This window comes from Vreelandella lutescens (assembly GCF_014640815.1).
GTDB lineage: Bacteria > Pseudomonadota > Gammaproteobacteria > Pseudomonadales > Halomonadaceae > Vreelandella > Vreelandella lutescens.
Genome location: NZ_BMHM01000003.1, coordinates 1 through 55,490, shown reverse-complemented (window position 1 = coordinate 55,490; position 55,490 = coordinate 1). Strand labels below are relative to the sequence as shown.

Annotated in this window: 55 protein-coding genes, 3 tRNA genes and 1 rRNA gene (1 of these 59 running past the window's edge); 27 read left to right on the top strand and 32 right to left on the bottom strand. The window is 56.4% G+C overall.

Annotated features, from left to right (window positions below):
• From IEW65_RS07850 to IEW65_RS07840, 3 genes are all read left to right on the top strand, one after another.
• Positions 1-163: the final stretch of a short-chain fatty acid transporter gene (locus IEW65_RS07850; protein WP_188638945.1), read on the top strand. Its footprint begins 1,148 nt before the window's first position; the window shows 163 of its 1,311 coding nt (coding positions 1,149-1,311); the start codon falls outside the window, past its left edge; it ends in the stop codon at positions 161-163.
• A gap of 77 nt (positions 164-240) precedes the next feature.
• A complete protein-coding gene (locus IEW65_RS07845) occupies positions 241-759 on the top strand; it encodes an acyl-CoA thioesterase (protein WP_188638944.1) in 519 nt (172 codons plus the stop codon).
• A 35-nt stretch (positions 760-794) separates the two neighbouring features.
• The gene (locus IEW65_RS07840; RefSeq protein ID WP_188638943.1) at positions 795-1,799 is read left to right on the top strand and encodes an ion transporter; all 1,005 of its coding nucleotides are present in this window, start codon (positions 795-797) and stop codon (positions 1,797-1,799) included.
• On the opposite strand, the gene IEW65_RS07835 is transcribed toward IEW65_RS07840, so the two are convergent.
• Positions 1,800-3,194: an aminotransferase-like domain-containing protein gene (locus tag IEW65_RS07835; protein WP_188638942.1), complete on the bottom strand. Its 1,395-nt coding sequence runs from the start codon at positions 3,192-3,194 to the stop codon at positions 1,800-1,802.
• A 96-nt stretch (positions 3,195-3,290) separates the two neighbouring features.
• On the opposite strand from IEW65_RS07835, the gene IEW65_RS07830 reads away from it, so the two are divergent.
• Entirely contained in the window at positions 3,291-3,896 is a 606-nt protein-coding gene (locus IEW65_RS07830; RefSeq protein ID WP_188638941.1) for a LysE family translocator, read from the top strand.
• On the opposite strand, the gene IEW65_RS07825 is transcribed toward IEW65_RS07830, so the two are convergent.
• Positions 3,893-4,252, bottom strand: a complete 360-nt coding sequence (locus IEW65_RS07825; RefSeq protein ID WP_188638940.1) for an I78 family peptidase inhibitor — start codon at positions 4,250-4,252, stop codon at positions 3,893-3,895. The genes IEW65_RS07830 and IEW65_RS07825 overlap by 4 nt on opposite strands.
• Positions 4,253-4,336: 84 nt before the next feature.
• A complete protein-coding gene (locus IEW65_RS07820) occupies positions 4,337-4,468 on the bottom strand; it encodes an entericidin A/B family lipoprotein (protein WP_188638939.1) in 132 nt (43 codons plus the stop codon).
• 166 nt (positions 4,469-4,634) lie between these two features.
• Between IEW65_RS07820 and IEW65_RS07815 the strand changes: the two genes are divergently transcribed.
• Complete coding sequence (locus IEW65_RS07815; protein ID WP_188638938.1) at positions 4,635-5,060, top strand: HIT domain-containing protein; 426 nt, start codon at positions 4,635-4,637, stop codon at positions 5,058-5,060.
• 9 nt (positions 5,061-5,069) lie between these two features.
• Here IEW65_RS07815 and IEW65_RS07810 read toward each other — a convergent pair whose 3' ends face one another.
• From IEW65_RS07810 to IEW65_RS07795, 4 genes are read right to left on the bottom strand one after another with little or no spacing between them, the layout of a single operon-like run.
• Entirely contained in the window at positions 5,070-6,074 is a 1,005-nt protein-coding gene (locus IEW65_RS07810; protein ID WP_188638937.1) for a nickel/cobalt transporter, read from the bottom strand.
• 59 nt (positions 6,075-6,133) lie between these two features.
• Positions 6,134-6,808, bottom strand: coding sequence for a DUF1007 family protein (locus IEW65_RS07805; protein ID WP_188638936.1), 675 nt, complete (start codon positions 6,806-6,808; stop codon positions 6,134-6,136).
• Complete coding sequence (locus tag IEW65_RS07800) at positions 6,808-7,182, bottom strand: hypothetical protein (RefSeq protein WP_188638935.1); 375 nt, start codon at positions 7,180-7,182, stop codon at positions 6,808-6,810. The genes IEW65_RS07805 and IEW65_RS07800 overlap by 1 nt, the downstream gene beginning before the upstream one ends.
• Positions 7,179-7,742, bottom strand: coding sequence for a hypothetical protein (locus IEW65_RS07795; RefSeq protein WP_188638934.1), 564 nt, complete (start codon positions 7,740-7,742; stop codon positions 7,179-7,181). The genes IEW65_RS07800 and IEW65_RS07795 overlap by 4 nt, the downstream gene beginning before the upstream one ends.
• Before the next feature lie 117 nt (positions 7,743-7,859).
• Between IEW65_RS07795 and IEW65_RS07790 the strand changes: the two genes are divergently transcribed.
• Entirely contained in the window at positions 7,860-8,993 is a 1,134-nt protein-coding gene (locus tag IEW65_RS07790; RefSeq protein ID WP_188638933.1) for a glycerate kinase, read from the top strand.
• A gap of 190 nt (positions 8,994-9,183) precedes the next feature.
• Complete coding sequence (locus tag IEW65_RS07785) at positions 9,184-9,660, top strand: Dps family protein (protein WP_188638932.1); 477 nt, start codon at positions 9,184-9,186, stop codon at positions 9,658-9,660.
• A gap of 87 nt (positions 9,661-9,747) precedes the next feature.
• Here IEW65_RS07785 and IEW65_RS07780 read toward each other — a convergent pair whose 3' ends face one another.
• Positions 9,748-11,208 (bottom strand): aminoacyl-histidine dipeptidase, encoded by a 1,461-nt coding sequence (locus IEW65_RS07780; protein ID WP_188638931.1) that lies wholly within the window; start codon positions 11,206-11,208, stop codon positions 9,748-9,750.
• A gap of 32 nt (positions 11,209-11,240) precedes the next feature.
• Positions 11,241-13,442: a tRNA(Met) cytidine acetyltransferase TmcA gene (locus IEW65_RS07775; RefSeq protein WP_188638930.1), complete on the bottom strand. Its 2,202-nt coding sequence runs from the start codon at positions 13,440-13,442 to the stop codon at positions 11,241-11,243.
• Positions 13,443-13,774: 332 nt separating this feature from the next.
• Between IEW65_RS07775 and dctP the strand changes: the two genes are divergently transcribed.
• The 3 genes from dctP (at position 13,775) to IEW65_RS07760 (ending at position 16,772) form a co-directional block, all read left to right on the top strand.
• A complete protein-coding gene (dctP, locus tag IEW65_RS07770; RefSeq protein WP_188638929.1) occupies positions 13,775-14,878 on the top strand; it encodes a TRAP transporter substrate-binding protein DctP in 1,104 nt (367 codons plus the stop codon).
• A gap of 62 nt (positions 14,879-14,940) precedes the next feature.
• On the top strand, positions 14,941-15,444 hold the full coding sequence (locus IEW65_RS07765) for a TRAP transporter small permease subunit (protein ID WP_188638928.1): 504 nt from the start codon (positions 14,941-14,943) through the stop codon (positions 15,442-15,444).
• Positions 15,441-16,772 (top strand): TRAP transporter large permease, encoded by a 1,332-nt coding sequence (locus tag IEW65_RS07760; RefSeq protein WP_188638927.1) that lies wholly within the window; start codon positions 15,441-15,443, stop codon positions 16,770-16,772. The genes IEW65_RS07765 and IEW65_RS07760 overlap by 4 nt, the downstream gene beginning before the upstream one ends.
• An 82-nt stretch (positions 16,773-16,854) precedes the next feature.
• Here IEW65_RS07760 and IEW65_RS07755 read toward each other — a convergent pair whose 3' ends face one another.
• Both IEW65_RS07755 and IEW65_RS07750 read right to left on the bottom strand, forming a co-directional pair.
• Positions 16,855-17,862, bottom strand: a complete 1,008-nt coding sequence (locus IEW65_RS07755) for a LacI family DNA-binding transcriptional regulator (RefSeq protein ID WP_188638926.1) — start codon at positions 17,860-17,862, stop codon at positions 16,855-16,857.
• A 45-nt stretch (positions 17,863-17,907) separates the two neighbouring features.
• Complete coding sequence (locus tag IEW65_RS07750; protein ID WP_188638925.1) at positions 17,908-18,846, bottom strand: 3-hydroxyacyl-CoA dehydrogenase; 939 nt, start codon at positions 18,844-18,846, stop codon at positions 17,908-17,910.
• Between the two features lie 209 nt (positions 18,847-19,055).
• Between IEW65_RS07750 and hisD the strand changes: the two genes are divergently transcribed.
• From hisD to IEW65_RS07735, 3 genes are all read left to right on the top strand, one after another.
• Positions 19,056-20,366, top strand: a complete 1,311-nt coding sequence (gene hisD, locus IEW65_RS07745) for a histidinol dehydrogenase (RefSeq protein WP_188638924.1) — start codon at positions 19,056-19,058, stop codon at positions 20,364-20,366.
• Positions 20,363-21,115 carry an SDR family NAD(P)-dependent oxidoreductase gene (locus IEW65_RS07740; RefSeq protein ID WP_188638923.1) on the top strand — a complete coding sequence of 251 codons (753 nt, stop codon included), beginning with the start codon at positions 20,363-20,365 and terminating at the stop codon, positions 21,113-21,115. Before hisD ends, IEW65_RS07740 begins: the two co-directional genes overlap by 4 nt.
• Before the next feature lie 171 nt (positions 21,116-21,286).
• Positions 21,287-22,990 (top strand): ABC transporter permease, encoded by a 1,704-nt coding sequence (locus tag IEW65_RS07735; protein ID WP_188638922.1) that lies wholly within the window; start codon positions 21,287-21,289, stop codon positions 22,988-22,990.
• 5 nt (positions 22,991-22,995) lie between these two features.
• Here the strand turns inward: IEW65_RS07735 and IEW65_RS07730 are convergent, their stop codons facing one another.
• Positions 22,996-24,093 carry an ABC transporter ATP-binding protein gene (locus IEW65_RS07730; RefSeq protein ID WP_188638921.1) on the bottom strand — a complete coding sequence of 366 codons (1,098 nt, stop codon included), beginning with the start codon at positions 24,091-24,093 and terminating at the stop codon, positions 22,996-22,998.
• A 224-nt stretch (positions 24,094-24,317) separates the two neighbouring features.
• Here IEW65_RS07730 and IEW65_RS07725 point away from each other — a divergent pair, with 224 nt between their 5' ends.
• Positions 24,318-25,343, top strand: coding sequence for a Fe(3+) ABC transporter substrate-binding protein (locus IEW65_RS07725; protein ID WP_188638920.1), 1,026 nt, complete (start codon positions 24,318-24,320; stop codon positions 25,341-25,343).
• Positions 25,344-25,458: 115 nt separating this feature from the next.
• On the opposite strand, the gene polA is transcribed toward IEW65_RS07725, so the two are convergent.
• A complete protein-coding gene (gene polA / locus IEW65_RS07720) occupies positions 25,459-28,224 on the bottom strand; it encodes a DNA polymerase I (RefSeq protein WP_188638919.1) in 2,766 nt (921 codons plus the stop codon).
• 174 nt (positions 28,225-28,398) lie between these two features.
• Between polA and IEW65_RS07715 the strand changes: the two genes are divergently transcribed.
• Both IEW65_RS07715 and speA read left to right on the top strand, forming a co-directional pair.
• Complete coding sequence (locus tag IEW65_RS07715; RefSeq protein WP_188638918.1) at positions 28,399-29,355, top strand: homoserine kinase; 957 nt, start codon at positions 28,399-28,401, stop codon at positions 29,353-29,355.
• Positions 29,355-31,277, top strand: a complete 1,923-nt coding sequence (speA, locus tag IEW65_RS07710; protein ID WP_188638917.1) for a biosynthetic arginine decarboxylase — start codon at positions 29,355-29,357, stop codon at positions 31,275-31,277. Before IEW65_RS07715 ends, speA begins: the two co-directional genes overlap by 1 nt.
• A gap of 98 nt (positions 31,278-31,375) precedes the next feature.
• On the opposite strand, the gene IEW65_RS07705 is transcribed toward speA, so the two are convergent.
• The 6 genes from IEW65_RS07705 to IEW65_RS07680 all read right to left on the bottom strand — a co-directional run bounded on the left by IEW65_RS07705 (position 31,376) and on the right by IEW65_RS07680 (position 37,009).
• The gene (locus IEW65_RS07705; protein ID WP_188638916.1) at positions 31,376-32,041 is read right to left on the bottom strand and encodes a fumarylacetoacetate hydrolase family protein; all 666 of its coding nucleotides are present in this window, start codon (positions 32,039-32,041) and stop codon (positions 31,376-31,378) included.
• 127 nt (positions 32,042-32,168) lie between these two features.
• Positions 32,169-33,152: an ectoine hydroxylase gene (gene thpD, locus IEW65_RS07700; RefSeq protein ID WP_188638915.1), complete on the bottom strand. Its 984-nt coding sequence runs from the start codon at positions 33,150-33,152 to the stop codon at positions 32,169-32,171.
• A gap of 239 nt (positions 33,153-33,391) precedes the next feature.
• Entirely contained in the window at positions 33,392-34,195 is an 804-nt protein-coding gene (locus tag IEW65_RS07695; RefSeq protein ID WP_188638914.1) for a Crp/Fnr family transcriptional regulator, read from the bottom strand.
• A 932-nt stretch (positions 34,196-35,127) separates the two neighbouring features.
• Positions 35,128-35,634, bottom strand: coding sequence for a ferritin-like domain-containing protein (locus tag IEW65_RS07690; RefSeq protein ID WP_229755504.1), 507 nt, complete (start codon positions 35,632-35,634; stop codon positions 35,128-35,130).
• A 41-nt stretch (positions 35,635-35,675) separates the two neighbouring features.
• Complete coding sequence (locus IEW65_RS07685; RefSeq protein ID WP_188638913.1) at positions 35,676-36,512, bottom strand: manganese catalase family protein; 837 nt, start codon at positions 36,510-36,512, stop codon at positions 35,676-35,678.
• Positions 36,513-36,787: 275 nt separating this feature from the next.
• Positions 36,788-37,009: a con-10 family general stress protein gene (locus tag IEW65_RS07680; protein ID WP_188638912.1), complete on the bottom strand. Its 222-nt coding sequence runs from the start codon at positions 37,007-37,009 to the stop codon at positions 36,788-36,790.
• A gap of 272 nt (positions 37,010-37,281) precedes the next feature.
• Here IEW65_RS07680 and IEW65_RS07675 point away from each other — a divergent pair, with 272 nt between their 5' ends.
• From IEW65_RS07675 to IEW65_RS07660, 4 genes are all read left to right on the top strand, one after another.
• Entirely contained in the window at positions 37,282-37,728 is a 447-nt protein-coding gene (locus IEW65_RS07675; RefSeq protein ID WP_188638911.1) for an META domain-containing protein, read from the top strand.
• Positions 37,729-37,907: 179 nt separating this feature from the next.
• Entirely contained in the window at positions 37,908-38,231 is a 324-nt protein-coding gene (locus tag IEW65_RS17220; protein ID WP_188638910.1) for a DUF4124 domain-containing protein, read from the top strand.
• Between the two features lie 299 nt (positions 38,232-38,530).
• On the top strand, positions 38,531-38,689 hold the full coding sequence (locus IEW65_RS07665; protein WP_229755503.1) for a hypothetical protein: 159 nt from the start codon (positions 38,531-38,533) through the stop codon (positions 38,687-38,689).
• A 61-nt stretch (positions 38,690-38,750) separates the two neighbouring features.
• The gene (locus tag IEW65_RS07660) at positions 38,751-39,614 is read left to right on the top strand and encodes an FRG domain-containing protein (RefSeq protein WP_188638909.1); all 864 of its coding nucleotides are present in this window, start codon (positions 38,751-38,753) and stop codon (positions 39,612-39,614) included.
• A 237-nt stretch (positions 39,615-39,851) separates the two neighbouring features.
• Here IEW65_RS07660 and IEW65_RS07655 read toward each other — a convergent pair.
• The 7 genes from IEW65_RS07655 to IEW65_RS07625 all read right to left on the bottom strand — a co-directional run bounded on the left by IEW65_RS07655 (position 39,852) and on the right by IEW65_RS07625 (position 44,681).
• Positions 39,852-39,927, bottom strand: a tRNA-Thr gene (locus IEW65_RS07655).
• 72 nt (positions 39,928-39,999) lie between these two features.
• A tRNA-Gln gene (locus IEW65_RS07650) sits at positions 40,000-40,074 on the bottom strand.
• 6 nt (positions 40,075-40,080) lie between these two features.
• A tRNA-Phe gene (locus tag IEW65_RS07645) sits at positions 40,081-40,156 on the bottom strand.
• A 152-nt stretch (positions 40,157-40,308) separates the two neighbouring features.
• A complete protein-coding gene (locus IEW65_RS07640) occupies positions 40,309-40,584 on the bottom strand; it encodes an oxidative damage protection protein (RefSeq protein ID WP_188638908.1) in 276 nt (91 codons plus the stop codon).
• 89 nt (positions 40,585-40,673) lie between these two features.
• Positions 40,674-41,765 carry an A/G-specific adenine glycosylase gene (mutY, locus tag IEW65_RS07635; RefSeq protein ID WP_188638907.1) on the bottom strand — a complete coding sequence of 364 codons (1,092 nt, stop codon included), beginning with the start codon at positions 41,763-41,765 and terminating at the stop codon, positions 40,674-40,676.
• A gap of 102 nt (positions 41,766-41,867) precedes the next feature.
• Entirely contained in the window at positions 41,868-44,201 is a 2,334-nt protein-coding gene (locus IEW65_RS07630; protein WP_188638906.1) for an AsmA family protein, read from the bottom strand.
• Complete coding sequence (locus tag IEW65_RS07625; RefSeq protein ID WP_188638905.1) at positions 44,202-44,681, bottom strand: acetyl-CoA sensor PanZ family protein; 480 nt, start codon at positions 44,679-44,681, stop codon at positions 44,202-44,204. It lies immediately after the preceding gene.
• 173 nt (positions 44,682-44,854) lie between these two features.
• Here IEW65_RS07625 and hisB point away from each other — a divergent pair, with 173 nt between their 5' ends.
• From hisB to IEW65_RS07600, 5 genes are all read left to right on the top strand, one after another.
• Positions 44,855-45,448 (top strand): imidazoleglycerol-phosphate dehydratase HisB, encoded by a 594-nt coding sequence (gene hisB, locus IEW65_RS07620; RefSeq protein ID WP_188638904.1) that lies wholly within the window; start codon positions 44,855-44,857, stop codon positions 45,446-45,448.
• Positions 45,449-45,527: 79 nt separating this feature from the next.
• Complete coding sequence (gene hisH, locus IEW65_RS07615) at positions 45,528-46,169, top strand: imidazole glycerol phosphate synthase subunit HisH (protein WP_188638903.1); 642 nt, start codon at positions 45,528-45,530, stop codon at positions 46,167-46,169.
• An 11-nt stretch (positions 46,170-46,180) separates the two neighbouring features.
• Positions 46,181-46,927 (top strand): 1-(5-phosphoribosyl)-5-[(5-phosphoribosylamino)methylideneamino]imidazole-4-carboxamide isomerase, encoded by a 747-nt coding sequence (hisA, locus tag IEW65_RS07610; protein WP_188638902.1) that lies wholly within the window; start codon positions 46,181-46,183, stop codon positions 46,925-46,927.
• Positions 46,924-47,697 carry an imidazole glycerol phosphate synthase subunit HisF gene (hisF, locus tag IEW65_RS07605; protein ID WP_188638901.1) on the top strand — a complete coding sequence of 258 codons (774 nt, stop codon included), beginning with the start codon at positions 46,924-46,926 and terminating at the stop codon, positions 47,695-47,697. Before hisA ends, hisF begins: the two co-directional genes overlap by 4 nt.
• A gap of 32 nt (positions 47,698-47,729) precedes the next feature.
• The gene (locus IEW65_RS07600; RefSeq protein ID WP_052509970.1) at positions 47,730-48,236 is read left to right on the top strand and encodes a hypothetical protein; all 507 of its coding nucleotides are present in this window, start codon (positions 47,730-47,732) and stop codon (positions 48,234-48,236) included.
• 4 nt (positions 48,237-48,240) lie between these two features.
• Here IEW65_RS07600 and IEW65_RS07595 read toward each other — a convergent pair whose 3' ends face one another.
• A complete protein-coding gene (locus IEW65_RS07595) occupies positions 48,241-48,843 on the bottom strand; it encodes a YjaG family protein (RefSeq protein ID WP_188638900.1) in 603 nt (200 codons plus the stop codon).
• A gap of 141 nt (positions 48,844-48,984) precedes the next feature.
• Between IEW65_RS07595 and IEW65_RS07590 the strand changes: the two genes are divergently transcribed.
• The gene (locus IEW65_RS07590; RefSeq protein ID WP_188638899.1) at positions 48,985-49,677 is read left to right on the top strand and encodes a type 1 glutamine amidotransferase; all 693 of its coding nucleotides are present in this window, start codon (positions 48,985-48,987) and stop codon (positions 49,675-49,677) included.
• Positions 49,678-49,695: 18 nt separating this feature from the next.
• Here the strand turns inward: IEW65_RS07590 and mnmH are convergent, their stop codons facing one another.
• From mnmH to IEW65_RS07570, 4 genes are all read right to left on the bottom strand, one after another.
• A complete protein-coding gene (mnmH, locus tag IEW65_RS07585) occupies positions 49,696-50,784 on the bottom strand; it encodes a tRNA 2-selenouridine(34) synthase MnmH (protein ID WP_188638898.1) in 1,089 nt (362 codons plus the stop codon).
• Positions 50,781-51,821: a selenide, water dikinase SelD gene (selD, locus tag IEW65_RS07580; protein ID WP_422822611.1), complete on the bottom strand. Its 1,041-nt coding sequence runs from the start codon at positions 51,819-51,821 to the stop codon at positions 50,781-50,783. The genes mnmH and selD overlap by 4 nt, the downstream gene beginning before the upstream one ends.
• 31 nt (positions 51,822-51,852) lie before the next feature.
• Entirely contained in the window at positions 51,853-53,223 is a 1,371-nt protein-coding gene (gene radA / locus IEW65_RS07575; RefSeq protein ID WP_188638897.1) for a DNA repair protein RadA, read from the bottom strand.
• Between the two features lie 141 nt (positions 53,224-53,364).
• Entirely contained in the window at positions 53,365-53,814 is a 450-nt protein-coding gene (locus IEW65_RS07570; protein WP_188638896.1) for a copper resistance protein NlpE N-terminal domain-containing protein, read from the bottom strand.
• Between the two features lie 192 nt (positions 53,815-54,006).
• On the opposite strand from IEW65_RS07570, the gene hisC reads away from it, so the two are divergent.
• Positions 54,007-55,068 (top strand): histidinol-phosphate transaminase, encoded by a 1,062-nt coding sequence (hisC, locus tag IEW65_RS07565; RefSeq protein WP_188638895.1) that lies wholly within the window; start codon positions 54,007-54,009, stop codon positions 55,066-55,068.
• A gap of 143 nt (positions 55,069-55,211) precedes the next feature.
• On the opposite strand, the gene rrf is transcribed toward hisC, so the two are convergent.
• Positions 55,212-55,327: ribosomal RNA gene (gene rrf, locus IEW65_RS07560) — 5S ribosomal RNA — on the bottom strand.
• Positions 55,328-55,490: the final 163 nt, after the last annotated feature.

Sequence of the window (55,490 nt, the reverse complement as noted above, 5' to 3'; positions counted from 1 at the left end):
GGCCGTTGCCTGGGGTGATGCCTGGACCAACCTGCTGCAGCCGTTCTGGGCGCTGCCGGTACTGGCCATTGCGGGCTTGAAAGCCAAAGACATTATGGGCTTCTGCCTCATTCAGCTGTTCATCACCGGTATTATTATTTCGGTCGGCTTGGTGTGGTTCTAAGCCCCTAGGCCTTTCCTCTACGCCCGCCCTGGCTATGCTAGCTAGGGGCGGGCATTTTCGCTTTTAAGGTGACGTTTATGTCCGACACTTCCCCTGAACACAGTGCGCTCCCTGGCCAGCATGAACTCTCCATGACCGTATTGATGACGCCCGACATGGCGAACTTCAGCGGTAAAGTCCACGGCGGTGCTATCCTTAAAAAGCTCGACGAAGTGGCCTACGCCTGTGCCAGCCGCTACTCCGGCCACTACGTGGTCACACTCTCGGTGGATCAGGTGTTGTTTAAACAGCCTATCCATGTGGGTGAGCTGGTGACGTTTCTTGCCAGCGTCAACCATGTTGGCCGCTCTTCCATGGAAATTGGTATCAAGGTAGTGGCAGAGGATATCCGCCAAAAGCTGATTCGCCATACCAACAGCTGTTACCTCACCATGGTGGCGGTAGATGCCGACGGCAAGCCCGCCCGAGTGCCGCCGCTGGCCTTAGAGACCCCGCTTCAGCAGCTGCGCTTTGATAAAGCCGCCCTGCGTAAAAAGTTGCGCAAGCAGGCCGAACGTGAAGAGGAGCTTACCCAGCAGCAGCACCACCAACGCTAAACAAGCGCCTTTACCCATTACGACAAGGAGTCATCATGCCCACCAGGCTGCGCTACCCCCACCTGCCCAAGGCCGTTGAGTATGCGCATATCGGCTGGGATTTTCTGATCCTCGCCGCTGTCATTATTAACCTAAGCCTGCTGCTGTTTGATTCGTTGTTTCTGATTGAGCCTATTAATCAGGCCATTGCCAACATCGCCCCCGGCTTTCACCGCGCCTACGATACGGCTGTTCACAGCCGGTTTCTCACTATTGATTTAATCTTTGTCAGTTTCTTTATTGCCGATGTGCTGCTGGGCTGGGCCGTGGCGATTGCCGAACGGCGCTATCACCGCTGGTTCTTCTACCCCTTTGTGCACTGGTACGACGTGCTGGGCTGCATTCCACTCAGCGGGTTCCGCCTGCTGCGGGTACTGCGCGTGGTAGCGCTGTTAAACCGCCTGCATCGGCTGCGCTTAATTAACGTCACGCGCTGGTCGATCTACCAATTCTTCGCCAAGTACTACGATATTCTGCTAGAGGAGCTCTCTGATCGTATCGCCCTGCGGCTACTGGGCAATGTGCAGCAGCAGATTAAAGCCAGTGACTCACTCACTGAACGAGTGATTGAGCGGGTGATTATGCCGCGCAAAACCCAGCTAATTCATGAAATTGCCCAGCGCCTGGAGGCCACAGCAGGCCAAGCGTATCAGCAGAACCGGCTCGCGATTATGGCGGCCATTGATGATTTAGTGAGCCGCACGCTGCGCGAAAGTCCGGAAATTCAGCGGCTACATCGCTTCCCGATGGGGCAAACGGCCTCCAGCGCCATGCAGGCGTCTATCAGCAGTGTGGCCCAGCGCTTGGTGGATGAGTTAGCCCAGGGCATGCACTCCCCCGCTTTTCGCCAGCTGGTCGAGCGTACCGCTGAAAGCGGCTTCGACAGCTGGCTTACCGTCGATGACGCCAGCGCCAAAGTCACCGAGCAGGTACTTTACGACGTGTTAGAAATGCTCAAAGAGCAGGTGCGCCATCAAGGGTGGAAAGATCGCTACGACTAGCTATACCGTTTCGGTGGCCAAAGGCGGCTGTTCAAGGCTCTTTCGGATAATGACCAGCGCGCTGACGAGCGCTGCCTGGTGAGCAGCAGCCCCCACGCAAATACGCACCGCCTGCGGGGCAGGAGCGCTACCCACGCAAAAGGGCTCAGCGCTGGTAACTTTGACGCCCTGCTGATTTAACCGCTCACACAGCTCCTGCGCCCGCACGCCATCAGGTAACGTTAGCCATACGTTGCTCCCGTTCGGTTGCCGACTAAGCGTGTAGCCTGCCAAATAGTCCGAAACAAGGCGCTGCCGCGCCGCCAGCTCTTGGGTTTGCCACGCCAGTAACTCCTCTGTCGCGGGCTGAGCCACCCAGTGGCAAACTAAATCCACCATCAGCGGTGGCACCATCCAACTTTGAGCTCTCAAGCCCGCCGCCAGCCGGTCAAGCAGTACAGGGGGTGCACGCAGCACGCCCATACGCAGCCCGCCTGCCAGCACTTTGGCTGTGCTAAACACGAACAGCGTACGCTCCGGTGCTAACTGATACAGCGGCGTACCGCGCTGTTCGGCGGGTAAGTACTGCACGCCATCCTCTAACAACCACATGTCATAACGCCTCGCCAAGGCGACTAGCTGCTCTCGGCGCGCCTCACTCAGACAAATACCGGTGGGGTTATTTTGGTCTGGCGTTAGGTAAATTAAGCGTGGCGGCTGGCGGGCGCATTGCGCCTTTAATGCCTCCATACACATGCCATCTTGATCAAACGCGATAGCCACCATCTTGAGATGTGCCTGTTGGGCAGCGCTAATCGCCCCTGGGTACGTCAGCGCATCAGCCGCCATCAACTCTCCCGGTCGCAGCAGCGTGCCGAGCGCCAGGCTAATGCCGTGTTGCCCGCCTTGGGTAATCAGCATCTCCTCAGCGTTCAGGGTCATTCCCAACTGTTCTAACCATTGCGCTAAATAGACGCGATGGTCATCGCTGCCTTGGGAACTTGAGTAAGCCACGCTGCGCCTGAGCGCCTGTGCAGAGGTGCTTAGCGCACTCAGTGCAGCGCTCATCGCCTGCTCTCTCAGGGGGTGGGGCGGCGGCAGGCTAAGGCTTAAATCAATCGTGTCGTCATCGGTTTGCATGCCGGACTGGCCGCCAAACACGCGGGCTGGCCCGCGCTGCTTCACGTAAGTGCCGCTGCCTACCCGGGCACTCACCCAGCCGCGATGCTCTGCTTCAGCATAGCCACGGGTGACGGTGCCCACGGTGACGCCTAGCGCATCCGCCAATCGGCGCTGGGGCGGCAGCTTCTCCTCTGGCGCTAATTCACCGCTGGTAATGGCATCGCCAATCGCCTGAGCAATCGCCCGGTAGCGTGGGCCAGGGGTATGTTCAATCGTCGGCACCCAGATTGTCATGATGACAATAAAACCTTTGACGTGGAAATTAGCCACATTATGCTAACAAAAATGCCCACTAACAACTTAAACCTCAAAATTGTATGGATACAAAAAATGAACAGTGAATGGCTAATCCTTGGCCCTGCCGCGCTCTATATGCTGTCGATGACGCTCACCCCTGGGCCCAATAACATCATGCTTACCGCATCGGGGGCTAACTTTGGCTTTCGGCGTACGATGCCGCATATGTGGGGGATTTTAGGAGGCTGCTTTTTACTGTTTGCCGCCATTGCACTGGGGCTGGGGGTGCTGTTTGAACGCTTCCCGGCGGTGCAAACCACGCTGCGCTGGGTGGGAAGCGCTTATTTGCTCTATCTTGCTTGGAAAATCGCCACCGCCCCGCCGCCCAATTTACACGGCAGCCAGCACGGTGTACCGCTGACGTTTTGGCAGGCAGCCATGTTTCAGTTCGCTAACCCAAAAGCATGGGTGATGGGGCTGGCCCTAATGGCGGGCTTTCTACCGGAAAGCGGCCAGCCGGTCATCAATGCCTTGGTATTGGCCGGGTTTGCGGAGCTGGTGGCGCTGCCCTGCATTGCCCTGTGGGCCGCCTTTGGCAGCGCCATCGGGCAGTGGATTAAAAGCGACCGGGCGTGGCGCGGATTTAACATCACCATGGGCGTGCTCACCGCCGCCTGCGTATGGCTGATCTTGCGCTAACCGCAGCGCAGCGCCTCAATCATGTCGTTGCTTTCCAAATGAATATTGAGGCGGTCGTCACGGTAGTCCATGGTGGCGGCCGTACCGGGGCGCAGTACACGGACCTGAGTTGCGCCGCTTTGCTCTTCTAACGTCGCCACGTTGGCCTCATCAAAGGGGGCACCAATAGCATATTGTACGGCGTTGGCATCACACGCCTGTGCCACTGGCGCGGTTTGCTCCACCGTGGGCGGTTTGGGCGCTGCGGCTTCATTCGGCGCGCTACTGCACCCCGCCAGCAGCACCATGGCAAATAGGCCGCCCAAGCCTTTTGCATAACGCTGCGCTGATGACATTAAAGAATTTTCCAGCGTCATTTATTGACCTCCCTTCACAGCAGTGCGGGCTAGACATAAGTGTCTAGCCCGCACGGAATATGACCAACCATTTAGCCCAGGCCGTTAACTCGCAGCATCCTCTACTGCCTGGCCACCCTCTTGAACATCTTGTCCTGCCCCTGCAATGGTATTACAGCCCGCTAGAGCACCCGCAGTGATGAGTAGAATAAAGCTCGTCGCCAATAATTTTTTCATCGTGTTCTCCATAACAAATCAGTCAACATCGGGAAGCTCCGGCGGCAGCCTCACCGCCAGGGAGTGTTTTCAGCGTAACAGATTTTAATGATTTCGCCTGTTTTCCCTGAGTTAGCCGCTGCCTGCTATGATGCTTGCCACACCGTTCGGCATAGGAGCACATCACTTGGCCACCTTTGAACTTGACCCGCGCTTAGCGGCAGACACACTGCCATTGGCTGATTTACCTCTCTGTCGCGCACTATTGATGAACGATGCCCGCTACCCCTGGGTCGTGCTGGTGCCCAGGGTGGCGTCGGTCAGTGAAGTGTTTGAACTCAGCCAAGAAGACCAAACCAAACTCTGGCAGGAAGCCACTCAGCTTGGCGCGGCGATGAAAGAGGCTTTTCACGGCGATAAGCTCAATATCGCCACGCTCGGTAACGTGGTGAGCCAGCTGCATATTCATCTGGTGGTTCGCTACACCGATGACGCAAGCTGGCCTGCCCCCGTGTGGGGTAACGGCACTCCCACGCCTTATGAATTAGCCCAGCAAGGTGAGCGTCGCGAACAGCTGCTGGCGCAGATAGCGGGGCTTACGCTGTCGTCTTAATTACCCAGCTTAATTGCCCAGCAATGAGCCACGCGCTGGCGGCTCGTTCAATAACGGCCCGCTGACAGGTTGGGCTGCTCCGGCAAGCGCCAGGGAAATGCCTAGCGCAATAATGACCGTGCCACCTGCCAGCGCGGCCCATCCGGCGGCTTTTTCGACCACTTGGTGGCTTTGCTTATGCAGCCGCTTCGTTGCCCAACCTCGCGCTACGATGCTCGCTAGCGCCAGGACAGAGACGGTAATGCCAGTGCCCAGCGACATCGCCACCACCGATGCGACGCCCACATAAAACTGGCCTAAAAGGCTCGCGGCACCCAGCATTAATATCGCACCGCTGCAGGGGCGCATTCCGATCGCCCCCACGGTCATCAGCGCCGTGCGCCAATCCAGCGCCTGCTCGGGCTCAATATGGTGAGCTCCGCCGCAGCAGTGGGTATGGTCATGGCTGTGGTGATGGCTGTGATCATGAGAATGATGAGGCTCAACCACTGACTCACGGCGGGCGGAATAGGCATGGCGCAGCTGTTTCAGCGCTCGCCAGCAGAGCCAGACCCCCAATAGGGCTACCAGCAGAAAGCTGGCCTGCTCGACCCATACCACGCTGCCCATGGCTTGGCGCGTCACCCAGCCAAGCCCGTGAACCAATACCATCACCATCACAATCGCGGTCACGCCTTGCAGCAGCGATGCGGCAAAGGAGAGCCCTAGCGCTCGGCGCGTCGCCCCACCATGGGATGCCAAGTAGGTGGCCAGTACGGCTTTGCCATGCCCTGGCCCTGCGGCATGAAACACGCCGTAGGCAAAGCTCACGCCCAGCAGCGTTAGCCACGTGCCGGAAGAAGGCGTGCGTGAAAGTTCAGTAATCGCTAAGGTGAGACTGCGGTGTAACTCCCGCTGCCAGGCAAGCAGTTGAAGGCTAACGCCCTGCAAATTCGCCTGGACCGCCCATGTGAGTAGCGCCGCAGTGAAGAGTGCCAGCGCTCCCATGGCCACTTGTCGTCGCGTTAACGGCATTACCCCTCCGCAATAAAGATATAAAGTAACACTTTATACATGACCGACCCCACTGGTTGCTAGCGGCAATCGACCCGCCCCGTTTCGGCAAAGTGGCGACCTAAACCGGGCTCTCCCTGTTCATCCACATCCAGCAGTGCGGCCTGCATGACCAGCTCTGGGTCGGGGTCAGCGGGTAGCACGCTCAGTGCGCAGTTAGGCGCACCGTTGAGAATAAGTGCCTGAGCCGAGGGTTCATCCCCCTCCTCTTCATGGACTATTTCAATGTAGTAGGTCGGATCAAAGACTTGGTACTCAAGCAATTGCCCGCTCAACGGCTGGGGCGATGCTAACGGTAGAATGAACATAAACGTTAAGCGCCCATCTCGCTCTAGTGCCGTGTACTCGGTCACGTCGCCAAAGGACTGTTTTTCGCTGCCGATACGCACCTCAGTAAAGTAGTGCTGTGCCGCCAGATTATTACGAATTTCTCCACCGAGCTGATCTAGCCCTTCCTCCAAGCTGCCTCCCGGCACCTGCTGTAACTCCTCAAACACGACCAAGCTGTAGAATGGATCCATCCGCCATGTTTGGTGAAGCCCGGTCGCCACGCCTTCGTCATCGGTGATGACCCGCACGCTCATATCGATCCAGCCGTGGGGGTGCGCCATGGCTAAATGACTGGCGCATAAACTCCCCCCTAATGCTAACGCTAAGCAGGTGCGTCGCAAGATGGCTCGTGATAACGCTCTCATTAAGGTAACTCTCCTAATTTAGCTTGCAGCTCCACCAACCAAGGGTCTAGCACATAGGGAGGAATCGGCTGACTCCCGCGCAGTGCCGAAACGCTGACCAGACTTCCCCCTTGCGCTTCGCTTACTTGAAGCTGAATCCGGTACCCAGGCCAGCGCGCCAAGCTCGCTTCAGCGCGCCCTAACGTCAGGTCGGCGTGGCGTATCACATAGCCCTGTTCCATCATCAGCGCTACCGCCTCAGAAAAAGTGCGTTCCACCGGGGCGTTGTAGCGCAGCTCACGCGGCTCCAAAGGCTGCGTCGTGGCACAGCCTGACAGCCCTAACGCAGTGCACAGCGCGATAGTCACAAGCAAAGCGTGACGCGTTGATTTCATAATGCCCCCTGGGTGATGGCCGCTTGCTCAAATGCCTGTTGGAAACGACGGCAGAAATCATCATTACTCGCGCTGTAGGATTCGCGCAGATCGCCAAGATGGTCGAAGCGGCGAATATCTCGGGAGATACGCAGATGACCGTCGCGAGCCAGCAGCGACACCCGTTCTACCTCCACCGGCTGCTGGCCGAACCCTGGGCCAAAGGAGCCGCCCACGCCAATTCCTACGCCGCGACCAATACCAAACCCGCCAAACAAGCGAAAGCCGCTGCCATAGCCATAGTCGTAGTCATAGCGGTCGTAATAGCCAACCAGCTCGCGCTCACGGGAGGCGCTCACCAACCCAAGCTCAGTGTCGGTCGTCTCCAGCGAAAAACTCCAGGCTTCCAGCACGTCAATGCTTTCTGTCACCACGCTTAACGTTTCGCTCGGCCCGGACTGACCAGTGGGGAAGTAGCAAGCCGCCGCGGGCGCAGGCTCCGCTTGGGGCAGCCGGTCAGGAACCGTCTGACATCCCGCCAGCGCCAATAGGCAGGTGATGCTAATGGGTATGGCCTTCATGATAAATCCTCTCGCTACCTTCGTGGCTGGTGTGTCACCAAGCAGCGCGCTAAGCTCGCAAACAGAGATAAAAAAGAACGACAACACGCTGAGACAACGTTTTAAGGAGGTTGTGCGATGAATGTACTGCTTTGCCCAGACAGTTTTAAAGACTCCCTAAGTGCCGAACAGGCTGCCCAGGCCATGGCACAGGGTATTCACCGGGCAGCGCCCAACGCCATCACACACCTCTGCCCCCTGGCGGACGGCGGCGAAGGCAGCCTGGATGCCTTAATTGCCGCCACCCATGCCGAGCGCCGCACACTTACCGTACAAGACGCCCTTGGGCGTCCACGCCAAGCCGCCTGGGGTTGGCTGAGCGAGCAGCGTACCGCGTTTATCGAGCTGGCAGAAGCCAGCGGCCTACAGCATCTTACCCGCCAAGAACGCAACGCCCTGCACACCACCACCTTTGGTGTTGGCGAGCTATTTCTCGCTGCCTTAGACGCAGGCGCCACCCATGCTCTGCTGCTGCTCGGCGGTAGCGCCACGAACGATGCTGGCGCTGGCATGCTCCAGGCCTTAGGGGCCACCCTGCTTGACGCCCAAGGCCAGACACTACCGCCAGGCGGCGCAGCGCTTGGGCAGCTTGCCACCCTGGATCTTTCGACACTCGACCCACGGCTCGCCAAGCTGCGCGTTGAGGCCGCCGTGGATGTAGATAACCCGCTACTGGGCGAACGCGGCGCCAGCGCGGTGTTCGGCCCACAAAAGGGCGCGACAGACGATGATGTCGCAACGCTAGACCGTGCGCTCGGCCACTTTGCCGACCTCACTGCCAAAGCGCGGGGCAGCGATGATCGAGGGCTGCCAGGGGCGGGGGCGGCAGGCGGTATGGGGTTTGCGGCACACTGCTTTTTGAACGCGACGCTAACGCCGGGCATTGAAATGATCATGCAGCAGGCGAATTTTGCCCACTTGCTGAACGATGCAGATTTAGTGATTACCGGCGAGGGCCGCCTAGATGGCCAGAGCTTAGCGGGCAAAACGCCGATTGGTGTCTCCCGCGCCGCTAAACGCCAGGGCAAGCCGGTGATTGTGCTCGCGGGTAGCCTGGGCGACGGCTGGCAAGCCTGCACGGAAGAAGGCGTTACCGCCGCCTTTGCACTGGCCGATGGTCTCATGACGCTGGAACAAGCGCTGCCTCGCACCGCAGAGCTTTTAGCAGATCGCTGCGAAAGCATTGCAAGCCTATGGCTGGCAAGCCGCTGAGCAAGCAACGTTGAGTAAGCAACGCTGAGTAAGTAACGTTGAGCATGCCCCTTGAAATGACGCGCCTGCGCCTACATCTCTTTATCCATCAGCGATGAGTCAGCCGTCGCCAGCTCACCGCCCTAAACTAGATCAAACGATTTGATGGCCGCACTTTTTGAGCGCGGCTCCAACCATGGAGGAGCACCTAATGGATGATATGAACAGCATTGGCCTACACGAAGGCAGCGCCAGCCAGTTAGCCGAGAAACTCAATCACCTGCTGGCCAACTATCAAATTTTTTACATGAACGTGCGTGGTTACCACTGGAATGTGAAGGGCAACGACTTCTTTGAACTACACGCCAAGTTTGAAGAGTTCTACACCGATCTGCTGACCAAAGTAGACGAAGTAGCCGAGCGTATTCTCACCCTGGGGCATAAGCCGGTACACGCCTACAGCGATTACGTGACGCTCTCGAGCATTCAGGAAGACAAAGACGTTCACGATGGCAAAACCTGCGTGAAGGGCGTGCTCACCGGTTACCAAACGCTGATTGAGCTGCAGCGCGAGTTGCTATCGTTAGCTTCTGACGCCGATGATGAAGGCACGGCTGCCCAAGCGGGCGACTATATTCGCGAGCAGGAAAAAACCGTGTGGATGCTTAACGCCTATTTAGGTAAATAAGTGCGCTAAACCGCCCTGGTTAACAGATAGTGAATAAAAACGGCACCTCGGTGCCGTTTTTTTGTTGCGGGTGGGTGGCATGCGGCGTTACTTCTTCGCCAGTGCTTCCACCAGATCGCGCAGCATGGCCCAGAACTCCGCCACAGACGCCATTTCCACTCGCTCATCCGGCGAGTGCGCGCCGCGAATCAGCGGGCCAAATGAAATCATATCCAGGTGGGGATATTTACTGCCTAAAATGCCGCACTCAAGCCCCGCGTGGATCACTTTTACTTCAGGGACGTACCCCATTAGCGCCGCGTGCCGCGTCTTGAAGGTAGCCAGCAGCGGGCTTTCGGGGTTGGGTGCCCAGCCGGGGTAACCGTTCTCGACTTTTACCCGTGCGCCCATAAGCCCAAACAGTGCCTGGAAACGCCCGGCCATCGCCTCGGCCGCGCTATCGTGCAGCGAACGCACCAGGGCACAAAGATGAAAGCGCCCCTCTTCAACGCTAAGCACCCCCAGGTTATTGGAGGTTTCGACCACGCCGGGTACGTCTGCACTCATGCGCTCAACGCCACACGGGGCGGCATGTAATGCGGCCAGTAGCATAGCGCTGGCATCGCGGGTGAGCGGTTCAGCGTCAGCCTGCTCAGCTCGCTGGGCGGTGAGTACCAAACCGCTATCTCCACTGCCGAGTTCCGCTTTAAGCGTTTTTGCCAGCGCCTCTACCGTTGCCAAGGCGGCGTCCATATCGTCAGCGGGCAGCGCCACCTGAGCAAAGGCTTCGCGGGGGATGGCATTGCGCAGCGTGCCGCCCTGGTAGCTCACCAAACGGGCATCCAGTGCGTCTAGCGCCCACAGCACACGGACTAACAACCGGTTGGCGTTACCCAAGGGCTGATGAATATCCATGCCCGAGTGACCACCTTTCAGGCCAGTCAGCGACAGAGAGAGCAACTGCTCATCTTCTTGCAATGCGGCGCTGGGCAGCTGCGCGTCGACCACCACATCCGCACCGCCCGCACAGCCGATGTACACCTCACCGCGGTCTTCGCTATCCAAATTCAGCAGCAGCGAGCCTTCCAGCCAGTTCTCGGCAAGATTCAGCGCGCCGCCCATGGAGGTCTCTTCCTCCAGGGTGAACAGCGCTTCCAGCGGGCCGTGGGTGAGCTCGGGGTCTTCCAGCACGGCCAAAATTGCCGCCACGCCCATACCGTTATCTGCGCCCAGCGTGGTGCCTTCCGCGTGAAGCCAACCCTCTTTGACCACGGTGCGGATGGGGTCACGGGTAAAATCATGCTCATGCCCCGCGTTGGCCTGGGCCACCATATCCAGGTGCCCCTGCATCACGATGCCCGGCGCGCCTTCACAGCCGGGCGTTGCGGGCTTGCGAATGCGCAGGTTGCCAAAGGCATCCCGGTCGTGGGCCAGCCCTTGAGCATCGGCCCAGGCTTCTAACGTCGCCACCAAGGCGGCTTCATGGCCGGAAGGGCGCGGTGTATTACAGAGGGTGCGAAAGTGCTGCCACACAAGACGTGGTTCGAGCGCTGCTAGATGTGCGTTCATGGAAACTCTTCATTATCGATAACCGGCTTACTTTAACGCTCTGGCTCACTGGGGAAAAGCACGCATGCTTCGATCACTTGCTGCACAGCCTGACGTAAGCGTTGTACGGCCTCTTTTTGAGCCTTCGCTAACGGCTGATTTTGGTAGGCCCAAGCAGCGAGCTGCTGATGCGCCTGCTGGGCCTCGCCTAGCGGCTGCTGGCTGGCTTCTCGCGCCAGCGCCTGCAGCGCCGGGCGAGCCAGGGCGGGGTCGCGGCGGGCATAGGCGACATCGTGAATGGCTTGGTGCTTGGCTGCGCTAAGCGGCTGGACGGGGAGCGAGGTAAGCAACAGCGCCACCACCGGAGCGGGCAGTGTTGCCAACTCAAACGCCAACAGACCGGGTAGCGAAGCGGCAAAGCCAGCGGTTAATTCACTCAGCACCAACTGCCCCTCTTGGTTGAGCGCTTTGGCAACCATCACGGCGTATTCGCCAGTGGCGGCCTCTCGGGTAATGCCTAAACGCACTGGCACAAACCCCAGCGCCAGCCAAAATTGGAGTAACCCTGCCTCGGCCCCAAAAGTAGCCCCATACAGCGCAATACCTTGCTGAGCAGCGCTGGCAATATCCTCTTCCAACAGCTGCCGACCCAGCCCTTCGCGACGGCTCTGGGGGTGGGTGGCGATGCGCGCCACTCGCCGCCAGCGGGCTGTCAGCGCGCCACGAATCCCGCTATGCGCTGCCAGCGACTGCGCTAACAAATGCCCCTGAGGCCTGCGCTCCCCCCGTGCGACCTGATCGGCAAGGGCTGCATCAAAGCCGCCCTCTTCGCGGGTCACCAAGACTGCCTGGGGGTCTGTCTGATGCGCATCTAGCACCACGCGCAGCGCCGTACCGGGGCCATCCAACAACTGGCGTAAATCACTCGGCGTGGTGCGGTAGTGAGACTGTACTAATAGGCCAAACAGTTTTTCGAGCAGCACGTCCTGCTCGGCCAACGATGCTTGGTGGAGCACCACGGTGGGCCGCCGTTCGCCATGACTTGGCTCAGCGTTAGGCAGCGGTGCATCTAATAACAGTACACGCTGTGTCACCGCTTCTAATGGATCACCTGCTGACCAGCGTATCGGCGTTTGCAGGGTCAGCTCACGCCACTGGGGCGCTTTACGCTCTAGCACGTCGCGAAAGCGCAGCGCAAAGCCGCGCCCCGAGCCTTCGTAGCCATGTACTGTGGTGGCAAACGCAATGCGCGGGAAAGCATCCAGCCAGGGGGCTAACAACGCCGCAGGAATGGCGGCTGCCTCATCCACAAGCAGCGTGCTACCGCTGCCCCCCAGCGAGCCTTGTGCCACCTGCTCAGTCAGCACATCGGGAGGTAGAAACCGCAGTCGGCTGCCATTGGTTAGCGCGATATCACCCATGTGATCACGCTGAGCATCCGGGCACAGCGCCGCCACGCGGGCAAAGACACTCTCCACCGCGCTGAGCCTTGGAGCGGTGATGATGAGCTGTACATCGCGTTGGCGCAGCAGTCGGGCGCAAGCGATGCCCAAGGCGGCACTTTTACCTCGGCCACGGTCAGCGGTGATCACCAACGGCCGACGGCGTTTGAGCTTCACCAGCGCACTCACGGCGTGGGCTTGGTCCGCGGTTAAGCAATCAGCATCGTCCCACTGTGCCTGCTGCGAAAGCCGCGGACTCAGCGCCGGTAACACCACGCAGCCATCAACCGACCAGCGTATCACCGCGTGGGCATCATCCAACTGGCGGGCCAGACGCGCTAAGTAATGCGCGCTAAGTGCCTCCCACTGCCAGGGGTAATCGGCAAAGCGGGCGTAGTCAGGGTCGGGCTGGCAGCCCCAGCCAAAAGGTGTCACCAGTACTAAAAAGCCACCGGCACTTACCGTGCCGGCCAGCGCTCCTAGCGCATCGGGGTCCAACCCCTGATGGCCGCTGGCATCCATAATGACAAGCTGATGCTCCGCCCCCAAACGTGTCCGCGCTTTACGGCTTGGCAAGCTTGGCGATACGGGTGCTTGCTGCGCGTCGCCGACCCACAGCGGAGAGCACCAGTCGTAGGCCTGCCACAGCGCTAGCGCCTGTTGACGAGCTTTTTCAGGCGTACCTTCAAGCCACACAAACCCACGCCAGCCGCGCCGTTTCAAGCGATGGGCATAATGCACCAGCGACGCTGCCTGCTTAGCAATGGCCGCACAGGGCAATGAGGTGGACTCAGCGGGGGGTGACCCACCCATGGCAGCTCCTTACGCAAGAATTATCTTACAACTTTGGTTTAACAAACCTGTGCTTTTCAACGTTTTCTCACCCTTCAACACTCATACGAAGGCTTAAAAAATAAATATAAATCATTGTTTTTAAATCTATTTTTAAAGAACTTCCATGCAACCGTTCGCGTTAGCTTCCTTAATTTACTGATATTGCGTTGCAGCGGGTGGAGTGTGCTAGCTTAGCGATGCAGCGCAGAGTTGTTTTACTTTACGTAAACGTCAGCCTGCTCGCTGTACTTTCCTGCTTTCAGGTCACTAACACTAATAACGCTAACCGCCAAAGTACCAGGAAACATACAATGAAAAAGACCACTAAATTCGCACTCACCAGCCTTGCCGCTGGCGTTGCTTTCGCCGCTCTTACCTCCACGGCCCAGGCCCAAGAACAGTGGACCATGACGTCTACGTGGCCCGACAACCTAGACCTGATCAAACTGGATCAGCATTGGGCCGAGCTGGTTAACCAACTAGCCGGTGACGAAGTGCAGATCAATTTCCGCGCTGGCGGCACGCTGATGCCTGGCACCGAAGTATTTGACGCTACCGAAACAGGCAGTATCGAAGCCGCTGGCGACTGGCCAGGCTATTGGGCAGGCCTGAACCCGGCATTCTCGCCATTGGCCACCACCACCAGCCTGTTTAACGCCGTTGACTATATCAACTGGATTCAGCAGTGGGGCGGCCGTGAGCTCTATGAAGAGATCTACGGCCAGTACGGCATGATGTACCTGCCCTACGCCGCGTTGAACAACGAGTCCGGCTTTATGGGTCGCACGCCGATTGAGAGCATTGCGGATCTGGAAGGCAAACGCCTGCGTCTCTCTGGCCGTGACCAAGGGCGCGTGCTGGAAGAGCTAGGCGGCTCGCAGGTCACACTGGCCGGCGGCGAAGTGTATCAAGCCATTGAGCGCGGCGTGATTGACGCGGGTGAATTCTCTACCCCAGGCGTTGACTTCAATGCTGGCTTTGCTGAAGTAGCCAACTATTGGGCCACCCCAGGCTGGCACCAGTCGGCAAGCGTCTTCGGCGTCATGATCAACCTTGACGCGTGGAATGCGCTGTCTGAAGAAACTCAGCAGAAGCTGCGCATTGCCGCCGACGCTACCATGGCGTGGTCACTGGCATGGTCTGAGCGTGAATCAACAGACGCTACCCAGAAATTTATTGATGCCGGTATCACCATCAACCAGTTCTCTGAAGAAGATCTGGCGCGCATCCAAGAGATTACTAACGACGTGATCGTGCGCGGTGCCTGTGAAAACCCTGACCACGCCAAGGTTTACCACTCTATGGTGACCTACCTTGAAGATTACGCCAAATGGCGTGACGTATCGGCTCCGTTCAACATGAGCCGTACCATGGATAACCTGCCCTCACTGGAAGAGATCGAAGCCTGCCTATAAGGCGCTTCTGCGCCGCCCCGGGGAACCGGGGCGGTTTTTTGTGCTGACTGCGGAGATCTTCCATGAACGCGATTGCCAAGGCGATCGATGCAATTAACGAGCTGTTTGGCCGTATTGTCGCACCGTTAATTGCCATCATTACCCTGATTGTTCTGTACGACATTGCCTCACGATTCTTCTTTGGCCGCCCCAGCGACTGGGCGTTCGACGTCACCAAAATGCTGTTTGGTGCTCACTTCATGCTGATGGCCGCTTACGGGCTTCGTCACCACGCTCACGTGGAAGTTGACGTGCTCAAGCGTCTGCTATCACGTAAGCGTCAGGCGCTGCTGGAAGTGATCGGTTATGTCGTGTTCTTTGTGCCGTTCATCTGGATGCTACTGACCTATGGATGGAGCTTTTTTGAGCGCTCTTTTTCCCGCGGCGAAACCACTTACGGCATGGTATCTATCCCGGTCTACCCCATTAAGGGCGTTATCGTGGTGGCCGCTGCGCTGATTCTGCTACAGGCGATTGCCATTGTGCTGCGTGCGATTATCCAACTGCGCGAGGAGGAATCAGCATGAACTTAAGTCCTGAACTGCTGGCGCTCGTTATGTTTGGTGGGCTGCTAATTGGTCTTTTCATGGGCCATCCACTGGCATTCGTGCTGGGTGGTGTGGCGGTGATTGGTGCTTTCCTAGGCCCTGGAGAGCGCGTGCTGGGCACGTTGATTAACAATATTTTCGGTAACGCCATGGACAACTACGTCCTAGTGGCGATTCCCTTATTTGTCTTAATGGCTAGGTTTCTCAATGACTCGGGGGTCACTGAGAAAATGTTTGACGCCATGCGCCTGCTGCTCGCCAACCTGCGTGGCGGCCTCGCACTCACCGTGGTCATCGTCTCGGTACTGCTGGCAGCCACCACGGGTATTGTGGGTGCCTCGATTGCCGTCATGGGCATGATCGCCCTGGTGCCAATGCTCAAATATGGCTACAACAAAGAGCTAAGCGCGGGCGTCATTATGGCCAGCGGCTGCTTGGGCATCCTGATCCCGCCCAGCATCATGCTTATTTTGATGGCCAGCTACTCCCCGGTGTCCGTTGGGGCACTCTTCGCTGGGGCAATGATCCCCGGCCTGATGCTGGGTGTTATGTACGCTCTTTACGTGCTGCTAATCTGTCACTTCAAACCCTCTTACGGCCCTCCTGTGCCCAAAGAAGAGCGCGCAGAAGTGAGCACGAAACAGCTGCTGATTATGCTGGGCAAATATGTAGTGCCGCCCATGTCACTCATCCTGGGTGTACTAGGCGCACTGTTTACCGGCATTGCGACGGCCACTGAAGCATCTGCCATCGGGGTCTTTATCGCCTTTATCTTGTTCATGATTTTTGGCGATCGCAAAATAACCACTTGCTACCACACACTGATTGAAGCGGGCAAAACCACCACGATGGTGATGCTGGTGTTAGTGGGTGCCACAGCGTTCACTGGGGTCTTCTCACGGGGCGGCGGTATGCAGGTGATTCAAGATCTACTGCTTGCTATGCCCGGCGGCACCACCGGCGCGCTGATTATGATGCTGTTCCTGGTGTTTATTCTGGGCATGTTCCTGGATTGGACGGGCATCGTACTGCTGAGCTTCCCCATTATGCTGCCCATTGTGCAACAGATGGGTGTCGACCCGCTGTGGTTCGTTGTGATGGTGGCTGTTGTGCTGCAAACATCCTTCCTGACGCCACCGTTCGGCTATGCGCTGTTCTATCTCAAAGGGGTAGCACCGCCTGGCGTTGAAATTGTCGACCTGTACAAAGCAGTGATTCCCTTTGTGGCGCTCATTCTACTGGCCTGCCTACTGATGGCCTTCTTCCCGTGGCTCGTCACGGGGCTACCCAGCATGCTGCTAGGCTAAACGACGCCACTACCTTTGCAGCACCTTTAAACGCCGCCTTGTGAAGACAAGGCGGCGTAGTTGTATCAGTCGGTTACGCCGCTTATGTGCCAGACACGGCACTGGCTCGCACAATGGGTGTTACTGGCAATACCTTGCGCTCGCCGGTCACCTGCCCGCTGGCAATCTGCCCCAGCAGTAACGCGGTGGCTTCGTCGACCATGGCTTCAATCGGTTGCTGCACCGTGGTGAGCTGATAGCTGGGCCAAGCGGCAACAGGAATGTTATCGAACCCTACCACTGCCACATCCTGAGGCACCTGCAGGCCTAGCTCCGCTTTCAACGTGTCGATGACCGCAATGGCCATATGGTCGTTGGCAGCAAACACCGCATCAGGGTAAACATCGCGACTAAAGAGCGCGCGAGTGGCGGCTTGGGCGGTGGCAAAGTCATAGTCGCCGATGGCCTCAGCCCAACAGGCCGCACCGTGCTCGGCCAGTGCATCTAGAAACCCTTGCCGCCGCTGGCTACTGGTGGAGGAGTCTGCCAAACCTGCCAAAAATGCGATGCGCTCGCAGCCGCTTTCCACCAAATGGCACCCTACCCAATATCCGCCGTGATAGTTATCGCTGGCGACTTGGCTAACGCCTTCAAACGCGACCGTACGGTTGATCATCACCACAGGGATTCCCCGCGCCACGCACTCTTTAGCCAGTGAGGACGAGAGCGTGGCGGCTAGCATCAAGATACCGTCCGCTTGGCTTTGCAAAATATCCGACATGACGCTGGTCGTTTCCTGCTCGTCACTGCTCATAAACAGTAACAGGTGATAGCCATGCTGCTGGAAACGGCGAGATGCATACTCCAGCATTTGTGCATAAAAAGGGTTATCTAACTGAGACATCACCACGGCAATGGTGCGCGATGAGCGGGTAATCAGCGAGCGTGCAATCGCATTAGGTCGGTAGCCAAGCTGCTTGGCAGCGGCGAGTACCTTAGCCTTGGTTTTGGGTGCAATACTCGCCTTCGGTGAGAAACAGCGACTCACCGCTGATTGCGAGACCCCCGCCAGTTCAGCGACTTGCTGTGAGGTTACCGGCCGCTTCTTCATATTTACCTCTACGTGGGGAGTCGTGTTCAGCGCACGCGCCAAAGATCAAACGATGGGCTGCTGGCCTTTATGGGCCATTAACGCCATTAAGCGGCGGTCACGCCATACCTGGCGCTCCGCTAGCTGATCGGCAGCCAACACCGTTCGCCGTTCGCTATCTAAGCGCTGGAGGGTTTCATCTTCCCATGGGTTAGCCTCGCTGCGCTGAGTATCCACATCACGATACAGCGGGCCATAGCGAGCGGCGTAGTCGACCACACCGGCAGGTGCATTTAAATCGATGGTTTCAAAGGGTCCCATAAACGACCACCGTAACCCCAGGCCATGCTTCACAGTTTTATCCAAGTCTTCTGCTGACACATAGCCATCGCGGAACAAACGCAGTGCCTCATTGAGCAGCGCGCCTTGCAAACGGTTCAGGATAAACCCCTGCACCTCCTTTGCCACCAGGATCGGCTCTTGTCCTACCTGATGCATCAGCGCCATGGTGCGCTCTACTGTGTTGTCACTTGTTGCATCGCTGGGCGCTATCTCCACCAAAGGAACCAGGTAAGGCGGGTTCACAGGATGCGCCACCAGGCAGCGCTCAGGGTGCGCTAAATGGCCTGTAAACTGTGACGCGACGATGCCTGACGTTGAGCTCGCTAAAATAGTTCTCGCCTCTACCGCCGCTTCTAACTGCGTATACATCGCCTGCTTAACCGCTACATTTTCCGGCCCGCACTCTTGCACATACGCCACCCCAACCAAGGCGCGAGCTAGCTCTGGCTGACACTCAATCCGTGCCAAAATAGCCTCAGGCTCCTCATCAATTAATCCAGCCTGATGAAGGTCTTGCAGCGATGTAGCGATTCGCTCACTAGCACGCCCAAGCTGCGCGGCATCTACATCGTATAGCCGCACAGACACACCTGCCCGAGCAAATACCATCGCCCAGCCCCGCCCAATGAGCCCAGCCCCTACTACAGCAACGTGCATCGTCATGGTCTACCCCTATTATTAGCATTGTATGAATAACGGCCCGTTAAGCGCCGGCTGTCGCCTTTCAACATAGCATGGCAACAAAGCATTTGCATTCGTATGCAACAGCGCCTAGCCTTACGCTATGCCAGCACTCAAGCGCTTTACATAACAAGGCTGGCCGTTATTCCTTCGCCTTCCTGCGACGACCACAATACCAATAAGGAGCCTTTATGATTCGCCACCTCAAAACCGGTGCTTCCGTTGAAACCCGCGCCGAAGCTGACCGCCAAGTACGCGAAACCGTAGAAAAAACCTTGGCCGATATTCAAGCCCGCGGCGACCACGCCGTGCGCGACTTATCAGAAAAATTTGATCACTGGTCACCTGAAAGCTTCCGCCTCAGCGAGGCCGATATTGCCCACGCCATGAGCCAAGTTGCCGAGCGCGATTTGGAAGATATCCGCTTTGCCCAGGCGCAAATCCGCCGTTTCGCTGAGGCCCAGCTGGCTTCCATGCAGCCGGTGGAAATTGAGACCCGCCCAGGCGTCATCCTTGGTCACAAGCATGTGCCGATCAACGCAGTGGGCTGCTATATCCCTGGCGGTGCTTACCCCATGGTGGCGTCAGCCCATATGAGCGTTCTCACCGCCAAAATAGCCGGCGTAAAGCGCGTCATTGCGGCAGCCCCGCCTTACAAGGGCAAACCGCACCCTGCGATTGTAGCGGCGATGCATTTGGCCGGTGCCGATGAGATATTCGTGCTGGGCGGCGTGCAGGCCGTTGGTGCGATGGCGATTGGCACCGACACTATCGAGCCGGTGGATATGCTGGTAGGGCCAGGTAATGCGTTTGTTGCCGAAGCTAAGCGCCAGCTGTATGGCCGTGTGGGTATTGACCTGTTTGCAGGCCCCACCGAAACGCTGGTAATTGCCGATGAGAGCGTCGACGGCCTGCTGTGTGCCACCGACCTGCTCGGGCAAGCAGAACACGGCCCTACCTCACCGGCAGCGCTACTCACCAACTCTGAAAAGCTGGCACAGGACACCTTAGCGGCCATTGAAGAGCTGCTACAAAAGCTGCCCACCGCCGAGATTGCGCGCCAAGCGTGGGAAACCCATGGGGAAATTATTGTCTGCGACAGCCATGACGAGATGCTGCAAGTCGCCAACGAGATGGCCTACGAGCACGTGCAGGTCATGACAGAAGACCCAGACTTTTACCTTAACAACATGACCAACTACGGGGCGCTGTTCCTTGGCCCGCGCACCAACGTCGCTTACGGCGACAAGGTGATTGGCACTAACCACACCCTGCCCACCAAGAAAGCCGCGCGCTACACCGGCGGCCTGTGGGTCGGTAAATTCTTGAAAACCTGCACCTACCAACGCGTATTAACCGACGAAGCCTCGGCCGAAATTGGCAGCTACTGTTCACGCTTATGCACCCTGGAAGGGTTCGCAGGCCACGCAGAACAGGCCAACGAGCGGGTGCGCCGCTACGGTAAACGAGACATCCCTTACGCTTCAGCGGTGGATGCATGAATCTACCGCGCACGCCCAGCCTGCAGTTAACCGGAAAGCGCGCGCTGGTCACTGGCGCAAGCCAAGGCATTGGCTTTGCTTGCGCATGCGCGCTCGCTCAGGCGGGTGCCTGTGTCACCTTGATGGCGCGCAGTGAAGAGACGTTAAATAGTGCCGTCAGCGCCCTGCGCGCGGCGGGATTACAGGCTAAAGGGCTGGCTCTGGATGTCACTGACCACGCCGCTTTAAAGAAAGCCATAGAGGGGCAAGCGTTTGATATTTTGGTCAACAATGCGGGTACTAATCGGCCAAAACCGCTCAACGAGATCACCGACGATGACTATGCAGCGGTCATGGATCTGAATGTACGCTCGACCTATTTCACTACCCAAACCGTAGTGCAGCATATGCCTGCGGGCGGCAGTGTGATCAATATCTCATCGCAAATGGGGCACGTGGGGGCGGTCAACCGCAGCCTCTACTGCGCCTCTAAAGCTGCCGTGGAAGGAATGACAAAAGCCATGGCGGTAGAGCTAGGCCCGAGGGAAATTCGCGTTAATACCGTGTGCCCGACCTTTATTGAAACGCCCATGACGAAGCCATTCTTTGCAGAGCCCGGCTTTAAGGAGCGCGTGCTGGCTAACATCCCCCTGGGGCGATTAGGCCAAATTGAAGACCTGATGGGCCCGGTGGTGTTTTTAGCCTCCCCTGCTTCCGCCTTGGTCACGGGCAGCGCGTTAATGGTCGATGGCGGCTGGACCGCACACTAGCCGCTTGCTGTCTGTCGTAAAGCGCCTGTTACAACGAACCCTGCCCACCAGCAGGGTTTTTTTAATCGCTAGAGGGTTAGCTGCACCCCACTGGCGCAAGTGATACTATTTGCACCCGCTATTTTTTCGCATTGACGAGCCACGCTGCCCCTCGTCCAAGGAGACAACGACGTGTCTACGCCTGCTCGCCGGTCACCATCGGCTCTGCTTTCAGGTTTCGCTTCACGCTTTACGCTGTCGCTTAACCCTTGGTCAATCGCACTGTTTTTAATTGCCCTGGTGGTCGCCCTGCCCATTTTAGTGGTGCTCGGCCATATCGTGATGCCCACTGAGGGCGTGTGGGAGCACCTCGCCAGCACCGTTTTACCGCGCTATCTCTCAAATACGTTTTGGTTAGTGCTGTGGGTAGGGTTAGGCACCTTGGTGATTGGCACCGGGACGGCTTGGCTAGTGGTTATGTGCCGCTTTCCCGGTAAGCGCCTGTTTGAGTGGGCGCTACTGCTGCCGCTGGCCGTGCCCACCTACGTGATCGCCTATGCCTACACCGACTTTCTGCAAGTGGCGGGGCCGCTACAAAGCATGCTGAGGGAGTGGTTTGACTGGCGAGTCGGCGACTACTACTTCCCCAACGTGCGCTCGCTAAGCGGTGCCGCCACGCTCATCACGTTTGTGCTTTATCCCTATGTGTACCTGCTGGCACGTGCCTCCTTTTTAGAGCAGTCGGTGTGTGTATTAGATGTGGGCCGAACACTGGGCCGCGGCCCCTGGCGGCTGTTTGCCAGCGTGGCGTTGCCCTTGGCACGCCCGGCGCTGGTGGGCGGCGTTTCACTGGTGTTGATGGAAACGCTCAATGAATTTGGTGCGGTGCAGTTCTTTGGCGTAGATACCTTTACCACGGGTATTTATCGCACCTGGTTTGGCCTGGGCGAGCCGATTGCCGCCGCCCAACTTGCCGCCTGCTTACTGACCTTTGTGATTGCCTTTGTGCTGCTGGAACGCTGGTCGCGGGGTAAGCGTCGTTACTTCCACACCACTAACCGCTATCAGCAGTTGCCTGAATATCGCTTGCAGGGCTGGCACGCAGCAGGCGCAACGCTGGCCTGCCTGCTGCCCATTACTGTTGGCTTTTTGCTGCCTAGCGGCATTCTGCTGGAAATGGCCATCACAACGGGTGACAGCCTGTTTGGCACGCGCTTTATCGGTTTTGCCATGAACAGCTTGAGCCTTGCCACGGTGGCCGCGCTGATTGCCGTCGGGCTAGCGGTGCTGCTCAGCTACGGCGTGCGGCTGCATAACTCCCCCAGTGCGCGGCTGTTTACCCGCATTGCGGCCATGGGTTATGCCATCCCCGGCTCGGTGGTGGCCGTGGGCATTTTGATTCCGTTTGCCTGGCTGGATAACGCGCTCAACACCTGGCTACACGCCCATTACGACAAAATCATTGGGCTGGTGTTTAGCGGCACGGCGTTTATTCTGATTTACGCGTATGTGGTGCGCTTCCTAGCGGTGTCGTTTAACGCGGTTGAGGCGAGCCTGGGCAAGGTAACGCCAAGTATGGACGCAGCTTCGCGCACGCTGGGGCAAACCGCAGGCGGCACGCTGCGCCGCATTCATACACCGCTGATGCGCAGCAGCCTGTTGGCCGCCGGCATTCTGGTGTTTGTGGATGTCATGAAAGAGCTGCCCGCCACCATCATTCTGCGGCCGTTCAACTTCGACACGCTGGCGGTACGCGCCCACAGCTTAGCCTCTGATGAGCGCTTGGCAGAGGCGTCTACCGCATCGCTCACCATTGTGGTGGTGGGGATTTTACCGGTGATACTCCTCAGCTTGGCAATGCGCCGGGCGCGGCCGGGCAGCCAAGCTGAGGTGTGAGGCACTTAACGCGGGAAGATAAACACCTGGGAGTGGTCGAGGTCGATATCGATCGGCTGGCCCTCCTGGGGTAGGAAAACGCCCGGCACCCGTGCGTGCAGGTGAGCTTCCTGACCATCCACACCGTGGGCACACAGGTGGATCAAGCTAGTACGACCCAGTAGTTTCGCCATGACCACATGGCTATGGCTGTGGGCTTCCGCAGGCAGATCGCGCTCTTTAATGCGCAGCGCCTCAGGGCGAATCATCACTTGGGCGGCGCTACCTTCTGGCAGCCAGCTGGCATCCACTGCGCCCACTGGGGTTTGCACGACGCCCCCCTGCACCACGCCTTCCAGCTCGTTCACTTCGCCAAAGAACGTCACCACAAACGGATCAACCGGGGCGCAGTAAAGCTCCCGAGGGGTGCCCGTTTGAATAATTTTGCCGTCCCGCATCAGCGCGATGCGGTCTGCCATGAACATGGCTTCCTCTGGGTCGTGGGTGACCAACAGCGTGGCCGAGCCAAGCTTTTTCAGCACGTGCAGCGTATCGTCGCGGATACGATCACGCAGCCGAGCGTCCAGGCTTGAGAAGGGCTCATCCAACAGCATTAGCTTAGGCGTAGGCGCCAAGGCACGCGCCAGCGCCACACGCTGCTGCTGGCCGCCAGACAGCATATGCGGGTAAGTTTCGACGTAATCGGCCATCCCTAACTGCGTTAACAGTTCTAATGCCCGCTCGCGACGTTGGCTCGTAGGAAGATGCTTTAAACCGAAGGTGACATTTTCCACCACGCTAAGATGGGGAAACAGCGCCGAATCTTGAAACGCCAGCCCAACATTGCGCTTTTCCGGCGGCACATGGCGTTTACCAGGGGCGGCGATGGCCTGCCCTTCGAGGCTAACGGTGCCTTCTTGAACCACTTCTAGCCCTGCGGCAATGCGCAATAGCGTCGTTTTACCGCAGCCAGAAGGGCCAAGCAGGCAGACGACTTCGCCCTGAGCGATATCAAGATCAATGCCTTTAACGACGTTATTGGCCGCAAACGTATGCTGAACACCGCGTAGCGACAGCGCCGATGCAGGCGCTGACACCTCAGAAAGTGACACAGTTGCCGTCATTCGTTCACCCATGGTTTGTTCGTTGAGAGCCGATTTACGCGCTGCCATTGCGAACACGGTTGAAAGTTATTTGCATTCTATTTTCTATTGGCACCAGATGCACGTCTATGCATAAAAAGTGATGAGTGTCATTAGCATTTCGCTTGACCTCCGTCGAACAAGGCGTTTCAATAGCCCCTGGCGGTAATGCAACTTATTATCATAAACATTTAGGGTATTTTTTTATGAAAAAAGCACGTCTTACGGCTTCCGTAGCCGCCATCATGGCCGGTTCCGCGGTTGCCAGCAGCGCACTCGCTAACGAAGTTAACATCTACTCTGCTCGCCATTACGACTCTGACGAAATTCTCTATCAAGCGTTCACTGAAGAAACGGGTATTGAAGTGAACGTACTGGAAGGCGACGCCAACCAGTTGATGGAGCGTATGCAGCGCGAAGGCGTGGCTAGCCCTGCTGATGTCATGCTGACCGTGGATGCGGGCAACCTGTGGCGTGCTGAGCAAGACGGCCTGTTCCAGAGCGTTGAGTCGGATATTCTCAACGAGCGGTTGCCAGAATCCATGCGTCACCCAGAAGGCATGTGGTTTGGCTTTAGCCAGCGTGCACGGGTTATTTTCTACAACCGCGAAAACTTTGATCCGAGCCAGGTATCTTCCTACGAAGATCTCGCTGACCCGCAGTTGGAAGGCCAAGTGTGCATTCGCTCGTCCAACAACATCTATAACCAGTCTCTGCTGGCATCGATGATTGAACACCACGGCGAAGAGGGTGCGCAGGAGTGGGCCCAAGGCGTGGTCAACAACATGGCCCGCACCCCAGAAGGCGGTGATACCGACCAAATCCTTGGCGTCGCTAGCGGCGAATGTGGCGTGGCCGTGGCTAACCACTATTACTACGTGCGCCTGCTGCACTCTGACGATGCAGCCGAGCGCGATGCCGCTCGTAAAGTCGGCGTTATCTTCCCGAACCAGGATGACCGTGGTACTCACGTGAATGTCGGCGGTGCTGGCCTCGTTGCCAACGCGCAGAACGCTGAAAACGGCATTCGCTTCCTAGAGTTTTTAGCCTCTGACCAAGCACAAGAAGTGCTGGCCGAGCGCAACTATGAGTTCCCGGTAGTAGACGGTATTAAGAAAAACCCGGTACTGGAGTCTTGGGGCGATTTCGCTAAAGACGACATTAACATCAGCATCCTGGGCGAAAACAACCCAGAAGCGGTACGTATTTTCGACCGCGTTAACTGGCGTTAAGCGCGACGCGAGCCTAAGCGGTACTCACCTTCCGCGGCTCACGTAACGCACTCACAAACACCCCCCGTAGCAGCGCTGCGGGGGGTGTTTGTTATTGGCAAGCAGGCCGTGTGCTTTAGTGGGCTTCATCCCAATTCGCGCCGCTTTGCGCTTCTACAATCAGCGGCACGCTGAGCGAGGCCGCGGCCTGCATGCGCGCTCGCACTTGTTCAATAAAGCGCTCTACCTGTGCCTCGGCGACTTCGAACACCAATTCATCGTGCACCTGCATAACCATCAGGGCATCAAACTCCCCTTCTGTGAGCCACGCATCCACATCAATCATCGCCTGCTTGATGATATCCGCCGCCGTGCCCTGCATCGGCGCGTTAATGGCCGTACGCTCGGCTCCCTGGCGGCGGTTGCGGTTTTGCGAGTGGATCTCTGGCAGGTATAAACGCCGACCCATGACGGTTTCCACAAAGCCATCTTCCGCTGCCTGGGTACGAATGCGGTCCATATAACGGGCCACGCCGGGGTAGCGATCAAAGTAGCGGTCGATGTAGGTTTGCGCTTGGTTACGATCAATATGCAGCTGGCGGGAAAGCCCCCAAGCGCTCATGCCGTAAATCAAGCCAAAGTTAATCGCCTTGGCACTGCGGCGCTGGTCGGCGGTGACCTTCTCTAACGAGGTGCCGAAGACTTCGGCCGCGGTCGCCGTGTGGATATCGCGACCTTCGGCAAATGCTTCCAACAGGCCTTTATCTTCTGAGAGGTGCGCCATAATGCGCAGCTCAATTTGCGAGTAGTCCGCTGCGACAATCCGGTAGCCAGGGCGTGCCACAAACGCCTGACGAATCTTGCGCCCTTCATCCGTACGGATGGGAATATTCTGCAGGTTGGGGTCCGATGACGAAAGCCGCCCAGTGGCCGTTACCGCTTGATGGTAGCTGGTGTGTACTCGCCCGGTGGTTTTGTTGAGCAGGCGCGGCAGCTTATCGGTGTAGGTAGACTTCAGTTTGGCAAGCCCACGGTGCTGCATAATGACCTTGGGCAGCGGGTAATCCAGCGCCAACTCTTCTAACACCGCCTCTGCCGTTGAAGGCGCGCCTTTGGGCGTTTTCTTGATCACCGGGATTTTCTGCTCTTCAAACAGAATCTGCCCCAGCTGCTTGGGCGAGCTTAAATTAAACTCGCGACCTGCCAGCTCAAAGGCTTCGCTCTCTAGCTCGCGAATGCGCTGCTCTAGCTGTTGGCTCTGTTGATGCAGGCGCTCGGCATCCAGCGCTACGCCGTTACGCTCAATGCGCGACAGTACATTGATCAACGGCAGCTCCAGGTGATCCAACACCTGTGCCAAGCGCCCTTCTCGCTCTACCTGCGGGCGCAGCACTTCTTGTAGGCGCAGGGTGATATCCACGTCTTCGCAGGCGTAAGGGGCCGCCTGCTCCAGGGCAATTTGATTGAAGGTCAGCTGCTTGGCACCTTTGCCGGCAATCTCTTCAAACGAAATGGTTTTTTCACCCAGGTACCTCAGCGCCAGCGAATCCATATCGTGGCGGGTCACGGTGGAGTTGAGCACGTAAGACGCCAGCATGGTGTCCGCCAGCGGCCCAACGACAGCAATGTCATAGTTCGCCAGTACGGAAATATCGTATTTAAGGTTCTGGCCAATCTTGGTTTTGGTTGGGTCTTCCAGCAGCGGCTTTAACGCGGCCAGCACCGCTTGGCGGTCTAACTGGGCTGGCGCATCCAGGTAGTCATGGGCCAATGGAATATAGGCGGCTTCCCCAGCGTCTAAAGAGATGCCCACACCGACAATATCGGCATCCATGTAGTTGAGGCTGGTGGTTTCTAAATCGAAGCAGAACCGCTCGGCTTGGTTCAGCCTCTCAAGCCACGCATCCAGCTCGGCCTGCTCGGTAATGACGTGGTCAGAGCGCTGGCTGGGGGTAGCGGCAGGCTCTTCGCTGGCACTTGCCGGGGCGGGCTCGCCACCTTTGACATCGTCAACGCCCTGGTCTTTTCCTTCCAGCAGCTCGGCAAGCCACTGTTTAAACTCCATCTCTTTATACAGCTCGACCAGCGCTTCGCGGTCTGGGTGGGCGATATCTAAATCATCCAGGCCTACGGGCAGCTCGCAGTCGATTTTAATCGTCGCCAGCTGATACGACAAAAACGCCTGCTCGCGGTGTTCTTCCAGCTTTTTGGGCAGCGTTTTGGCACCGCGAAAGCTTAGGGTAGTGACGCGCTCTAAATCGCCATAAATCGTGTCTAAGCCGCCGCCCATGCCCTGTAGCAGGCCAATGGCGGTTTTTTCACCCACCCCAGGCACGCCGGGGATGTTATCTACCTTGTCGCCCATCAGCGCCAGGAAATCGATGATCAGCGCAGGCGGCAGGCCGAACTTCTCCTCCACGCCCGCCTCATCCAGCGTCTCCTCTTTCATGGTGTTGACCAGGGTGATGTGACGATTGACCAGCTGCGCCATGTCTTTATCGCCGGTGGAGATCACCGCATCGCGGCCTGCTTGGGTCGCGTGGTGGGCCAGCGTGCCAATCACGTCGTCCGCTTCCACGCCCTCAATGCACAGCAGCGGCAAACCCAGAGCCTTGACGCAGGCGTGCAGCGGCTGGATTTGGCTGCGCAAATCATCCGGCATGGGGGGGCGATGGGCTTTGTACTCGCTGTACATCTCATCGCGGAAGGTTTTGCCCGGTGCATCAAAGACCACGGCCATCGGGCTTTCCGGGTAATCTTTGATCAGCCGCTTGAGCATATTGATAACCCCCTTCACAGCCCCGGTAGGCTGGCCGTTAGAGGTCGTTAGCGGCGGCAGCGCGTGAAACGCGCGGTAGAGGTACGAAGAGCCATCAACAAGCACGATTGGAGCACGGGCCATAACCAAATTCCATAGTCAGCAAAACAGTGAGAACGTCTATTCCCCCAATAATACGCGTTCGACGCTTTGGCTGCAGAAAAGCCCGGTAAAGACACGTCACTTGCCGACACAACGCTGCCAACTCGCGCGCCAAGCCGCTACAATAATGGGCTTAGCAACCTGGGCGAGATTCTCATGGCTGTATTTACTCCGCTAAGCGACGCACAGGTCGCCGCGTTTTTAGAAAAATTTGATGTTGGCAACTTTGTCGCGCTTCAGGGTGTGGCGGGCGGTACGGAAAACTCCACTTTTTTCGTCACGACTGACCGCCGTGAGCTGGTGTTGACCCTGTTTGAACAGGGTGAGCATGAAGAGCTGCCGTTTTTTGTTGAGTTACTGGATTACTTAGACGAGCACCGCCTACCGGTGCCCGGAACTATTCACGACCGCGAAGGCATTGCGCTGCATAGTTTAGCGGGCAAGCCTGCGCTGCTGTTCCCGCGTTTGCCGGGCAAGCACCCCAGCGCTCCTAATCTTATTCAGTGCCAAACGCTGGGGGCCGCGCTTGGGCAGCTGCATAAAGTCTCGCAGCGTTTCCCTGGCCATCGCCCGAACCCCCGCGACCTGCATTGGCTGCGGGCCGTACACCATAAAGTGCTCACCTACATCAGCCCCGACGACCAAACGCTGATGAAAAACGAGGTGGATGACTTCGAAGGCGAGTTTAGTAAGTATGGCAAGCTGCCCCAAGGGGCGCTGCATGGTGACCTGTTTCGCGATAACACGCTGTATAAAGGCGATACGCTCGGCGGCATCATCGATTTTTATAATGGCTGCACCGGCGACCTATTGTTCGACCTCGCCATTGTGATTAACGACTGGGCGTCCAATGAAGACGGCACGCTGAACGCCGAGCGCTACAACGCGATATTAAGCACCTACCAAGCACGCCGCCCGCTGACCGAGCATGAGCGCGCGCTATGGCCTACCATGCTGCGCATGACCGCACTACGCTATTGGTTGTCGCGACTGTTAGTGGTCTACGTAGACCCACCGGCACACGACTTAACTCCCCACGACCCTGAGCGTTTCCGTGTGATTTTAAAAGCACGCATCGCGTTTGGCGCACTTCCGATTCCAGAGGCTTCTTAATGAGTGAAATGGCAACGACCAGCAGCCCCGCCGTGCGCGCTCGCCGCACATGGAACATGGACCAGTGGGGCAGCGGCTACTTTGACGTAGACGACCACGGCCAAGCCCTGGTGCGTCCGCTAGGCATTGATGCAGAAGGCCCGGCGCTACCCATCAGTGCGCTTGTTCGCCAACTGCAAACCGCCGGGCTGCGCCTGCCAGTGCTGGTGCGCTTTAGCGATATTCTTCATGACCGCGTAGAACAGCTGTGTGGCGCGTTTGATGCCGCCATGCAGGATGTCGACTACCAGGGCGGCTACACGGCGGTTTACCCCATTAAGGTGAACCAGCAGCGCCGCGTAGTAGAGGAGATTTTGGCCACCTCCGAGCGTGGCAATGGCCGCGTGGGCCTGGAAGCGGGCAGCAAGCCTGAACTCCTGGCGGTATTGGCACTCTCCGATGGCGGCTCTTCGCTGATTGTGTGTAACGGCTACAAAGACCGTGAATACGTTCGCTTGGCGCTTCTGGGTGAGAAGCTTGGCCACAAAGTCTATCTCGTCGTCGAGAAACTCTCCGAGTTGGAGCTGATTTTAGAAGAGGCCCGCGAGCTAGATGTGACCCCGCGCATTGGCCTGCGGGCACGGCTCGCCTCGGTAGGTAAGGGCAAGTGGCAGAACACTGGCGGCGAAAAGTCGAAATTCGGCTTAACCGCGAGCCAGATTCTGGAAGTGGTCGATACCCTGCGCGCCCAGGATGCCCTGGCCAGCCTGCAGCTGGTGCATTTCCACCTTGGTTCGCAAATCGCCAATATTCGCGATATTCAGCGCGGCCTGCGGGAGTGCGCACGCTTCTACCAAAACCTGATGCACCTCGGTGCTCCCATCGACACGGTCGATGTAGGCGGCGGCTTAGGGATTGACTACGAAGGCACCCGTTCGCGTAGCTACTGCTCGGCGAACTACTCTATGCAAGAGTACGCCCGTAACGTGGTTAGCGCGTTCTCCCAACTTTGCCAGGAAGCCGACCTGCCCCAGCCCCACCTGATCAGTGAATCAGGCCGCTCGCTCACCGCTCACCACGCGGTGCTGATTACCAATGTGATTGGTGAAGAGCGCGTGAACGATACCCCGCCTGAACGGGCTGCCCAAGAAGAAGACCCCCAGGTGGAGGAGCTGTGGCGCGTCTTTGACCAGCTGGCCGACACTCAAGAACCCCGCGTGTTGGTAGAAGCCTGGCACGACCTACTGCAGGCCGTGAGTGAGCTGCAAGACCGCTTTGTGCTGGGGTTAAGCAACATCAACGCTCGCGCCGAAGGTGAGCGTCTTTATATGGCGGCCTGCACGCGCCTGCGTGGCAAGCTGGATACCCGCAACCGCGCCCACCGGGAAATCATGGATGAGTTGGCTGAAAAGCTCGCTGACAAGCTGTTTGTGAACTTCTCGCTGTTCCAGTCAGTGCCAGACGTATGGGGGATTGAACAGATTTTCCCCGTACTGCCCCTCACTGGGTTAGATCAAGCGCCCACTCGCCGTGCGGTGATTCAAGACATTACCTGCGACTCCGATGGCCGCATCGATAGCTATGTGGATGGACAAGGGGTGGAAAGCACGCTGCCGCTACCCGAGTGGGCGAATGATGACGAACGTTGGCTGGGCTTCTTCTTGGTGGGCGCCTACCAAGAAATTCTGGGCGACCTGCACAACCTGTTCGGCGATACCGATTCTGTGGATGCGGCACTCGGTGCAGATGGCGAGTGGGTACTCTCTAACCCACAGGCCGGGGATTCAGTGGCCAACGTATTGGCTTACGTGAACTTTGATGCCCGTGTGTTAAAGCAAAAGCTCACCGAGCAGCTGGCCACTAGTGGGTTCTCCGCAGAGGAACAAGCTCATTTCGCGGCCAGTCTGAGCGAAGGCCTAGAGGGCTACACTTACCTGGAGTAATGCTTTCCAAGTGATGGCTGAATAGGCAGCACAAAAAAAGGCCACCGAGCGTATCGGTGGCCTTTGCTTTACGTGCTTGGGTAGCGTTTCGCTGACCGTTACTCAACAACGCTGGTGGTGATCTCCAGGCCGCCCGTCAGCGTCAAGCGTAGCTCCGCGCCGCGGGTCAGCTCGCCCACCCCAGCAGGGGTGCCGGTTAAAATCACATCACCTGGCTCTAGCGTGAAGTGGCGGCTCATCTCAGCAACCAAAGTAGGAATCGCAAAGATCATATCCGCGCCTTCACCGTGCTGACGCTCTTCACCGTCGATGTCCAGCGTAAACGCTAGCGCGTTCCAGTTAGGCACCCGGCTTAGCGGCAAAAACGGCGACAGAGGACAAGCACCATCAAAGGCCTTGGCAATTTCCCAAGGGTGGCCTTTCTCTTTCAGCTTGGTTTGCACGTCGCGCAGCGTTAAATCCATCGCTAGGCCAATGCCTACAATAGCGCGCTCCGCTTCATCTTGAGTCGCATGGGTGAGCGTTTCTCCAACGAGTAACGCCAGTTCGACCTCATAGTGCACATCGCCCCGTGAAAACGGCGGGTCGAGGGGCTTGGTTAAATCCACCACGCTGGTGGCAGGCTTGATGAACAGCAGTGGCTCACTGGGAACCGGGTTATCCAGCTCTTTGGCGTGGTCGGCATAGTTGCGGCCAACGCAGACGACTTTGCCCAGCGCGTGGGGAAACTCCTGGCCATCGGTAAACTGTGGAACAAAACGCATGGCGGGTCTTCTCCTTCTCATTATGCGTGCCGCATTCGCAACGACAGGCGCATTAGTCTACCCCAGCTATGCGTATGTTCCACAATCTCACCGCTGCTTTTCTATCTTGTCGCTACGTGGTGCGTTGTTAAATAACGGGATTCCAGCGCTCATCCGGCCCGTGAGCTAAGAATGCCGGACGCTGCTTAGGAGCAGCAAACGGCTCTACACAGCGGTTATCAGGCCGGTTAAACACGAAAAACACATTGCTACGCGGGTCTGGCGACAGGTTAGCGTTAGACGCATGCAGCGTATTGCAATCAAACAGCAGCAGTCCGCCTGCCTTGCCTTTGGGCGCATCAATTCCGTACTTGCCGACCAAATGAGTCAACGCTTCTGGGCTTGGCACACCCACCTCTTGAGCTTTCAGCGAGCGTTTGTGGTTATCCTCGGGTGTTTCACCAAGGCAGGGCACAAACTCCAAGTGCGAGCCGGGAATCAGCATCAAGGGACCGTTAAACTCGTGGTTATCGGTCAAGATCAGCGACGCGCTCACCGCGTGCATATTCGGCATGCCATCTTCCGCGTGCCAGGTTTCAAAATCCGAGTGCCAGTTAAACCCTTTGCCCGCAAAGCCCGGCTTGTAGTTAATACGCGACTGGTGCACGTAGGGGTCATCGCCAATAATTTGCCGAGCCGCACCGGCGACGCGCTCATCGCGGGCAAGCGCGCCCAACTGCTTGGAGAGTTTATGCACGGCAAACAGCGAACGGATCTCATGGCTTTCCGGCTCAGTTATGCTGAACGACTGGTCGCGGTAAGCATCATTGCTCATTAGCGCGTTCAGCTCATCGCGCAGCGCTATCAGCTCTTCGCCACTGATCAGGTTGGGGATAAACAGATACCCGTTGCGCTCAAACTCATCTAGCTGCGCTTGGGTTAGTGGCCCTGGCAGCGTGCGCCCTTTCACTACCCCATCGCATCGAGGCTGGGTTAGGGACTTAGGCGCTTGGGTTAGGCGCGTGGGGTAGTCATCCGCTACCTTCGCATTACCCGGCGTGGGCATATCAGCCATTTCGCTATACTGCTTGTGGGCCGTCACATTCTTAAGAGGGGTATTGCTGACTGTCATCTAATCCACTCCTTGTATGATTAAACGTCAGTTAAAACGTGCTTCGTATGATTTAGAAGCACAGCGCAATAGATAGGGTAGCTAATCAATTCACGCTTGCAAGCAAAGACATTCGCTTTCATAACGTGGGTTATGACATTTATCTAAAGATATCTACATCGCCAAAAACCATTATAAAAAATTCGTTTAAAACCATCGCTAGCTATTATCACTTCAATCGTTAATAGCGATAACTTATGCTAACCAAGGCATAAATGACCGTAGATAAAATCGCGGTCAAACCCGGTATTACGCGTCATCTCTTCTGGCTGAAGCAACTTGACACTACTGCGGGTTTTGCGAATTAATTTTTTCTGCTCAAGCGCTGTCATACAACGACTTACATGCACACTGGTCATGCCCAGCAATTCACCCACGACATCTTGTGTGACTGGAAAAGAAAAAACATTACTAGCTAACAGCCCCTTAAAATTAAAGCGGGCATAGACCTCTAACAGAAAATGCGCCACGCGCTCTTCAGAACGGTGATGCGTGCAACTTCTTAAGCGTTCAATAGTAATATTGTCATTCACCATCACATACGAAGTAACCGCTTTTCTTATTTCCTCATTGGTTTTAAATAATTCATGCAAACCATCCACGGATACTTTTTCAAGCTTGCAATTAGTTAAAGAAAGAATAACGATATCATGATTTTCAAAAAAGCTTTCTCGCATACCAACAATATCGCCAGGCATAAAGACGTTACAGATATCCTGCCCTCTTGTGCTAGTGGCATGAGAAAGGCTTGCCCACCCCTCTTTCACCACAAAAATATCGGCACGGCCCTCACATAGCGAAAATACCTTCTGGTTGCGTCGAAGCTCGACGGGTTTTTGTCGAATGTTCGCTAACGCTTCACGGGCCTCAGTGCTTAGCTCCCCGTAAAGGCCCAGCACGTCACCCAAACTTATACAAGAGCTATCACTGCTTAGGCCACCCCGTACATCTTTGCGATTTCTATCTTCCACTTGCTTATGCTCTTCTGCAGTCACTTTATCCATCTCTACACTCCTTGTAGTTAGACAAAAGCTATACCCACCAGGATTATTGATAATGCCCACATTTAGGAAGGAAGATAACGCGACAAAAATATAGACAAATATAAATAACTAAACAAGATGGTTTTATAATCCACGCTATCAAAAGTCAAAAAACCCTTGATTCTTAACATATGTTAAAATTTTATTTCATCATAAACTTCCCTTACCCAACACAGCCTATATCAATTACTCCTTCACAACAAAATAAAAAAACACACCAATTGAAACATCCGAAGCCGTATATAACCCGTTCAAAGCCCTGTGTAAAAGCATCATTCTCAATTAAAACATAGCGCAGAACGAACAATAAACGTAGATTTTAAAACATCAATATCTCAGCAATTGAAAAACAAGCCAAACCGAGCTATCACAAACGCTATTTTCTCATCACTTCAAAATAACTAAAAATTCCCATCAAAACATGGCAGCCTAATCAGAAGGCATGCAAGCAAACATCTCAATACATAAAACCTAATCACTAGGCACTCAATGCCATTCTTAAACAACCTAATTTAACCAGCTAATACGTAAACAAAGGATGACATCACAGCTATTAATACAACCAATGAGCATTAAAAGCCTCATGCGAACGTTACTATTATTACTCATTATCAGCACATCAGGATCTCTCACTTTCTCTTAGCCGCCACGTAACATTTGAGCGAGCATGCGCGCACCAACCTCCGTCGTTAATACAGTGTTTTCTTATACAGAAGGCATGAAAGTAACCGCTCGCTGCGATAACAGTGCTTACATGACCAAAACAATCATCCTTGGCATTGAACACGCATACCGTCATCTCTGCCTAGAGATCGCGCAGCCGTTTTATAAACATAAAAAACCCCGGCTAAGGCTACCGGGGAAAAGGACGTGGCTAGCAATAGGGCGCGACGTTACTTCTTGGCCTGCATGTCTTTATCATCGGCACGCGCCAGGAAAGTGCGCGTGGTGTCGTCCAAATGCTGCTCTAACCAGTCGGCCATCGCCTCCTCCTCTTCGAGGATTTCGCGGCATACGCGGGCCACGTTAGGCTGGTTAGCCAATTCTGCTGCGGCAATCAGCGCTTTGTAGTTGGCAATTTCAAAACACTCAAACGCATAACTGGCGATACCGCCCTTCACAACTTCATCACTGGCCATCATGCCGCCCAACGATTGCCCAAAGGCAGTGAGCTTACCGCCCATATCTTTCATAGTAGAGGTATCAATCCCCAGCTCGCTCATCACGCGTTCCAGCTTTTCCGATTGGCGCTCGGTTTCGTGCAGGTGCTGATCAATACGCGCACGCAAGGCAGGATAGTGCTCAATCCGCTTCGCCTGCGCTTTCAACATCTCTTCCGCCTGCTTTTCCATAGCATGGGCATCGCGTAACCAATTTTCGAGATACTTGGCTTCCATCATGCGCTCTCCTTGTTTATCAGCGGATGGGGCGCCCATCACACTTACTTTTGGGGGTCGATCTGCTCTTGCTGCGCTCCAGACATCTCTTTAGCCTTGCCTAGACTGGGCTCTTGGCCTTCCGGCTCAGGCTGATTACGCACGCTGTATTGGCTACGACCATCCAGCGAGGGGCCTTCCGACCAGCGGCCTTTGGGGGCCTCTTTATCCAATAGCGTGTTCAAATAGTAGTAGGAGTGCTGCATTGCCTCGTGATCTTCGGGCGTGGCGTTAGGAATCGGCAGCTGTTTCTCAAAACCGCCCAACTCCTCAATCACCGCCAGCCACTGCTGTTGGTGGTAGGTATCGCGGGCAATCAAGAAAGAGAGAAAATCCTTCATGCCGTGGTCATCGGTCCAGTTATAAAGCCGCGATGCCAGCACACGCCCGCCTGCTTCTGCCGCGACGTTGGCCAGCATGTCGGCGGCGATGTTGCCGGTGGCATACACATGACTCATATCAAAAGGCACGCCATTAGCATTCACCGGCATGGCCGAAAGGCCCGAAGAGAGCAGATGGCGCGGATTGGCACCGCCCAAAATGGCATTCATAATCGGGTCTTTGGCCGTGGCTTCTTGATAAGAGAGCGGTGCACCCTCCAGGTTTAGGGCAACCGCGTGGCCTAACATTTCAATATGGGACAGCTCTTCCGTCGCGGTAGACATCAACATATCGCGGATACGGTCGTCACCCCGCGCGCCCATGGCTTGAAAGAAGTACTGCATCGCGACCCGAATCTCTCCCTCAACGCCGCCTATCGCCTGCTGCAGCAGCATGGCAAATTGCGGGTTGGGTTTATCGACTTTGACGGGGTACTGCAACTTTCCAGAGTGGTGAAACATATCGCTATTCTCCTAAACGTAATTGCCAAAGAGAACGCTCCCTGGCAACGAACTTAAAGCAATTGCTTTGAAAGCTTCCGTACTTGTTAGCCATGTATTCCGCCTTTTAAAACGACTCCTTTTTAGCACTTTGATAAAATTGCGCGCTCACCCCATCATCATCTTGAATATTCACAGGATGAACTGCCCTTGATCCCCGGTGCCTTTAGCCTTAACGACTAACCTTAACGACTAAAGGCACTTTTAAACAATAAAAATGACACAAGGTTTATTTACTAGCGGTGATTACCATCGCCGCCGCGGCTATTTTCGCCACCTTTTTTACCGGCTTGCGAGGCGCGCCCAGGGTCGTTGGCAACATGACTACTACTTTGTTGACCACCTTTCTGGCCAATACCTTCGTAAAATTCTTTATCGTGATTTTTGGACGTTTTCTCACCACCCTTTTGTCCTGCCTCTTCGCGACTCATTCCATTGTCGTTGCGTTTATTCGTCATGATATATCTCCTTTTCATGAATGCGGCAAAACCCACTCATTTTCTTGTACTCGGCGTATCACTCGAGTTACTTGAGATTAGCCAACCTCACTCTCTTATCAAGCGAACATAAATTCAAACACGCAACTTTAATTTTTATAGCCAATTAAACAATATGCATCTAATAACTTTTCATCTTATCGTTAATAACGAAAGATAAAACCATTGACTAACACCCTATATAGCCAACACACTTATTCTGAATTAATTACTCAGAGCAGCAGGCTGCCACTATGCGTTTTCCTACCGTTCTTACTGTCGCCCTCTGCCTGTGGCTTAGCGGCTGCCAAAGCCTGCAGGCCAAAGACACCAATACGGCACCGGATGAATCGCTCACCAATACCTACTGGAAGCTCATTAGCATCAATGGCAACCCCATCACGGCGGCAGACAACGCCCGCGAGGCGCATATAGTGCTGCACACCGAGAGCGACCGCCTGGCAGGCGCTACCGGCTGCAACACGCTCAGCGGCCGCTACCAGCACACCGGCCAGCAGCTCACCTTCCACCCCATCGCCACCACGAAAATGGCCTGCCCCGCTGCACAAATGCGCAGCGAGCAGGCCATGTTGAGTGCACTTCAGCACACCAAGCGTTGGGGAATTAGCGGTAGCCGCCTTGAGTTAACTAACGCCCGCGGAGAACCGCTGGCGGTGTTAGAGGCAGTGCATCTTTATTAGCAGGTCATGAAGTAAGGCAAGGAAGCGTATTGAACGCTGCACTTAACACACCGATTAGCGGCTTAACCGAGGTTTATAAGCGCGATCACTCGCAGGCGCTCATTTCCACAACGGGGTACCCACACCTAATGATTCTTGGTAACATTCCGTTACCGATATTCGCTTAGGGTTCATGGACGATGAAAACACCCGCGCTGATGGCTCTGTTGGTACTGATGCCACTCTCTGCCCAGGCTGAAATTTATAAATGCGTCACCAACGGCCACACCACTTTTCAGGACTCCCCCTGCGCGGGCGGCAACTCTGAAACGGTGAATACCAACAACCTTACGATTATTTCAGCGCCGCCGGTGTCGTCTCGTCCTACGGCTTCCCTATCCGCAAACGCTCCTAACTTCCCACGCATTGCAGTTCCGTACAGAAATCAGCATCAAACGGCTCTGGAGCTTCGTAATAGCCGGGTTAAATTACGTGCTCGCTATCCTTTGAGAATCGGTAGGTAGTGAACCTATTAAGCAGGCCACTACGAATTGCAAACTATGCTGGCAACAGTGGGCTGTGTTTTATTTAGCATCGAGCTATTAATTATCTTATTGTGTAAGTTACTCATTCGACTCTTATCTATAGCATCCATTGAAAAATTAACCCTAGCTAGATAAATGGTTCCGCCGCCATGAGCCTGGAGCTGCGCTTAGAGATACTCTAACTGCAACACATCTCGTCCTACATGGATTAGATCTACTGGCAGGCGGAAGGATATGGGGTACCCTTTGGCATAGAGCAGTACGAGGAAATGGCAAGCATGCTGGCCAAGCTCAAAGGCAAGGCCATCATCAGCCTCAACGACCACCCAGACATTCGTCGGATCTTCGCGGACTACCACATCGAAACCACTGACATTCGCTACTCCGTCGGCGGCGGCAAAGGCTCAGACGCCAAAGAGGTGCTGTTCTTCAGCTAGGAGGTGGATGCCGAACCAGCGGATCTTTTTTTAACCAATTACTCAAAAGGCATGATAACTGATGTACCAACAAAAGGACTTCGAAAATGCGCGAGAGCTAATGGAGTACCTTTCGCCCTTAAATAAAGACCGATGGCCACGAAGTGAGTATATTTTTCGAGGACAGCCGTGCTCAAGCTATAGCTTAACTCCATCAGCTTATCGCCCCGAGGGTGTATTTACATCAAAGGCGATGTTCGGTCGCTTTGGAGCTGTACGAGGGTCCGACCAGGTTTTCTTTGAGTTGCAAGTGCTATCTGCGTTTCTTGAAGCTTGCGATGGAGCAGGTATTCAGGTCCCTGGTGACTCTATAGATTTACGAAAGCTTCTTGAGACTCCCAACCGTTACACAAAGGTTCCAAAGGAATGGCCTCCTAAAACTGTATTTCTAGCACTAGCCACAGCACAACATCATGGAGTGCCCACCTGTCTACTGGACTGGACTCGCCGTTCCTACGTTGCTGCCTACTTTGCTGCTTCTGGAATATTGAGGAGTACATCTAGAAATAGCCGACTTGCTATTTGGGCTCTCAGGGTATTTGGACATGAAGATTGGGAAAATATATCTTTCGTAGAAATGCCAGGGGGCACAAGTGCAAACCTTGCTGCTCAGGGAGGCGTCTTCACGGTTTCAAGTATCAAATCAGTAGGTAGCGAGCCTTTTGAATGTCTTCCTTTAGAGCGTGAGCAAGACGTTTATAAACGTCAAAATGATGGCTTCCAAGGCCTAATTAAGCTTACATTACCAATAGAAGAAGCCTCGAATTTACTGAATCTCTGCATCGATTTTGGAGTGAAAGGTTCAGTGTTGTTTCCAGGCTATGAGGGAGCCGCTCGCGAGGTTAACGACTACGCATACGCGAACCTAAGGAAGCACCAAGAGTAGAACTTCAACTTAATGCCAAATGCGCCGCGCGCTTACATCTGCCCGACGATGTGGCAAACCGATGGTAGATTAAGGAAAAGCAGCTTGAACGGCAGGAAACGCTTTCTGGAGCGTTTTGAAGGGCATCGCGAGGACATCAAACTCCAGCCAAAACAACGTGTTACTCGGCTGTACTTTTATCCCACGCATACGAAAAAGGCCACCCGTTTGGGTGGCCTTTCGTATTCTCTAATGCTTTGGTGCCGACACCAGGAGTCGAACCCGGGACCTACTGATTACAAGTCAGTTGCTCTACCAACTGAGCTATGTCGGCGCTTCGCATTTTCTTGAGAACTTGATTGGGTTGCCGTTAGACTAGCCAATCAACAAGAAATCTTGTTGGCAATGGCTGGGGTACCAGGATTCGAACCTGGGAATGCCGATACCAAAAACCGGTGCCTTACCACTTGGCGATACCCCAACGTTGTGGTGGCCAGAGACGGAATCGAACCGCCGACACGGGGATTTTCAATCCCCTGCTCTACCAACTGAGCTATCTGGCCCTTGCCAACGGTGCGTATTAAACCAAAAGCTCCTCTTTTCGTCAACACCTTTGTGAAACTTTCTTTCTAGTCACGTGCTTAGGGCACATCAGGCGTTTGACCAAAAGCGGCAAAGGCCACGCCATTCGTGGCTTTGCGCTGCGTTTCTAGGTTTATGCCTGGCTGGGCGGTACGTACCCTTCTGCTTGGTCGGTGGTTTCGTTATCTAAGAAGCGCTGCATCTGATCCATCAAATAGGCGCGTGCTTCTGGCTCTAACATGTTGAGGTGCTTCTCATTGATCAGGCGCGTTTGCAGCGCCTGCCACTCTTGCCACGCTTTTTGTGACACCGAGGCCTGAATCTCTTGGCCTTGCTTGCCCGGCAGTGGCGGGAACGGTAGCGCGGGCAGCTCTTGTTGGTACTTGCGGCAGAAAACGGTGTTGCTCATAGCATGCTCCTAATAAGTGTGTCGCTGGCTGGCAGCCCTGGGTATCAAAGACCGAGGTGTTAAAGACTGAGGTGTTAAAGACCAAGGGGTTAAGGCCCCGGCGTTGGGTGTAGGGCAAACGGTGCTAGCTGGCTAAGCAGCGATTTAACCGGTGCTGCCAAGCCTAACGCAGGCGGGTGGTCAACGTCATACCATACGCCGCTTTCGCGAACGCCGCTGATCCCTTTGCAGCTTACGGGCTGCGGCGTGATCAACAGCTTAAAGTGGCTGAAGGTGTGGGTGAAGCTGGGCAGCGCAGCGTGGCGCTCGGGGGCTTCGGTGTTGTCTTCCAGCCAGTCGTTGAGCTCGCTGTGGCGTTCAAACTGCGGCAGGCTCCATAACCCGCCCCATAGGCCACTGGGCGGTCGCTGCTCTAACCATACGCGGCCTTGCGGGTCGCGCAGCATGAGCATGATGGTTTCGCGGGTGGGGGTGGCTTTTTTGGGTTTGGATTCTGGGTAGCGCTGTGGCTCGCCTTGGGCGTAGGCGCGGCATACATCGTTAAACGGGCAGATCAGGCAGTCGGGCTTGCTGCGCTTACACAGCGTCGCGCCGAAATCCATCACGGCCTGGGTGTAGTCGGCCAGCCGGGTGGTGGGCGTAAAGTATTCGGCTAACGCCCACAGCGAGCGTTCTACCACTGGCTTGCCCGGCCAGCCCGCCACCGCGTGTAAGCGGGTGAGCGAGCGTTTCACGTTGCCATCTAAAATCGCTGCCTGCTGCCCGGCACTTTGGGCGATGATCGCGCCAGCGGTGGAACGGCCAATGCCAGGCAGTTCCATGAGTGCTTCTACGCTGTCGGTGGGCAGCTCGCCGCCGTGCTCTTCCATGGCAACCTGGGCAGCTTTATGCAGGTTGCGGGCACGGGCGTAATAGCCAAGGCCTGTCCAGTGGTGCAATACATCATCTTGCGGCGCGGTGGCCAGGGCTTCCAGCGTGGGGAAGCGGGCCATAAAGCGCTCGAAGTAGGGAATCACCGTGGCCACTTGGGTTTGCTGCAGCATGATTTCAGACACCCACACGCGGTAGGCGCTGCGGGGTGACTGCCAGGGCAGGTCGTGGCGGCCATACTGGTCAAACCAGGTGAGCAATCGGTGTTGAAACTCTTGCGCCGGTAGGCACGGCGTGGGCATATCGGCCATCGTTATTCCTTAAAGCACTCGCCATGAAAAGCGCCGGCATTAAGGCCGGCGCGTTCAGGGTGTAGTGCATTAACGCGGGTTGAGCGTTAATGCAGATGGAGATTAGTTAAACAGGCGACGAATGCCGTCACGCAGTTCTTGGCCTGCGCCTTCGCCCAGACGCTCGTCAATGCGGTCGATGGATTCGCCTAGCCGCTCTTCCAGCTCTTCTTCTACCCGGCTTCCGGCTTCACTGCGCAGCAGGTCTACCACTGAGGCTTGAAACGCGGTGCGGTCAAAACGGCACCATTGGGCTTTGTCATCGCCCACATGGCCTTCGCAGCGTACCGGCAGCGGCAGTTGCTGTAGCCGCGGGTTCACCTGGCAAGCCGCATCGGCGGTGTCTACTAACCGTGCATTGGCTTGGGTAGTGAAGTTGAGGCTGTTGAGGTTGAAGTCGCCTTCGCCCTGTACATCAATGCCCGGCAGTGCAATCAGCAGGTCGTCGCTTTCCACAACACCGTTGCGCACTTGGAAGGTGGCGTCAAAACGCTCAAAGCGGGTATCCGGGTGCCATTCACGCTCTATCTGCTGTCCTTCTAACTGGGCGACAAGCTCACACATCTCGCGGGAGATGTTGGTACGCAGAATCGCGCCATCGTTAAGGCGTGCGGTTAACTCGCCGTTGAGGTTGCTGATGAGCACATCGCGGCGGTTGCCTTGGGTGGTCAGAGCGCCTTCCAGATTGAAACGGCCGCGCAGCGGGGCTTCTTCTTCGCTGAAGGTCTCAATTAACGGCGCTACCTGCACATTGCTAATGCTGGGCGAGAGCTGCCACTCCAGCACGCTGTCGGTGGCATCCAGTTGGCCGGTGGCACTGAGTTCACCGTCGTAGAAGCGTGACTCAAAGGCCGTGAGGCGGTGGTTGCCGTTTTCGCCGCGCAGCGCCAGCTGGGTATCATTAAAGGTCAGCCCAGCCAGCAGCAGCTGTTCAACGCTTAGATCGCCCTGCAGGGTGAGGGTGCTTAACCACGCCTGCGGCAGCAGCGCTTCGTCGGTTTGGGCAAAGGCTTTACGCAGCAGGCCACGGCTAGCCTGCTGGGCGGTTTGCGAGCCGGGCAGGTAGTGATCTAAATTGAGCGTATCGCCTTCTAGGTTAAAGGAGAGTTGGGTGCCATCCAGCGCTGCTGCAATGTCGCCTGTGAAGGTGCTGTCATCCACCACTAGCGAGAGACGCGGCAGCGCAATGCGCTCTAAGCTACCTTCGATGGGGCTGGTGAGCGCCACATCGCTCAGTGCGGCTTCACTGGCAGTGTTCAACGCCACCCCCGTGCGGGAAATCCAGGGCCGCAGTGTAAAGGGGGCGGCGGTAAGCTGGCCGCTGTATTGCGGTGCATCGAGCAGTTGCTCGACGTTTAAGTGGCCGCTCACGCGCAGGCCATCCGGCCCGGTCAGCTGCACATCTTTCAACTGGGCGGTTTGCGCGACGAAGTCGGTATCCAAACCAAACGCCAGCGCCAGCGCAAGGCTGCCCTGCCAGTTTTCTGGGTGGCGCAGCCCGGCTTCCAGTACGCCTTCCGTGACGCTGAGCTGCTGGTCGGCTAAGCGGGCAACAATTTCAGCGGCGCGCAGGCTCAACTGCTGCGGCTCACTGGCCGCGCCTTGGCGAGTGTGGGTGGTGAGCTGGGTGTTTTCAAAGATGATTTGCTCATCTTTCAGCCCCAGCCGCAGGCGCGTTTCAAGGTTCACTTCGCTGGAGAGGTCAGGGGCGCGCTCCAGTACTTCAGCATCCAGCCGGTTGTGCTTAGTCAACGTGAACATGGCTTTTAGCGGGAAAGAGCGCACCGGGTTGACGTTGGTGCCGGCAATGTTCAGCGGCTGCACCCGCCATAGCGCTTGGCTCTGCTCATCGCGGTAGCGAATATCGGCATTTTTCACTTCAACACTGGCAATATTCAATACGACTGAGAGATTGCCTGCATCGGCATTGGGGCCTGCGCTGGCCGGGGCCAGAACGGTTTCAGCGGTTTCGTTATTGTGCTCAGAAAGACGTTCCAACAGCGGCTGCCAGTTGGCTTCGCCTTCGGCACTTTTCTCTAGATTGAGGCGCATGCCATCAATCGTCAGGCCATCAACGGCAATCTCACCGCGCAGCAGCGGGGCAAAGGCGACACTGACTTCAGCACGGTTAATCGCGGCAAAGGCGGTGTCGTCTTGAGTTTGCTCAGGCAGCCAAGCACGGGCCTGTTCGACACTCACGCCAATGCGAGGGTAGAACGACCAGGTAATGGGGCCTTCCAGCGCAAGGTTCAGGCCAGTTTGCTCCTCGACCACCGCGGTTAAGCGCGGCTTAAAGTCTTCTGGGTCTAAAAAGGTGGTGACGTACACCACGGCGGCCACGGCCACAATGGCTAGAATACCGACGGCGGCCAGCAAAATACGTAATAGCTGTTTCATTTACCCTTTCCCTTGTGGGTCTAGCTCAACAAACTCACTGGTTGCGTGCTGGTCTGACTCAGACGATGGATCGGCCACGGGCCGATAACCCAATTTCGATAGCAGCATGCGGTCTGCCAATGGCAGTGTGGTGGTGGCAATCCGCAGTACGCGCCCTTCCTGTTTGGCTTGTTCGCCTATCAGCGCCATTAGCCGCGAGCCAACGCCGCGCCGGCGAGTGGTTTTGCGCACGCATAGCTCTGCCAACCACCAAGCGCGGTCGTCACCTTCATGAAGGGCCACCGCGCCCAGCAGGCGGTCGTTGAAATGAGCGCAGGCAAAGACGTGCTGCTTGCTTAAATGCTGCTCAATAAATGGCAAAACCGTGGGAGTAGGCATGCGCTCCTGAGGCGCGTCTTCGTAGATGCGCACTAGGTCGATGCGCACCTGCTCGTCTGCTTCCCAACGGGCCTGGTCGACATATTGCAGTGTCACCGGCATGGTGAAATCCTCGTTGCCAACGCAGCTAGGCTGCTATGTTAGCGCCGCAAACGGCGGCGACATTCCCCGCATTGTAGCGGATGGGGCCGCCGATTCTCTATAATGGTTGTTTTGGCCGCAGTTGCCGCCCGCCGATTATTCCTCAGAGTGCGCTCCGGCGCAGGAGATGCAACATGTCAGCGCGTATTGCCACGGTAAGCCGTGACACCAACGAAACGCAGATTACGGTCAGCGTCAACCTTGATGGTGAAGGCCGTCTTAACTGCGAAACTGGCGTTCCGTTTCTGGACCACATGCTAGATCAAGTGGCTCGGCATGGAATGATCGATCTTGATATTCACGCCAAAGGCGACCTGCATATCGATGATCACCACACCGTTGAAGATTTGGGCATCACCCTGGGCCAAGCGTTTAATGAGGCCATTGGCGATAAGCGCGGCATCTACCGCTACGGCCATGCTTATGTGCCGCTGGATGAGGCGCTCTCGCGGGTAGTGATTGATTTCTCTGGCCGCCCCGGCCTGTATATGAACGTTGAGTTCACCCGCGACACCATCGGTCGTATGGATACCCAGCTGTTTTGGGAGTTTTTCCAGGGCTTTGTGAATCACGCCCGCGTGACGCTGCATATCGACAACGTCAAAGGCTTTAATGCTCATCATCAGGCCGAAACCATTTTCAAAGCCTTTGGCCGCGCACTGCGTATGGCCGTTGCGGAAGACCCGCGCATGGCTGGGCAAATGCCCTCTACCAAAGGCAGCTTATAATGCCGATCGTTGCGATTAGCGGCGTAGCGGCACGCCTTTCGCCTACGAATCTATCGCCCACGACCTTAAGGAGCGCTTCATGACCATTGCGGTAATCGATTATGGAATGGGCAACCTACACTCTGTGGCCAAGGCGCTTGAGCACGTCACCCATGAGAATGTGATCATCACCCGCGACCCACGGCGTATTCTGGGCGCTACCCGTCTAGTGTTGCCCGGCCAGGGCGCGATTCGTGACTGCGTGGGCGAGCTTGAGCGTACCGAACTGCGCGGGCTGGTGGACGATATTTTGTCCCGCCAGGCCAAACCGCTACTGGGCATCTGTGTAGGCCAGCAGATGTTAATGGAGCGCAGCGAAGAGAATGGCGGCGTGGACTGCTTGGGCTTTTTCCAAGGCAGCGTGGACCGCTTCCCGGCCACTATGCGCGATGCTCAAGAGCAGCGCCTGAAAGTACCCCACATGGGTTGGAACTTGGTGAATCAACACCACGACCACCCGCTCTGGGCAGGCATCGATAATAACGAGCACTTCTATTTCGTGCACAGCTATTACGTGAATGCCGCCGAGGACGCCCAAGTGTTCGGCACTACCCAGTACGGCAGTGTGAGCGCTCACGTGGCGATTGGCCGCGACGCCACCTTTGCCGTGCAGTTTCACCCGGAAAAAAGCTCCCGTGCAGGCCTTCGCCTGCTGGAAAATTTTGTCACCTGGACGCCCTGAGAGGTTTCACTATGTTGGTAATTCCCGCGATTGATCTCAAAGACGGCCAGTGTGTGCGTTTGAAACAGGGCCGCATGGAAGATGCGACCTCCTACGGCGACGACCCGGTGGCCATGGCCGCACGCTGGGTGGAAGCAGGCGCTCGCCGCTTGCATCTAGTGGATTTGAACGGTGCCTTTGAAGGCAAGCCGGTGAACGGTGATGCGGTCACTGCCATCGCCCGCGCTTACCCCAACTTGCCCATTCAAATTGGCGGCGGCATTCGCTCGGCGGAGACCATCGAGCACTATTTAAGCGCCGGTGTTTCTTACGTGATTATCGGCACCAAAGCAGTGAAAGAGCCCGAATTTGTGGGTGAGATGTGCCGTGCCTTCCCCGGCCATATTATTGTGGGTCTGGACGCTAAAGATGGCTATGTCGCCACCGATGGCTGGGCAGAAGTCTCCACCGTCAAAGCCACTGAGCTTGCCAAGCGCTTCGCCAACGACGGCGTTTCCAGCATTGTGTACACCGATATTGCCCGCGACGGCATGATGCAGGGTGTCAACGTGGAAGCGACCGCTGCCCTTGCCCGCGAAGGCGGCCTGCCGGTGATTGCTTCTGGCGGCGTGACCAACTTGGACGATATCCGCGCCCTGTGTGATGTGGCCGATAGCGGCATTTTGGGTGCCATTACCGGCCGTGCCATCTATGAAGGCAGCCTGGATGTCGCGGAAGCCCAGCGCTTGAGCGACCAGCTAAGCGGAGGCCATCAATGAGCTTATCCAAGCGGATTATCCCCTGCCTGGACGTAGACGCCGGGCGCGTGGTGAAAGGCGTTAACTTTGTGGGTATTCGTGACGCGGGCGACCCGGTGGAGATCGCTCAGCGCTATAACCAGCAGGGTGCCGATGAAATCACTTTTCTTGATATCACCGCGAGCCACGAAGACCGCGCCACCACGGTGGATATGGTCGAGCGTATTGCGGGTGAGGTGTTTATTCCCTTAACCGTGGGAGGCGGCATTCGTACCTGCGACGATATCCGCACCATGCTGAACGCTGGGGCCGATAAGGTCTCAATCAATACCGCGGCGGTGACGAACCCCGAATTTGTGCGTGAAGCCGCCGAGCGTTTTGGCAGCCAGTGCATTGTGGTGGCGATTGACGCTAAAAAAGTGTCTAAGGAAGGCGAGCCTGACCGCTGGGAGATTTTCACCCACGGCGGCCGTCGCCCCACCGGCCTGGATGCGGTGGAGTGGGCCAAGAAAATGGTCGAGTTTGGCGCAGGCGAGCTGCTGCTGACCAGTATGGACCGCGACGGCACGAAGATTGGCTTTGACCTAGGCGTCACCCATGCCATTTCTGAAGCGGTGAGCGTGCCGGTAATTGCTTCCGGCGGCGTCGGCAATTTAGATCACTTGGTGGATGGCGTGCTTAAAGGCGGTGCCGATGCGGTGCTGGCCGCGAGTATCTTCCACTTTGGTGAGTACACCATTCCAGAAGCAAAACGCTATATGGCCGAGCGCGGCATTGAAATGCGCTTGTAACTCACACTTATCCCTTCACTGAGGGGCTTTTAATGCGTCGCTACGTTCCATGGATTGGAGGGATAGCAGGGATTTGGCTGAGCGCGTCTGCCTCAGCCTTCTCTTTGCCGGATTGGCCTCCTACCCTTGCGCTTGACCACACGCTGGTACAAACCAGCTTACTCACCCGCCATTTTGACCCAGACCCTGAGCATACTAATCAGCAGAACTTACTGAGTATTGAGCTGCATAACCCTGACCGCTGGTTGGCGGGGGCTGCTTGGTTCAAAAACTCCTTTGATCAGCCTACGTGGTATTTTTACGCTGGCCGGGAGTTTCCGCTATGGCAGTTCGCCGATGAGATAAACGTACGTGCCAAACTGACCGGCGGTCTGCTGCGCGGTTATCAAGATGAGTACCGGGATAAGATCCCCCTCAACCATTTAGAGGTGGCCCCCGCGCTGCTACCTAGCATTGGCGTGCAGTGGGGGCGTGTGGAGTCTGATCTGATTATCTTCGGTACGGCAGGCATGATGGTGACAGCAGGCGTGCGTTTTTAACGTCCTAGCCGTCGTTATCGTCCAAGGTAAGCCCTAAGTTACTAATGCCGTTATTACGCCCAAGCGTGCGGATCTCTTTTAAAGAGGCTTTGTTGATCGGTTCGCTGACCGCTTCTAGCACCGCGTCTTGGAAGTCGTTTTCGTCTTCCATCAGCGGGTGGTCGCGAATGATCAGCGCCAGCGCTTGGGCATCCACTTCCCCTTCGGTGAGTTCGATAAACGCACGCACGCCTGCGCGAGAGGTACGGCTCACGTCTAGCACGGCTTCAGGGGACTCCCCCTGGAGCGTATCCAAGAGTGCGGATATCGACACCACCGCATCCAGCGCGCGGCGCGCGCCAAAGCTTTCGTCCTCTTCCGGCGGCTCGCACTCAGCGAGTTTTTCGGCTTGGCGGGCAAAATCGATGCTGGCATTGGGGACACTAAGGCGCTCCCACACAAGGTTCAGCACGGTGCGCAGGGTGTGCCCATCGCCATGGCCGCTGGTTTGCTCGTACAGGGCGTAGTTGGGTAATAGGCGCTCGCATAGCGCTGCCATAAATGCTTGCTGGGCGGGCAGCGGTAGCAGTTGCAGCCGCTGATAGAATCCTTGGGGTTTAGCCACCATGCTGATTTCCTGGGTCACTGTGTTTGTGAAAGGACGTTTGTGAAACTGAGTTGGTGAAATGAACGCGATACGTTATCGTCGCACTCACGCGGCGGGTGATCCCCGCAGCGCTTGATGTACTCGGCCGGCGAGGAGATTACCATGCATATTCATCTGCTACAGCACGGCCCTGACCATGGACCCGCTCGTTTAACTGACTGGCTTGCGAGTATGGGCCATAGTTACACCGTTTTTCACCTCTATGCGGGCGAACTGACGCCACGTCTAGGCGAGTGCGATGCGCTGATTGTGTTAGATGGCCCAGAGGCCTTCTATAGCGAGCCACCTGCTTGGCATAAGCCAGAGCGTAAACTCCTCAACCGTTACTTAGATAGTCAGAAACCCCTACTCGGCATCGGCCTGGGCGCGCTGTGGATAGCGGATGCGCTGGATGCTGTGGTTGCCCCTGGCACTTACCCTGAAGCGGGCTGGCATCAGGTCACGCTGGCACCCGAGAGCAGCTTTGATCTACCGGAACAGTTTGAAGCGTTTATGTGGCACCGGCTGGTGTTTAGCCTGCCAGACAACGCGCTGCCCTTGGGCGGTAGTGCTGCCGCACCACTACAAGGGTTTAGTTGGGACTCCGGTCGCGTAGTGGGGCTACTTTGCCATTTAGAAACCACACAGGCGAGCGTTATGCCGCTCTTACTGGGCAGCGAGCGTCCTGCGGCGACACACGCGGCGGCCAGCCGCTTTGTGCAAACCAATGACCTCATTTTGGAAGATACCTCCCGCTTTCAGCGCTTAGCGCCGTTACTAGACCGCGTAATGACGCAGTGGCTGAAAACGGCGTAGCCATGTTACTCATCGCCGTTAAGCGCTCCACTGTTTAGCGGCGTCGAGGCAGCTTTCCCAATCCCCAATATGCAGTTCAGCAGGCCGGTTGCCCTGCTGTTTTTCCACGTGGTAGCGGTAGAGCGGGTCGTAATATTCGGTTAACAGCGGCGCAAGCCACGCTTCATGGGCTTGAATATCGCCTGCGGCATGGGCCCTGAACGCCATGGCCTGCATGCGCTGTAGCCGCTGCAAACGGGCATTACCTAGCCGCTTGGCCAGCCGCTCCAACGCGCTGGCTAGCTGTCTCTGCATGCGCTGCCACCCTTCTTGCGGCCCGTAGCGCTCGGTATAGCCTTGTTCAAGCGCTTCAATGTAGTCGCGGCGTAGTTGGTCTAACCGCCAATCTAGCGGCATCTCAATGCGAATACGCGGGGCGCGCTGTAGTGCATGCCAAAAGTCGAGGGGAATATTGGCATTACCAATCTGCCGAGACTCATCTTCCAGCACGAGCTTGCCATGTTGGCCAATCAAACGCTGGGCCAGCGCGTGTTCAAAATCGATCTGAGTAGTAGGCTCGTCGGGCTGCCGCCCAAACGCTGAGCCCTTATGATTGGCGCAAGCTTCTAAATCAATGCCGTTGGGGAGTTGGTTAATCAGCTGAGTTTTCGCGCAACCGGTGAGCCCTGACACCACTAGCAGCGGCTGGTGCGCGGCTTCATCAATACGCTGGCAAAGCCGCTGACGCACTGCTTTCCATCCACCCTCTATACGCGGCCGATTCAGCCCCGCATCCGCCAGCCACTGCTGGGCAATTTGTGAGCGCAGCCCACCGCGAAAGCAGTAGATAATTGCCTCTGGGTGCTGGGCTAAATACGCCTGCCAAGCGGCTACTCGCGCTTGCTTCACGTTTCCACTCACCAAACGCTGGCCCAACTCAATGGCGGCCTGCTGCCCCTGCTGCTTGTAGGCAATACCCACCTGATGGCGCTCTTCATCCACCATCAGCGGTAGGTTGACCGCCCCCGGCAGGCTGCCTTGGGCAAACTCTACCGGGGCGCGCACATCTATCATCGGCGTGTTTGCGGCGACTAACTCTAGCGCTGCGGGTACCGTGGGTAGCGTCATCCAATCATCTCTATCAGCGCTTCGCCTTGCGCCGCTTTCATTTCACCAAAGGGAGTCAGCGTTAGGCCATGGTCACGGCCAATGCGCTCCACATCGTCTTCCCAGGCGGGGTCAACGCTGATCAATAGCCCACCGGAGGTTTGTGGGTCGCACAGCCACTGCCAGTGCGCCTCGTCCATCGCGGGTAGCATGGCACCCAAGGCGTCGCGGTTACGTAGCGTGCCTCCAGGTACTGCCCCCTGACGGCGGTAACCTTCCGCCTCGGCAAGCCTTGGCAAGCGGCGAAAATCAACGTGGGCCATGACACCGCTGGCGCTGCACATCTCGGTTAAATGACCGGCTAAGCCAAAGCCCGTGACATCGGTCATCGCGTTGACGCCCTTCACTTTGGAGAGCGCCACACCAATGGTGTTGGGTTTCAGCATGGTTTCGCGGGCAAGGCCATGATGCCCTGCTTCCAGCAAGCCACGCTTCTCGGCGGTGGTGAGCATACCAACGCCTAGCGGTTTGGTGAGAAACAGCAGGTCGCCAGGTTTGGCTTGGCTGTTAAGCTTTAAGTGCTCAAGATCGACCAGCCCGTTGACCGCTAAGCCAAACATCGGCTCCGGGGCATCAATGGAGTGGCCACCTGCTAGAGCAATACCTAGTTCACGACAAACCGCTTGAGCGCCCGCCACCACGTCACCGGCGATTTCAGGGCCCAGCTTATCCAGCGGCCAGCCTAAAATACCCAGCGCCATCACTGGTGTGCCGCCCATGGCGTACACATCGCTAATGGCGTTGGTCGCGGCAATACGGCCAAAATCAAAGGGGTCATCGACAATGGGCATAAAGAAGTCGGTAGTGGCAATCATGCCGCGGCCATCACCAAGATCGTAGACGGCAGCGTCTTCACGTCCTTGGTTGCCGACGATCAGCCGCGGATGCCCGGCGGCGGGCCCTGCCTTTGCCAGAATGCCATCGAGTACGTCAGGGGCGATTTTGCAGCCGCAGCCCGCTCCGTGGCTGTATTGGGTTAACCGAATCGAACTCATCATCCCTCTCCTTTTTAAATAAGCATAGCTGACGTTACAGCGCTTCTAGGGCATCGCTCAATTTATCTACGGCAATGACCTCCATCCCTTTAGGTGACTGCTTGGGCGCGTTACCACGCGGCACGATGGCGCGTAAAAACCCATGCTTAGCGGCTTCGGCAATGCGCTCTTGGCCACTGGGCACAGGGCGGATCTCGCCGGATAGGCCCACCTCACCAAACACCACCAGCTCTTTCGGTAAGGCGCGGTTTTGCAGGCTTGAAACAACGGCTAGCATCACGGCAAGGTCGGCACTGGTTTCGAGCACTTTGACACCGCCCACCACGTTTAAAAACACATCCTGATCGCCGGTAAATAACCCGCCATGGCGGTTAAGGACGGCTAACAGCATCGCGAGACGGTTTTGATCGACCCCCACAGCCACACGGCGGGGATTGCCCAGCGCGGACTCATCCACCAAGGCCTGCACTTCTACCAGTATGGGCCGTGTTCCTTCCCACACCACCATGACGAGGCTACCCGGCGCTTGCTCTTCTTGGCGTGACAAGAAGATCGCACTAGGGTTTTTCACTTCTTTAAGCCCTTGCTCCAACATAGCAAACACGCCCAGCTCGTTCACCGCACCAAAGCGGTTTTTCTGCCCGCGTAGCGTACGGAATCGAGAGTCCGCACCGCCTTCTAGCAGCAGCGAGGCGTCAATCATGTGCTCTAGCACCTTGGGGCCTGCCAGGGTGCCGTCTTTCGTTACGTGCCCTACCAGCAGCAGGACGGTATTAGTCTTTTTAGCAAAGCGCGTCAGCGCGGCGGCGGATTCACGTACTTGCGCCACGCCCCCAGGGGCCGAGCTAATGTCTTCAAGGTGCATGGTTTGAATCGAGTCGATGACCAAGATCTCAGGCTTCTCTCGATCAGCGACCGCTAAGATCGTCTCTACGCTGGTTTCTGCCAGCATTTTCAAGCCATTAGTGGGCAGCTGTAACCGATGCGCCCGCATGGCCACCTGAGAGAGCGACTCCTCCCCCGTGACATAGAGAATACGCCGCTGCTGGGCAAGCTTGCAGGCGGTTTGCAGCAGCAGCGTCGATTTACCCGCTCCAGGGTTGCCGCCGAGCAGCACAGCCGAGCCGGGCACCAAACCACCGCCGAGCACCCGATCAAACTCTGCAAAGGTCGAGGTGAGCCTGGGTACTTCGCTTAAATCGACATTGCTTAGGTCAACCACATCTCGTGAAAGGTCGCCTGCGTACCCGGCTCGCCCAGTGGTTGCCCCACTGCCCGGGCGGGCACTTGCCAGCGTCACTTCGCTGAGCGTATTCCACTCTTGGCAGCTGGTACATTGGCCCTGCCACTTACGATAGTCTGCACCGCATTCGGTACACACAAAGGCACTTTTTGCTTTTGCCACTGCCTAGTTGCTCCTGTTGATCATGCTCCTGGCGACCGACCATGCGGTTAGTTCGCACGCTACTGCCTAGTGCGCCACTTTACTCTGCTATCAGAAACGCAAAAGGCGGCCAGTGGCCGCCTTTGAGCGTCGCGTATTCGTTTACTGACGCTGTAGTTGCAGCATCTCACCATTTTCAAAGCGACGACGCTCTGGGTCGATCAACTCCAGAGTACGCTCATCAATACGCTGGAAGTAGTAGATCTGCCCGTCGCCATCCGGCGTTAGCTCGTATACCGTGGCATCGGGATCTGACGGCGTACCGGTCAGCACTTCCCAGTTACCGGCATAGTTTTCGTCCGGTGGTGTTTGGGGGTGATTACGGTAGGTCGCATTTAGCGTGAACGTCCGCTCTTCTGGGGCGCTCATATCTTCCCCTTCCAACGTGACATCCAGGTCAATGCCGTCACAGTTACGGCAAGGCAGTGTGCCTTGGTAGTTAGCCTGTGATGCGGTCATACCTGCATCTTCGCGCTGATCCGTCGGGCCAGCTGCGCAGCCCGCCAACAGTGCCAACATAGCCGAACCGGCTAGCAAACTCCTGAATTGCATTGGGTGTCTCCTTATCGTGTTGGACATACATTTCTTTCGCGCGCTTATGACAGCATAACCGCTACAAGGTGCGACGCCCACCCCTTCCCTGACAGAAGTGAAAGCAACTTAACACCTTATTCGAATGCTTGCGCTCTGACAGCCATCAGGCGACCATGGTGTCATTACCGCTAGGATAATCAGGTTACCCTTATGAGCCAATATTGGAGTCCCGCCGTTAGGGAGCTTACCCCTTACGTGCCAGGGGAGCAGCCCCGCGAACGCGTCATTAAACTCAATACCAACGAGAACCCTTATCCGCCAGCGCCTGGGGTCGGCGAAGCCCTACGCCATTATGCCGTTGACCACCTGCGCCTCTACCCTGACCCAACATCTCTGGCGCTTCGCGAGACGCTCGCAGATACCTACGGTGTAAGCGTAGCAGAAACCTTTGTTGGCAATGGCTCTGACGAAGTGCTGGCGTTCGCGTTCCAGGCTTTCTTTTGCCAGGGCGCGCCGCTGGATGTGCCCTCTATTACTTATAGCTTCTACCCTGTGTATGCCAATCTGTATGGCGTTGAGCTGCGCAAACACCCGCTCAATGAGAAGTGGGAAGTCGACCTAGAGGCGCTGGCTAGCGCTTCTAAGCGTGGGGGCGTTATTTTTGCCAACCCTAATGCGCCTACTGGCCACGCGCACTCTCTTGACAGCATCGAAGCACTGCTGAAACGTGTGACAGATCGCGTAGTATTGGTCGACGAAGCTTATGTCGATTTTGGCGCGGAAAGCGCGGTGGCACTGGTGGGTCGTTACCCCAACCTGCTGGTCACGGGCACCTTTTCTAAATCCCGCAGCTTGGCTGGCCTGCGCTTAGGCTATGCCATTGGCTCGCCTGAGCTGATTGAAGGCTTGCAGCGGGTGAAGGATTCCTTCAACTCTTATCCGGTCGATAGCCTCGCCAGTGTGGTCGGCATTGAGGCCTTAAAAGATACCCAGCACTTCAACGCCTGCCGGGACAATGTCATCACCACCCGTGAGCGAACCCGCCAACGGCTGGAAGGGCTGGGCTTTGAGGTACTGCCCTCAAAAGCCAATTTCCTGCTGGCTCAGCACCCTGAATTTGCCGGTGCACAGCTGTTTGCTGGCCTTCGTGAGCGAGGCATTTTGGTACGCCATTTCAATACCAACTTACTCAACAACTTCCTGCGTATCTCCATCGGCACCGACGATGAAATGGATAGCTTCATTGAAGCCCTGGAGTCGCTCTGCGGTTAATGGTTGATGTAGCTCTCTGAACGCTTAAACGCAAAAACCCAGCCATTTGGCTGGGTTTTTATTTCACACTGTTTCTTTTAAGCAACTTATTGAGCGCGCAACAAAAAACCCAGCCTGTTGGCTGGGTTTTTTGCAGTATAAGTGCCTGACGATGACCTACTCTCGCATGGGGAGACCCCACACTACCATCGGCGCTAAGCGGTTTCACTTCTGAGTTCGGCAAGGGATCAGGTGGTTCACGCGTGCTATGGTCGTCAGGCGTAACTTGTCATGTACATCATGCTGAATCGTGTGACGTGTTGTGTGATCGTCTCTTTCGAGCAAGCCTCTTGGCTTGCGGCTGCGTATCCGGTTCTCTGAGTGCGTTCACACTCGTCGTTATTACTGCGACCAGACCCCTTGGGTGTTATAGGGTCAAGCCT

What these genes read in the sequence shown, in the direction of transcription:
- IEW65_RS07845 (WP_188638944.1), top strand. Translation starts at nt 241, where the DNA reads ATGTCCGACACTTCCCCTGAACACAGTGCGCTCCCTGGCCAGCATGAA.
- IEW65_RS07840 (WP_188638943.1), top strand. Translation starts at nt 795, where the DNA reads ATGCCCACCAGGCTGCGCTACCCCCACCTGCCCAAGGCCGTTGAGTAT.
- IEW65_RS07835 (WP_188638942.1), bottom strand. Translation starts at nt 3,194, where the DNA reads ATGACAATCTGGGTGCCGACGATTGAACATACCCCTGGCCCACGCTAC.
- IEW65_RS07830 (WP_188638941.1), top strand. Translation starts at nt 3,291, where the DNA reads ATGAACAGTGAATGGCTAATCCTTGGCCCTGCCGCGCTCTATATGCTG.
- IEW65_RS07825 (WP_188638940.1), bottom strand. Translation starts at nt 4,252, where the DNA reads ATGACGCTGGAAAATTCTTTAATGTCATCAGCGCAGCGTTATGCAAAA.
- IEW65_RS07820 (WP_188638939.1), bottom strand. Translation starts at nt 4,468, where the DNA reads ATGAAAAAATTATTGGCGACGAGCTTTATTCTACTCATCACTGCGGGT.
- IEW65_RS07810 (WP_188638937.1), bottom strand. Translation starts at nt 6,074, where the DNA reads ATGCCGTTAACGCGACGACAAGTGGCCATGGGAGCGCTGGCACTCTTC.
- IEW65_RS07805 (WP_188638936.1), bottom strand. Translation starts at nt 6,808, where the DNA reads ATGAGAGCGTTATCACGAGCCATCTTGCGACGCACCTGCTTAGCGTTA.
- IEW65_RS07800 (WP_188638935.1), bottom strand. Translation starts at nt 7,182, where the DNA reads ATGAAATCAACGCGTCACGCTTTGCTTGTGACTATCGCGCTGTGCACT.
- IEW65_RS07795 (WP_188638934.1), bottom strand. Translation starts at nt 7,742, where the DNA reads ATGAAGGCCATACCCATTAGCATCACCTGCCTATTGGCGCTGGCGGGA.
- IEW65_RS07790 (WP_188638933.1), top strand. Translation starts at nt 7,860, where the DNA reads ATGAATGTACTGCTTTGCCCAGACAGTTTTAAAGACTCCCTAAGTGCC.
- IEW65_RS07785 (WP_188638932.1), top strand. Translation starts at nt 9,184, where the DNA reads ATGGATGATATGAACAGCATTGGCCTACACGAAGGCAGCGCCAGCCAG.
- IEW65_RS07780 (WP_188638931.1), bottom strand. Translation starts at nt 11,208, where the DNA reads ATGAACGCACATCTAGCAGCGCTCGAACCACGTCTTGTGTGGCAGCAC.
- IEW65_RS07775 (WP_188638930.1), bottom strand. Translation starts at nt 13,442, where the DNA reads ATGGGTGGGTCACCCCCCGCTGAGTCCACCTCATTGCCCTGTGCGGCC.
- dctP (WP_188638929.1), top strand. Translation starts at nt 13,775, where the DNA reads ATGAAAAAGACCACTAAATTCGCACTCACCAGCCTTGCCGCTGGCGTT.
- IEW65_RS07765 (WP_188638928.1), top strand. Translation starts at nt 14,941, where the DNA reads ATGAACGCGATTGCCAAGGCGATCGATGCAATTAACGAGCTGTTTGGC.
- IEW65_RS07760 (WP_188638927.1), top strand. Translation starts at nt 15,441, where the DNA reads ATGAACTTAAGTCCTGAACTGCTGGCGCTCGTTATGTTTGGTGGGCTG.
- IEW65_RS07755 (WP_188638926.1), bottom strand. Translation starts at nt 17,862, where the DNA reads ATGAAGAAGCGGCCGGTAACCTCACAGCAAGTCGCTGAACTGGCGGGG.
- IEW65_RS07750 (WP_188638925.1), bottom strand. Translation starts at nt 18,846, where the DNA reads ATGACGATGCACGTTGCTGTAGTAGGGGCTGGGCTCATTGGGCGGGGC.
- hisD (WP_188638924.1), top strand. Translation starts at nt 19,056, where the DNA reads ATGATTCGCCACCTCAAAACCGGTGCTTCCGTTGAAACCCGCGCCGAA.
- IEW65_RS07740 (WP_188638923.1), top strand. Translation starts at nt 20,363, where the DNA reads ATGAATCTACCGCGCACGCCCAGCCTGCAGTTAACCGGAAAGCGCGCG.
- IEW65_RS07730 (WP_188638921.1), bottom strand. Translation starts at nt 24,093, where the DNA reads ATGACGGCAACTGTGTCACTTTCTGAGGTGTCAGCGCCTGCATCGGCG.
- IEW65_RS07725 (WP_188638920.1), top strand. Translation starts at nt 24,318, where the DNA reads ATGAAAAAAGCACGTCTTACGGCTTCCGTAGCCGCCATCATGGCCGGT.
- polA (WP_188638919.1), bottom strand. Translation starts at nt 28,224, where the DNA reads ATGGCCCGTGCTCCAATCGTGCTTGTTGATGGCTCTTCGTACCTCTAC.
- IEW65_RS07715 (WP_188638918.1), top strand. Translation starts at nt 28,399, where the DNA reads ATGGCTGTATTTACTCCGCTAAGCGACGCACAGGTCGCCGCGTTTTTA.
- speA (WP_188638917.1), top strand. Translation starts at nt 29,355, where the DNA reads ATGAGTGAAATGGCAACGACCAGCAGCCCCGCCGTGCGCGCTCGCCGC.
- IEW65_RS07705 (WP_188638916.1), bottom strand. Translation starts at nt 32,041, where the DNA reads ATGCGTTTTGTTCCACAGTTTACCGATGGCCAGGAGTTTCCCCACGCG.
- thpD (WP_188638915.1), bottom strand. Translation starts at nt 33,152, where the DNA reads ATGACAGTCAGCAATACCCCTCTTAAGAATGTGACGGCCCACAAGCAG.
- IEW65_RS07695 (WP_188638914.1), bottom strand. Translation starts at nt 34,195, where the DNA reads ATGGATAAAGTGACTGCAGAAGAGCATAAGCAAGTGGAAGATAGAAAT.
- IEW65_RS07690 (WP_229755504.1), bottom strand. Translation starts at nt 35,634, where the DNA reads ATGATGGAAGCCAAGTATCTCGAAAATTGGTTACGCGATGCCCATGCT.
- IEW65_RS07685 (WP_188638913.1), bottom strand. Translation starts at nt 36,512, where the DNA reads ATGTTTCACCACTCTGGAAAGTTGCAGTACCCCGTCAAAGTCGATAAA.
- IEW65_RS07680 (WP_188638912.1), bottom strand. Translation starts at nt 37,009, where the DNA reads ATGACGAATAAACGCAACGACAATGGAATGAGTCGCGAAGAGGCAGGA.
- IEW65_RS07675 (WP_188638911.1), top strand. Translation starts at nt 37,282, where the DNA reads ATGCGTTTTCCTACCGTTCTTACTGTCGCCCTCTGCCTGTGGCTTAGC.
- IEW65_RS17220 (WP_188638910.1), top strand. Translation starts at nt 37,908, where the DNA reads ATGAAAACACCCGCGCTGATGGCTCTGTTGGTACTGATGCCACTCTCT.
- IEW65_RS07665 (WP_229755503.1), top strand. Translation starts at nt 38,531, where the DNA reads ATGCTGGCCAAGCTCAAAGGCAAGGCCATCATCAGCCTCAACGACCAC.
- IEW65_RS07660 (WP_188638909.1), top strand. Translation starts at nt 38,751, where the DNA reads ATGTACCAACAAAAGGACTTCGAAAATGCGCGAGAGCTAATGGAGTAC.
- IEW65_RS07640 (WP_188638908.1), bottom strand. Translation starts at nt 40,584, where the DNA reads ATGAGCAACACCGTTTTCTGCCGCAAGTACCAACAAGAGCTGCCCGCG.
- mutY (WP_188638907.1), bottom strand. Translation starts at nt 41,765, where the DNA reads ATGGCCGATATGCCCACGCCGTGCCTACCGGCGCAAGAGTTTCAACAC.
- IEW65_RS07630 (WP_188638906.1), bottom strand. Translation starts at nt 44,201, where the DNA reads ATGAAACAGCTATTACGTATTTTGCTGGCCGCCGTCGGTATTCTAGCC.
- IEW65_RS07625 (WP_188638905.1), bottom strand. Translation starts at nt 44,681, where the DNA reads ATGCCGGTGACACTGCAATATGTCGACCAGGCCCGTTGGGAAGCAGAC.
- hisB (WP_188638904.1), top strand. Translation starts at nt 44,855, where the DNA reads ATGTCAGCGCGTATTGCCACGGTAAGCCGTGACACCAACGAAACGCAG.
- hisH (WP_188638903.1), top strand. Translation starts at nt 45,528, where the DNA reads ATGACCATTGCGGTAATCGATTATGGAATGGGCAACCTACACTCTGTG.
- hisA (WP_188638902.1), top strand. Translation starts at nt 46,181, where the DNA reads ATGTTGGTAATTCCCGCGATTGATCTCAAAGACGGCCAGTGTGTGCGT.
- hisF (WP_188638901.1), top strand. Translation starts at nt 46,924, where the DNA reads ATGAGCTTATCCAAGCGGATTATCCCCTGCCTGGACGTAGACGCCGGG.
- IEW65_RS07600 (WP_052509970.1), top strand. Translation starts at nt 47,730, where the DNA reads ATGCGTCGCTACGTTCCATGGATTGGAGGGATAGCAGGGATTTGGCTG.
- IEW65_RS07595 (WP_188638900.1), bottom strand. Translation starts at nt 48,843, where the DNA reads ATGGTGGCTAAACCCCAAGGATTCTATCAGCGGCTGCAACTGCTACCG.
- IEW65_RS07590 (WP_188638899.1), top strand. Translation starts at nt 48,985, where the DNA reads ATGCATATTCATCTGCTACAGCACGGCCCTGACCATGGACCCGCTCGT.
- mnmH (WP_188638898.1), bottom strand. Translation starts at nt 50,784, where the DNA reads ATGACGCTACCCACGGTACCCGCAGCGCTAGAGTTAGTCGCCGCAAAC.
- selD (WP_422822611.1), bottom strand. Translation starts at nt 51,821, where the DNA reads ATGATGAGTTCGATTCGGTTAACCCAATACAGCCACGGAGCGGGCTGC.
- IEW65_RS07570 (WP_188638896.1), bottom strand. Translation starts at nt 53,814, where the DNA reads ATGCAATTCAGGAGTTTGCTAGCCGGTTCGGCTATGTTGGCACTGTTG.
- hisC (WP_188638895.1), top strand. Translation starts at nt 54,007, where the DNA reads ATGAGCCAATATTGGAGTCCCGCCGTTAGGGAGCTTACCCCTTACGTG.